Genomic DNA, 54,990 nt, shown 5'->3' on the forward strand with positions numbered 1-54,990 from the left:
TTTCCAAATTAAAAATAGTCATAATCATTCACCTCATAACTAAATACACCAAAAATTGAAAAAGATTTTTGAAAATCTTGATTTATTTAAAAAACAGAGTAAAATAGCAATTGTGTATTTTTGAAATATTATCACACGGGAAAAAAGAAACTCCCGGATGTGTGAACAATTAGGAGGAAAAATTAATGCCAACCATAAATCAATTGGTTAGAAAAGGCCGTCACTCAAAGACGACTAAATCAAAATCACCAGCTTTAAACTTTGGATACAACAGCATGAAGAAGGAACAAGTATTTAATCCTGCTCCTCAAATGCGTGGTGTTGCTACTCGTGTAGGTACTATGACACCTAAGAAGCCTAACTCAGCTTTACGTAAGTACGCTCGTGTACGTTTATCAAACTTAATCGAAGTTACTGCTTACATTCCAGGTGAAGGCCACAACTTGCAAGAACACTCAGTTGTTTTAATTCGTGGTGGTCGTGTAAAGGACCTTCCTGGTGTTCGTTACCATATTGTTCGTGGTGCCCTTGATACTGCTGGTGTTGACGGCAGAAAGCAAGGTCGTTCTAAGTACGGTGCAAAGAAAGGTTAAGGAGGAGTTAAATAATGCCTAGAAAAGGACACGTAGCTAAAAGAACTGTTTTAGCAGACCCAATTTACAACTCAAAGCTTGTTACCAAGTTAGTTAACCACTTAATGGTTGATGGTAAGAAGGCAAAGGCATCTTCTATCCTTTACGATGCCTTTGAAATCGTTAAAGACAAGACTGGTAAGGAACCACTTGAAGTCTTTGAAGAAGCAATGAACAACGTTATGCCTGTTCTTGAAGTTAGAGCTCGCCGTATCGGTGGTTCAAACTACCAAATCCCTGTAGAAGTTCGTCCAGAAAGAAGAACTACTTTAGGTTTAAGATGGTTAGTATCATACGCTCGTTTACGTAATGAACACACTATGGATGAACGTTTAGCTAACGAAATTATCGATGCTTCAAACAACACTGGTTCAGCAGTTAAGAAGCGTGAAGATGTTCACCGTATGGCAGAAGCTAACCGTGCATTTGCACACTACCGCTTCTAATTTGTCGTTCTTAGTAATTTTAAGGAGTATATATTATTATGGCTAATAAGCGCGAATTTCCTTTAGAAAAGACACGTAACATTGGTATCATGGCCCACATCGATGCGGGTAAGACTACCACTACTGAACGTATCCTTTACTACACTGGTAAGATCCACAAGATTGGTGAAACCCACGAAGGTGACAGTCAAATGGACTGGATGGAAGAAGAAAAGGAACGTGGTATTACTATTACCTCTGCAGCTACTACTGCACAATGGAAAGACTACCGCGTTAACATCATCGATACTCCAGGACACGTTGACTTTACTATCGAAGTTGAACGTTCACTTCGTGTTTTAGATGGTGCCGTAACTGTTCTTGACGCACAATCTGGTGTTGAACCACAAACTGAAAACGTTTGGCGTCAAGCTGAAACTTACGGTGTTCCTCGTATTGTTTTTGTTAACAAGATGGATAAAATCGGTGCTAACTTCGACTTCAGTGTTAAGACTTTGCACGAACGTTTAAATGCAAATGCTCACGCAGTTCAAATGCCAATCGGTGCTGAAGATCAATTCGAAGGTGTTATTGACTTAATCAACATGGTTGCCGATGTTTACGACGAAGATAAGCTTGGTGCTAAGTGGGATACTGTTCCAGTTCCTGATGAATACAAGGCAGAAGCAGAAAAGCGTCGTGGCGAATTAATTGAAGCAGTTGCTGATGTTGATGATGACATCATGGAAAAATACCTCGGTGGTGAAGAAATCACTAACGAAGAATTAAAGGCTGCTATCCGTAAGGCTACTTTAGACCTTAAGTTCTTCCCAGTATTTGCTGGTTCAGCATTCAAGAACAAGGGTGTTCAAATGATGCTTGATGGTGTTGTAGATTACTTACCATCTCCACTTGATGTTAAGCCTTATGTTGCCCACGATCCTAAGACTGATGAAGAAGTTGAACTTCTTGCTGATGACAACAAGCCATTTGCAGCTTTAGCATTTAAGATTGCAACTGACCCATTTGTTGGTCGTTTAACTTTCATCCGTGTTTACACTGGTTCACTTCAATCAGGTTCTTACGTATTAAACGCTTCAAAGAACTCACGTGAACGTGTTGGTCGTTTGCTTCAAATGCACGCTAACTCACGTACTGAAATTCCTGAAGTATTCTCAGGTGATATCGCAGGTGCCATCGGTTTGAAGAACACCACTACTGGTGATTCATTAACTGATCCTGACCACCCACTTATCCTTGAAAGTCTTGAAGTTCCAGACCCAGTTATCCAAGTTTCTATTGAACCTAAGTCAAAGGCTGACCGTGACAAGCTTGATGTTGCTCTTCAAAAGCTTACTGAAGAAGACCCAACATTCAAGGCTGAAACTAACGCTGAAACTGGTCAAACTTTAATCGCTGGTATGGGTGAACTTCACTTGGATATCATGGTTGAACGTATGAAGCGTGAATTCCACGTTGAAGCAACTATTGGTGAACCTCAAGTTGCTTACCGTGAAACCTTCACTAAGCCAACTAAGGCACAAGGTAAGTTTGTTCGTCAATCTGGTGGTAAGGGTCAATACGGTGACGTATGGATTGAATTTACTCCAACTAAGGAAGGCGAAGGCTACGAATTTGAAGACGCTATTGTCGGTGGTGTAGTTCCTCGTGAATTCATTCCTTCAGTTGACGCTGGTTTGCAAGAAGCTATGAAGAACGGTGTTCTTGCTGGCTACCCATTAATTGACGTTAAGGCTAAGCTTTACGATGGTAGTTACCACGAAGTCGACTCAAGTGAAGCTGCCTTCAAGGTTGCTGCTTCTCTTGCATTGAAGAACGCTGCTCCTAAGGCCGGTGCTGTAATTCTTGAACCTATCATGAAAGTTCAAGTAATTACCCCTGAAGAATACTTAGGTGACGTAATGGGTTCAATCACTGCTCGTCGTGGTAACATGGACGGTATGGAAGATCGTTCAGGTGCTAAGGTATTGAATGCTATGGTTCCACTTTCAGAAATGTTTGGTTACGCAACTACTTTGCGTTCATCAACTCAAGGTCGTGGTACTTTCACTATGGTATTTGACCACTACTCACCAACACCTAAGTCAATTCAAGAAGAAATTATCAAGAAGCGTGGCGGAAACGCAGAATAATTTCTTGATTATATAGATAAAAACCATTGCCATTTGGCAGTGGTTTTTATTTTTTTGTTTTTAAAAATAAAAAATTTTCTCGAAAAAAAGTATATTTTTTCGCAAAAAAATTTTGCAAAACCCTTGATAAATAGGCAAATAATCGGTATACTATTCATTGTGCATTTTATAGGGCGCAGTGCGCTCTGCACAAATATTTGTTGTAGCTTTGACGCAAAAGGTTGCGGCACACCAGGCTGCATTGCCACAGTGGTGGGTCGGTAATTTTTGCCGAGCTAGTCATCTTTTAAAGAAGACGCAAGGAGGTAATTTGATGGCAAGTCAACAAATTCGTATTAGACTTAAGTCTTACGAACATGGTATTCTCGATGAATCTGCTGCTAAGATCGTCGCTACTGCAAAGAGAACTGGTGCAGAAATTTCTGGTCCAGTACCTCTTCCAACTGAAAGAACTTTATTCACTGTTCTTCGTTCACCACACAAGAACAAGGATTCACGTGAACAGTTCGAAATGCGTACACACAAGCGTTTAATTGACATTTTGAATCCAACACCTAAGACTGTTGATTCATTAATGAAATTAGACTTACCTAGCGGTGTAGACATCGAAATCAAACTTTAATTTTTATAGATTTATGGAGGTGTAATCATGACCAAAGGAATCTTAGGAAGAAAAGTCGGTATGACTCAAATCTTCACTGACAATGGTGTCCTTGTTCCCGTAACTGTTGTTGAAGCAACCCCTAACGTTGTTATGCAAGTTAAGACTGTTGAATCAGACGGTTACGAAGCAGTTCAATTAGGTTACCAAGACAAGCGTGAAGTATTGAGCAACAAACCGGAAAAAGGTCATGCTGATAAAGCAAAGACTTCACCTAAGCGCTTCATTCGGGAAATTCGCGGTGTTGAGCTTAAGGATTACGAAGTCGGCTCAGAAGTTACTGTGGATACATTTAAGGAAGGTGACGTAGTTGACGTCACTGGTACTACTAGAGGTCACGGTTACCAAGGTAACATTAAGCGTCACGGCCAATCTAGAGGACCTGAAACTCACGGTTCAAGATACCACAGAATCCCTGGTTCAATGGGTTCAATCATTAACCGTGTACCAAAGGGTAAGAAGTTACCAGGTCACATGGGTGTGAAGACTGTTACTATTCAAAACTTAGTAATTGAAAAGGTTGTTGCAGACAAGAACGTTCTTTTAATTAAGGGTAACGTTCCAGGTGCAAAGGACTCATTAATCGTTGTAAAATCTGCTATTAAGGCTGACAAGTAGGAAGGAGGACGAAAATGGCTACTTTAAAAGTTATGGATCAAAATGGTAAAGATGCTGGTGAAGTTACCTTAAATGATAAGGTCTTCGGCATTGAACCTAACGAAAACGTTGTATTTGACGCTATTATTAGACAAAGAGCTGGTATGCGCCAAGGTACTCACTCAACTAAGAATAGATCAGCTGTTCGCGGTGGTGGTAAGAAGCCTTGGAGACAAAAGGGTACTGGTCGTGCTCGTCAAGGTTCTATCAGAGCTCCACAATGGCGCGGTGGTGGTACAGTATTTGGCCCAACTCCACGTTCATACGCATACAGCTTGCCACGTAAAGTTCGTCGCTTAGCTATCAAGTCAGTTCTTTCACAAAAGATGCAAGATCAAGACTTAATTGTTTTAGATAAGTTAAACTTAGCTGCTCCAAAGACTAAGGAATTCAAGGCTGTTTTAGGTAACTTAAACGTAGACAGCAAGGTCTTAGTTGTTTCTGACGATGAAAACGTACAACTTTCAGCTAGAAACTTAGCTAAGGTTAAAGTTGTTCCAGTTAATGGCTTAAATGTTGTTGATGCAGTTAACTATGACAAGCTTATCTTGACTCAAGACGCTGTTAAGAGAATTGAGGAGGTATTGGCATAATGAATGCACATGACATCATTTTAAGACCTGTCATTACTGAAAAGTCTACTGAATTGATGGATGCAAAGAAGTACACTTTCGATGTGCTTTTAACTGCAACCAAGACTCAAGTTCGTAACGCTGTTGAAGAAATTTTTGATGTTAAGGTTAAGAGCGTTAACATTATGAATGTTCGCGGCAAAGACAAGAGAGTTGGTCGTTACACTGGTAAGACCGCTCGTCGTAGAAAAGCAATCGTTACTTTAACTAACGATTCAAATGATATTAAGATCTTCGCAGAAGAAGACAATAAATAATTAGGAGGTTAGTCAATTGGCGATTAGAAAGTACAAGCCAACCACTAATGGTCGACGCAATATGACCTCTTCAGACTTTGCAGAAATTACCAAGAAGAAGCCTGAACGGACTTTACTTGAATCACAATCACATACTGCTGGTCGTAACTCATATGGTCATATTACTGTAAGACACCGTGGTGGTGGTCACAAGCAAAAATACCGTATCATCGATTTCAAGCGTAACAAAGACGATGTAAAGGCAATTGTTAAGGCAATCGAATACGATCCAAACAGAACTGCAAACATCGCTTTACTTCACTACACTGATGGTATCAAGGCATACATCTTGGCACCTAAGGGTCTTAAAGTTGGCGATATCGTTGAATCTGGTGTAGATGCAGACATCAAGCCAGGTAACGCACTTCCACTTGCAAACATTCCTACTGGTACTTCAATTCATAATATCGAATTAAAGCCAGGTAAGGGTGGACAATTAGTAAGAAGTGCTGGTACTGAAGGTCAAGTTCTTGGTACTGATGGCCGCTACACTTTAGTAAGATTACAAAGTGGAGAAGTTCGTCGTATTCTTTCATCTTGCCGTGCTACTATCGGTGTAGTTGGTAACGAACAACACTCATTGATTCAATTAGGTAAAGCCGGCCGTAGTCGTTGGTTGGGCAAGCGTCCACAATCTCGTGGTTCTGTAATGAACCCTAACGATCACCCACATGGTGGTGGTGAAGGTAAGGCACCTGTTGGTCGTCCACAACCTATGACTCCATGGGGTAAGAAGTCTCGTGGTATTAAGACTAGAAATACCAAGAAGGCCAGCGAAAAGATGATTATTCGTCACCGTAAGGGCAACAAATAATTAGAAGGAGGGTAATGATTAATGAGCCGTAGTATTAAAAAAGGTCCATTTGCTGATGAACACTTATTAAAGAAGGTCGCAGCACAAGAGAACGCAGAAAAGAAGCAAGTTATTAAGACTTGGTCACGTCGTTCAACTATTTTCCCTTCTTTTGTTGGTTTAACAATAGCTGTTTACGATGGTAGAAAGCATGTTCCTGTATATGTTACTGAAGACATGGTAGGTCACAAGTTAGGTGAATTTGTTCCTACTAGAACTTTCCGTGGTCACAAGGACACTGCTGACAAGGCTACTAAATAGTTAAGAGGAAGGAGAATAATAAATGGCAGAACAAATCACTTCAGCTAGAGCTGAAGCAAGAACCGTTCGCATCGCTCCTAGAAAAGCGCGTTTAGTTATTGACTTAATTCGTGGTAAGAGCGTTGCAGAAGCATTGGCAATTTTGCAATTTACGCCAAGAGCTGCTTCCCCAATCGTTGAAAAAGTTTTACGTTCAGCAATTGCTAACGCAGAACACAATTACGATCTTGAAAGTGCTAACCTCTACGTATCAGAAGCTTACGTCAATGAAGGTGCAACCCTTAAGAGATTCCGCCCTCGTGCTAAAGGTATGGCTTCTCCAATTAACAAGAGAACCAGTCACGTAGTAGTTGTAGTTTCAGAAAAGAACGATTAAGGGAGGTATATCGATGGGTCAAAAGATTAACCCAATTGGTTTCCGTCTCGGTGTTAACCGCGATTGGGAAGCAAAATGGTTTGCTGACAAAGGCTACAAAGAAACTTTGAACGAAGACTTACGCATCAGAAAATTTATCGCTGATAAGTTAAAGGATGCTTCAGTTTCTACTGTAGAAATCGAACGTGCTGCAAACAGAATCAACATTTCAATCCACACTGCTAAGCCAGGTATGGTAATTGGTAAAGGTGGTACTGAAGTTGAAGCATTAAGAAAACAATTAAATGCATTAACTGAAAAACAAGTTCACATTAACATTGTTGAAATTAAGAAGCCTGATCTTGATGCTGAATTGGTTGGCGATGGTGTTGCCCGTCAATTGGAAGCTCGTATTGCTTTCAGACGTGCTACTCGTCAAGCAACTCAAAGAGCAATGCGTGCAGGTGCCAAGGGTATTAAAGTTCAAACTGCTGGACGTTTAAATGGTGCCGACATGGCTAGAAGAGAATGGCACACTGAAGGTAGTGTTCCTCTTCATACTTTGAGAGCAGATATTGACTACGCATGGGTACAAGCTTTAACTACTTATGGTCAAATCGGTGTTAAGGTTTGGATTAATCGTGGTGAAATCTTACCAGGTCGTAAGAATAGACCAGCTTCTAAGCGTGCGAAGGGAGGAAACAAGTAATGCCATTAGTACCAAAGCGTGTAAAACACCGTCGTGAATTCCGTGGTAAAATGCGTGGTGCTGCCAAGGGTGGTAAAACTGTTGCATTTGGCGAATACGGTTTGATGGCTCTTGAATCCCACTGGATCACCAACAGACAAATCGAAGCAGCTCGTGTTGCGATGACTCGTTACATGAAGCGTGGAGGTAAAGTTTGGATCAGAATCTTCCCACAAAAGTCATACACTGCTAAAGGTGTAGGTGTACGTATGGGTTCTGGTAAAGGTGCACCAGCAGGTTGGGTAGCTGTAGTAAAAAGAGAAAAGATTATGTTTGAAATCGGTGGCGTTTCAGAAGAAGTTGCTCGTGAAGCTTTGAGACTTGCTTCTACTAAGTTGCCAATCAAATGTAAGTTTGTTGCAAAGAATACGGAAGTAGGTGGCGAATCTAATGAAGGCTAAAGATATCAGATCATTAACCACTGATCAAATGTTAGAAAAGGAAAAGCAATACAAAGAAGAACTTTTTAACTTGCGTTTCCAACAAGCAACGGGTCAATTAGAAAACACTGCCCGCTTGAGTCAAGTCCGTAAGAATATCGCCAGAATTAAGACTGTTCTGAGCGAAGAAGCATTGAAGCAAAACTAATTAATGGAAGGGAGTCATTAACTTGAGCGAAACAATCGAAAGAAATCGTCGTCACGTTTATCAAGGTCGCGTGGTTTCAGACAAGATGGACAAGACCATCACTGTTGTTGTTGATACTTACAAGAACCACCCTGTATACAAGAAGCGTTTTAAGTACTCAAAGAAGTACTACGCTCACGACGTTAATAACGAAGCTAAAGTTGGCGATACTGTACGTATCATGGAAACCCGTCCATTATCACGTCAAAAACGCTATCGTTTAGTTAAAATTGTCAAGAGACGCGTTTAGTTTGCGGATATAAGTGAGGGGAGGATTACATAGTGATTCAAAACGAAAGCCGTTTAAAGGTTGCTGACAACTCTGGTGCCAGAGAACTTCTTGTTATCCGTGTTTTAGGTGGATCAAAGCGTAAGACCGGTAATATTGGTGATATTGTTGTTTGTGCTGTTAAGCAAGCAACACCAGGTGGCGTTGTCAAAAAAGGTGACGTTGTCAAGGCTGTAGTCGTAAGAACAAAATCAGGTGCACGTCGCGAAGATGGTTCATACATCAAGTTTGACGAAAATGCTGCTGTCGTAATTAATGCCGACAAGAGCCCTCGTGGAACTCGTATCTTTGGGCCCGTTGCCCGTGAACTACGTGAGCACGACTTTATGAAGATCGTCTCTCTTGCTCCTGAAGTATTATAAAATTTTTAGGGAGGTGCACTGATGTTTGTTAAAACAGGTGACAAAGTAAAGGTTATCGCCGGTAAGGAAAAAGGCAAAGAAGGTACTGTAATCAAGGTAGATCGTAAGAACAACCGTGTTGTTGTTAAGGGTCTCAACATGATTAAGAAGCACGAAAAGCCATCTCAAACTAATGCCAATGGTGGTGTTGTTGAAACTGAAGGTTCAATTCACGCATCAAACGTTATGCTTGTTGATCCTGAATCAGGCAAGCCAACTAGAATTGGTCATGAAGTTGTTGATGGTAAGAAAGTTCGTATCGCTAAAGTTAGCGGTAAGGCAATTGACAAGAAGTAGAGAGGAGGATCTTAATGGCAAATCATTTAGCTGTACAATACAAGGAAGAAATTGCACCAGCATTAGCTGAAAAGTTTAACTACAAATCATCAATGCAAATTCCTAAGGTTGACAAGATCGTTTTAAACATGGGTGTTGGTGATGCAGTATCAAACGCTAAGAACTTGGATGAAGCTGTTGAAGAATTGACTTTGATTTCAGGTCAAAAGCCTTTAATTACTAAGGCTAAGAAGTCAATCGCTAACTTCCGTTTACGTGAAGGTATGTCAATCGGTGCTAAGGTTACTCTTCGTGGTGACAGAATGTACGATTTCTTAGACAAGTTAATCAACGTTTCTCTTCCACGTGTTCGTGACTTCCGTGGTGTTTCTACCCGTTCATTTGATGGTCGTGGTAACTACACTTTAGGTATTAAGGAACAATTGATCTTCCCAGAAATCGACTTTGACAAGGTTAACCGTACTCGTGGTTTGGATGTAGTTATCGTAACTACTGCACAAACTGATGAAGAAGCACGTGAACTTTTGCAACACTTTGGATTCCCATTTGCAAAATAGTTTTGGAGGACATTAATGGCTAAAACATCATTAAAAGTTAAAAATCATCGTCCTGCTAAGTTCTCAAGTCGTGAATACACACGCTGTGAAAGATGTGGTCGTCCACACTCAGTATATCGTAAGTTCGGCTTATGCCGTATCTGCTTAAAGGACTTAGCTCACAAAGGTCAAATTCCTGGTCTTAAAAAGGCTAGTTGGTAATATAGAGTAAGGAGGAAAGCATAATGGTCATGACTGATCCGATTGCTGATTTCTTAACTAGAATCAGAAACGCTAACATGGCAAAGCATGATTCAGTTGAAATTCCAGCATCTACGATGAAAAAGTCACTTTCAGAAATCTTGAAGCAAGAAGGTTTCATCCGTGATTACGAAGTAACTGATGACAACAAACAAGGTATGATCAAGATTTTCTTGAAGTACGGTCCAAACGGTGAACGCGTTATCTCAGGCTTAAAGAGAATTTCTAAGCCAGGTTTGAGAAACTACGTTGGTGCCGAAAACTTACCTAAGGTATTAAACGGTCTTGGTATCGCCATTGTCTCAACTTCTGCTGGTGTTATTACCGATAAAGAAGCTAGAGAAAAGAATGTTGGTGGCGAAGTTCTTGCCTACGTTTGGTAATTCTGACAGAAAGGAGAACAACTAATGAGCCGTATTGGTTTTAAAGTTATTAACGTTCCTGACAGTGTCACTGTTACCAAGGAAGGTAACACCATTACTGTAAAGGGACCAAAAGGTGAATTAACTAGAGAATTTAGTTCAAAGATTAGTTTTGAACAAAAAGACGGAGAAATCACTGTTTCTCGTTCTAGTGAAAACGACAAAGCTCTTCACGGTACTTCAAGAGCAAACCTTGCTTCAATGATCGAAGGTGTTGTTGATGGTTACAAGAAGAGTTTAAAGCTTATCGGTGTTGGTTACCGTGCACAAGCTCAAGGCAACAAGCTTGTTTTGAACGTTGGTTACTCACACCCAGTAGAATTTGAAACTCCTGAAGGTATTACTGTTAAGACTCCTTCAGCAGTTGATATTGAAATCGAAGGTATTTCTAAGCAAGTTGTTGGCCAATTTGCAGCAGAAGTACGTGCAGTTCGTCCACCAGAACCTTACAAGGGCAAAGGTATTCGTTATGTTGATGAATACGTTCGTCGTAAGGAAGGTAAGACAGGTAAGTAATAGAAATTTTTGAGGTGAAATTGTGATTTCTAAACCAGATAAAAATAAATTGCGCTTAAAGCGTCACAAGCGTATTCGTGGTAAAATTTCTGGTACTGCTGAGCGCCCACGCTTGAGTATTTTCCGTTCTAACAAAAACATCTACGCTCAAATTATTGATGACGTAGCGGGTGTAACGCTAGCAAGTGCCTCAACTTTAGACAAGTCAGTATCTGCTGAAGGTACTAAGCTTGAACAAGCACAAGCTGTAGGTAAAGCAATCGCTGAAGCTGCTAAGAAGAACAACATTTCAACTGTTGTGTTTGATAGAAGTGGTTACTTATACCACGGACGTATTCAAGCCTTAGCTGATGCAGCTCGTGAAAACGGATTAGAATTCTAGGAAGGAGATTTAACTAATGGCAAACCGCAACGATTCTCGTAAAGATCGCAGACCTAAAGACGAAATTGAAGATCAATTAGTTGCTGTAAACAGAATCACCAAGGTTGTTAAGGGTGGTCGTAGAATGAGATTTGCAGCACTTGTTGTTGTCGGCGACAAGAAGGGCCATGTTGGCTTTGGTACTGGTAAAGCTCAAGAAGTTCCAGAAGCAATCCGCAAAGCTGTTGAAGCAGGTAAGAAGAATATGATTTCTGTACCAACTGTTGGTACTACCATTCCTCACGAAGTAATCGGTCACTTTGGTTCAGGTAACATTTTACTTAAGCCTGCCGAAGCTGGTTCCGGTGTTGCAGCTGGTGGTGCCGTACGTATTGTTATGGATATGGCTGGTATTGCTGATATTACTTCTAAGTCACTTGGCTCTAACACTCCAATCAACGTTGTAAGAGCAACTATCGATGGCTTGAAGAAGCTTAAGACTCGTGAAGACGTTTTAAAGCTTCGTGAATCAGCAAAGAGCTTACAAGATTAGGAGAGACTAGATGACTGATTTAAAGATTACTTTAATTAGAAGTGCTGCCCACCGTCTACCTAACCAACGTAAAGTTGTTAAGGCTCTTGGTCTTGGTAGAATTAATAGCTCTGTTGTCCTTCCAGACAACGCTGCTACTCGTGGCGCATTAATGAAAATTGCCCACTTAATTTCAGTAGAAGAAGTTAACAAGTAAGATTTAAGGAGGTGCCGAATTAATGAAGCTTCATGAATTAAAACCTGCTGAAGGTTCTCGTCGTTCAAGAAAGCGTGTTGGCCGTGGTACTTCTAGTGGTTTTGGTAAAACCTCTGGTCGTGGTCAAAAGGGTCAATTGGCACGTCAAGGTGGACATACTCGTCCCGGTTTTGAAGGTGGTCAAATGCCATTATTCAGAACTATGCCTAAGCGTGGTTTCAAGAACATTAACCGTAAAGAATACGCAATCATCAACTTGGATGATTTAAACAAGTTTGAAAATGGTAGCGAAGTAACCATCGCTGACCTTAAGGCAAATGGCTTGGTAAAGAAAGAATTATCAGGTGTTAAGTTACTTGCTAACGGTGAATTGAAAGTTAAAGTTACTGTAAAGGTAAACAAAGTTTCAAAGGCTGCCGAAGAAGCAGTTAAAGCCGCTGGTGGATCAGTTGAGGTGATTTAATGTTCTCGACCTTGAAGAACGCCTTTAAGGATAAAGAAATTAGAAATAAAATTTTCTTTACTCTCTTTATTCTGCTGTTGTACCGGATTGGTGCGAATATCGCAGTTCCAGGTGTTAACGCAAAAGCGATTAATCAAATTGCAAATACTGGATTAATTCCAATGCTTGATACTGTGAGTGGTGGTGGATTGGATAACTATTCAATCTTTTCTCTTGGTGTTTCACCATATATTACTGCTCAAATTGTTATTCAACTTCTCCAAATGGATATTGTTCCCAAATTGGTTGAATGGGGAAAGCAAGGTGAGGTAGGCCGTCGTAAAACTAATCAAGTTACCCGTTATCTTGCATTAGCAGTTGCCTTTGTTCAAAGTATTGGTATTACACTTGGTTTCAATGCCTTAACACAAATGAAATTGGTTAAGACAATGACTCCACAGACTTATATCGAAATCGGTATTATTATGACGGCCGGTACGATGCTCCTAACTTGGTTGGGTGATGAAATTACTGATAAAGGACTGGGTAATGGGGTATCTGTAATAATTTTTGCAGGTATTATTGCCAGACTGCCAAATGGTATTGCGCAAATCTTCAAAGAAGATGTTACCAACGCAAGTAGTAGTGATCGCTGGAAAGGTATTCTGTTCTTCATTGCAATTATTGTTGCAATTTTAGTAATTACAAAAGTAGTTACTTGGGTTGAACAAGCTGTTCGTCGTTTGCCAATACAATACACTCGACGTGCAGCAGTCAGTGGTTCTGAAAGTTTCTTACCACTAAAAGTAAATGTATCTGGAGTTATTCCTGTTATTTTTGCTAGTTCCTTTATTATCACTCCATCTACTATTTTGATGGCATTTCAAAATAGCCAAGGTGATCAACAATGGTACCAAGTCTTAACACAAATCTTTAGTCTTCAGACTACGCCTGGCGCAATCATTTATACATTATTGATTGTATTGTTTACATTCTTCTACGCTTTTGTCCAAGTTAATCCAGAAAAGCTATCTGAAAACTTGCAAAAGCAAGGTGCTTATATTCCAAGCGTATGGCCTGGTAAAGACACACAAGATTTTGTTTCTAAATTATTAATCAAGCTTTCCACAGTTGGTTCATTTTACCTTGGTTTGGTAGCCTTAATTCCACAATTAGCAACTAATATCTGGGGTCTTCCAAGTTCAATTGGTCTTGGTGGAACTAGTCTTTTAATTGTGATTGGTGTGGTTTTGGAATTATCAAGACAAATTAATGGATTACTAATGAAGCGTGAATACGTAGGATTTATTAGATAGGTGTAATATAGATGATTAACTTAATTCTTTTAGGATTACCAGGTGCTGGTAAAGGTACAGTTTCTGAACGTATCGTTGATAAATATAGCTTGGCGCATATCTCTACTGGAGATATGTTTAGAGAAGCTATGGCAAATAAAACCCCAGTTGGATTGGAAGCCAAAAGCTACATTGATAAAGGTAACCTTGTTCCTGATGAAGTTACCGCAAAGTTAGTAGAAGAGCGTTTGTCACAATCTGATACTAATAATGGATTTATCTTAGATGGTTTTCCACGTACAACTGCTCAAGCTGAAATGCTTGAAGATATCACTAAGCGTCTTAAGAAACCTTTGACTAACGTTATTGCTTTAGACGTTGATGAAGGTGTTTTGGTAGATAGATTATCAGCTCGCTTTATGTGTAAATCATGTGGAGCAACTTATAACAAGTTCTCTAAGAAACCTAAAGTTGAGGGTACTTGTGATCGCTGTGGTAGTCATGAATTTTATCAAAGAGAAGACGATAAGCCAGAAGTTGTAAAGAATCGTCTTCAAGTTAATGAAAAGATGAATGCACCTCTTCGTGATTTTTACCAACAAAAGGGTATACTCTCTGTTGTAAATGGCGAACAATCACCTGAAAAGGTCTTCGAAGACACTGACGCAATTCTAAGCAAGAATTAAGAGTTTTTATTTATTTGCATTCCATGCTATAATTTCCAAGTATGACTATTTGATTCCGGAGGAAAAGCTTTGGCAAAAGATGATGTCATTGAAGTAGAAGGTAAGGTAGTTGATACCTTACCTAATGCTATGTTTAAAGTTGAACTAGAAAATGGAGCTACTATTTTAGCTCATGTATCAGGTAAAATCAGAATGCACTATATTCGTATTTTACCTGGAGATAAAGTAACGGTTGAATTATCACCATATGATTTAACTAAAGGTAGAATTACGTATAGATTTATCAAGTAATAACGGAGGTAAACATGAAAGTTAGACCATCTGTTAAGCCAATGTGCGAACATTGCAAAGTTATTAAGAGAAATGGTCGTGTGATGGTTATTTGCCCTGCAAATCCAAAGCACAAGCAACGTCAAGGTTAATAAGATTTAAGATATAGGAGGTGCAATTTATGGCACGTATTGCTGGTGTTGACTTACCAAGAGATAAAAGAATCGTAGTCGCATTGACATATATTTACGGTATTGGTGAACCAACTGCTCACGAAATTTGTGCAGCTGCTGGCGTTTCTGAAGATATTCGTTCAAAGGATTTAACTCCAGAAGACCAAGAAAAGCTTCGTGCAGAAGTTGATAAGTACCGTGTTGAAGGTGATTTACGTCGTGAAATTAGTATGAACATTAAGCGTTTAGTTGATATTGGTTCATACAGAGGTGTTCGTCACCGTCGTAGCCTTCCTGTTCGTGGTCAAAATACTAAGAACAATGCACGTACTCGTAAAGGCTCAAAGAGAAGCCGTTAATTAATCTAAGTAAAGAGGAGGTTTATTAATGCCTGCAAAGAAAAACACACGTAAGCGTCGTGTGAAGAAGCATGTTGAATCTGGTGTGGCTCACATTCACTCAACATTTAACAACACTTTAGTTATGATTACTGATGTACAAGGTAACGCAGTTGCTTGGTCATCTGCTGGTGCATTAGGCTTTAAGGGTAGTCGTAAGTCTACTCCATTTGCAGCTCAAATGGCTGCAGAAGCTGCTGCAAAGTCATCAATGGATCAAGGTATGAAGCACGTAGAAGTATCTGTTAAAGGTCCTGGTGCTGGTCGTGAAGCAGCTATCCGTTCACTTCAAGCTACTGGTCTTGAAATTACTGCTATTCGTGATGTTACACCTGTACCACACAATGGTTCCAGACCACCAAAACGTCGTCGTGTCTAATATTGTCCGGTTTGATGGACATTACGTTTTGAAAGGGGCCCAGTAATGATTGAATTTGAAAAACCAAATATTACCGTTGTTGACCAAGAGGAAGCATACGGTAAGTTTGTTGTCGAACCATTAGAACGTGGATTTGGTACCACTTTAGGTAACTCATTACGTAGAGTGTTGCTTACTTCAATCCCTGGTACGGCACTTTCTTACATCCAAATTGATGGCGTTTTACACGAGTTCTCAACAGTTCCAGGCGTGCGTGAAGACGTTACCAAGATTATTCTTAACCTTAAGAAGCTTGAATTAAAGTCTGTTGCTGATGAAGAAAAAATCATTGAACTTGATGTAGAAGGCCCAGCTACTGTCACTGCTGGTGATTTAAAGGTAGACTCTGATGTTACTGTTTTAAATCCTGATCAATACATTTGTAGTATTGCTGAAGGTGGTCACTTGCACATGCAACTTGCAGTTAAAACTGGTCGTGGTTATGTTTCAGCAAGTGAAAATAAGACAGAGGACATGCCTATCGGAGTTATTCCTGTTGATTCACTCTTTTCACCGATCAAAAAGGTTAACTACCAAGTCGAAAGTACTCGTGTAGGGAAGAGAGACGACTACGATAAACTTACGCTAGAGGTTTGGACTGATGGTTCAATCACACCTAGTGACGCCCTTAGTTTTGCTGCTAAAATCTTAGTTGAACACTTTAAAGTATTTGAATTTTCTGATGCTGAAACTGATTTCGGTGGCGAAGTAATGGTTGAAAAGGAAGATAATAAGAAAGAACGCAGACTTGAAATGACTATTGAAGAGCTCGATCTTTCTTTTCGTTCTTACAACTGTTTGAAACGTGCTGGTATTAACACTCTTCAAGAATTAACTGACAAGAGTGAATCAGATATGATGCGCGTAAGAAACTTGGGACGTAAATCATTAGAAGAAGTTAAAAACAAACTTGCAGATCTTGGTCTTTCTCTTCGTGATGAAGATTAGGGATTTGTATATAAGGAGGCAAACTTATGGCATATCGTAAATTAGGTCGCGACAGTGCACATAGAAAAGCAATGCTTCGTGAAATGACTACTCAATTAATCATTAACGAACGTATCGTGACTACTGAAGCTCGTGCTAAAGAAATTCGTAAGACTGCTGAAAGAATGATTACTTTAGGTAAGCGCGGAGATCTTAGTGCAAGAAGACAAGCAGCAGCTTTCGTTCGTAACGAAATTGCTGATGTTAAAGAAGAAAATGATGCAGTTGTTGTAAAGTCAGCTTTACAAAAATTGTTTAGCGATATTGCACCTCGTTACAAGGATCGTAATGGTGGTTACACTCGTATTATGAAACTTGCTAACGCTCGTCGTGGTGACGGTGCACCAATGGTTATCTTGGAATTAGTTTAATTCCACACATTAACTTAATAGCTATTAAGAATTATTCATGGAAGTGAGAATAAGCGTCAAGATGATGGCCAATAGGCTTAGTCTAGCTTAGATGTAGAGCATCCCTCTCCATGGATGATTTTTTTTATCCTTTTTTCTGTTACAATGAGTAGGTCAGAAAGAACGAGGTGTTGACATGGAAAAGAACATTATTGAAGTTCATAACTTAACTTTTACTTATCATGATGGTGAACGTCCAGCACTTGATCATTTAAATTTTAATATTAAGGCTGGATCATGGACTGCAATTATTGGCCATAATGGTAGTGGAAAATCAACGCTTGCCAGACTTTTAAATGGATTACTCGTTCCAGATGAGGATAAAAAAGATCCTACTAGAATAACTATTGATGGAATTGAATTAAATGAAACGAATTTATGGAATATACGTGATAATATTGGTATTGTATTTCAAAATCCTGATAACCAGTTTGTTGGAAGTAGTGTCGCAGATGATGTGGCTTTTGGATTAGAGAATCGTGCAATTCCAAGGAGTGAAATGCTAAAAATTGTGCCAGATGCAATTGATAAAGTTGGAATGAGTGATTATTACGATACGGAACCGAGTCAGCTTTCAGGTGGTCAAAAACAACGTGTTGCAATTGCGGGTATTTTAGCAGTAAAACCAAAAATAATTATTTTAGATGAGTCAACATCAATGCTTGATCCAGAGGGAAAACGTGATATTTTGAATTTGGTCAAACAAGTTAAAGATGATAATGACTTAACAGTCATTTCAATTACTCACGATTTAGATGAAGCTACTTTAGCAGATGATATTTTAGTTTTAGATGATGGTAAATTAATTAAGCATGATAAACCAAAAAATATCTTTGCTAATAGTGAGTTGCTAAAAAATTCTGGACTCGATTTACCTTTTGTGTTCCAAGTTCAAAATGCACTTAGGCAACAAGGAATTCCACTAAGTCCAAATTTAGATACTGAAGAAAAGTTGGTGAAAAGTTTATGCCAATTACGTTTGAAAAAGTAAGTTATGTATACGAACCAGGGACTCCTTTTGCTAAAAAAGGACTTGATAATGTTAGTTTTACTCTTAAAGATAACAAATTTATTGCATTAATTGGACATACAGGTAGTGGGAAATCAACCTTAATGCAACATTTCAACGCTTTGTTAAAGCCAGCAAATGGTGAAATTAGAGTTGATGATTTTGTAGTTAATAATCAGACAAAAAATAGGGATTTAAAAAGACTTAGGAAAAATGTAAGTCTAGTTTTTCAATTTCCAGAAGCGCAATTATTTGAAAGTACGGTTATAAAGGACATCGAATTTGGTCCTAAGAATTTTGGCTTTGATGAAGCAGCTGCAGAGAGTTTAAGTTATAAGTGGTTAGAAAAAGTAGGGCTAGATAAAAAAATAGCCAGCAAATCCCCATTTGATTTATCTGGTGGACAGATGAGAAGAGTTGCAATTGCTGGTGTTATGGCATATGAACCAAAAGTTTTATGCTTAGATGAACCTGCGGCTGGACTTGATCCTCAAGGTAGGAAAGAAATGATGCAACTCTTCAAAGAGTATCAATTATCCGGACATACGGTTATTTTAGTTACTCATAATATGGATGATGTTGCTAATTATGCTGATGATGTTTTAGTTATGGAACATGGGCAGTTAATTAAACATGATGTTCCGGAAATTATCTTCCAAGATTCTGCTTGGCTTAAGCAGCATCATTTAGATGAGCCAAGTACCAGTTTATTTGCTCAGAATTTAGTCAAACATGGATTTACTTTTAGTAAAAATCCTTTGACAATGGAGGAGTTAATAGCAGGAATTAAAAAGAATCTGGTGATATGATGAGCAAAATAATTATAGGACGTTATATTCCAAGTGATTCCATCATTCATCGAATGGATCCACGTGGAAAAATTATTGCAACTTTTTTATTTATCTTCGTGATTTTTCTAGCTAATAATTGGCAGTCATATTTAATTGTTACTTTTTTTACTTTACTTAGTATCTATTTCACTAAATTAAAAGTAAAAATGTTTTGGGATGGAGTTAAGCCATTATTGGGACTGATTCTTTTTACTAGCTTACTTCAATTATTTTTTGCACCAAGCGGTAAAATATATTGGCAATGGTGGATTTTTTCGATTTCAACGATGGGGACAGTAAATGCAATATATATCTTCTTGCGTTTTAGCTTAATAATTTTAATCTCAACAGTAATGACACTCACCACAATGCCACTTGAAATAGCTGCAGCATTTGAATGGATAATGTCACCTTTGAAAATTTTTAAAGTTCCTGTAGCTGAAATTTCCCTCATTATGTCAATTGCATTGCGTTTTGTACCAACTCTTTTTGATCAAACAGTTAAAATTATGAATGCTCAAAGAGCACGTGGTGCTGACTTTAGCAGTGGAAATTTAATTCAAAGAATTAAGGCTATTGTACCTTTATTAGTCCCTTTATTCATTAACTCATTAGAAGTAGCAATTGACTTGGCAACAGCAATGGAATCACGGGGATATCGATCAAGTGAAGGTCGAACCCGTTATAGGACCTTAGCCTGGTCTAAGTATGATTTATATAATTTAGGCTTTTTCATGACGTTAACAATATTATTAATGGTATTTAGGAGATATTAATGGTTCGCTATAAAATGACAATGGAATATGATGGTCATCTTTTTCATGGCTTTCAAATTCAGCCACATCAGCGTACAGTTCAAGGAGTCATTGAGCAGGCTTTAGAGAAAATGACAAAAGGAAAAAGAGTGATAGTTCATGGTTCTGGAAGAACTGATGCAGGAGTCCACGCTTTAGGACAAGTTATTCACTTTGATTACCCTATACAAAAATCTTTTATTCCAGCTGATAAAATGATTTTAGCTTTAAATTCAATGATGCCGACTGATATTATTTTTAAAGAGGCAGAGATTGTTGATGAAAATTTTCATGTGCAATATTCCACTAAAGGAAAATGGTATCGATATATAGTTAGCTTAGATCACTTTGTAGATCCCTTTAAACGGTTTTATACCGGCCATTATCCTTATAAGTTAGATTTACATTTAATGCAAGAAGCAGCTCAAGATTTGCTCGGAGAACACGATTTCACTTCATTTGCGGCAAGTGGTGGTCAAATTATTGATAAGGTAAGAACAATTTATTATGTAAAAGTTTGGGAAAAGCCAGAAGAGCATGAAATTGTTTTTGACTTTATCGGAAATGGTTTTTTATATAATATGGTCAGAATTATGGTTGGAGCTTTATTAGAAATTGGAAATGAAAGACGACCTGTTCATGATTTACGCCGGGTAATTTCTGCTAAAGACCGACAAGAAGTAAGAAATACTGCTCCAGCAAGTGGTCTCTATCTCTATCATGTTTTTTATGAAGAAGTACCTGAGAAATATCGATTAGACAAGAAAAAAGATTGACATTATGCCTCAAAGCAAGTATCATAAACTACGTATGTTTGTCCACGATAGGCCCCGGAAACTTATTGTTTGTCAAACTGCAAAAAAACGGAGGAATTTAAATTGCGTACTACACCATTAGCAAAAACTAGTGAAATTGAACGTAAGTGGTATGTTATCGATGCAACTGATATCGCATTAGGTCGTTTATCAACTGTTGTAGCCACTATTTTAAGAGGTAAGAACAAGCCTCAATATACACCAAATGTTGATACTGGTGACAATGTTATCATTATCAACGCAGCTAAATTAAAGTTGACTGGTAAGAAGGCTACTGATAAGATTTACTACCACCACTCAGATTTCCGCGGTGGTTTAAAAGCTGTTTCAGCTGGCGAATTGTTAGCTAAGAACCCTGTAAGATTAGTTGAATTATCAGTTAAGGGTATGCTTCCAAAGAACACTCTTGGTCACCAAGAATTCTTAAAGATGCACGTATATGCAGGTGCTGATCACAAGCACGAAGCACAAAAGCCCGAAGTATTAGAAATCAACAAATAATCAAGGAGGTTAAACAATGGCACAACAAGCTGCATACGCTGGAACTGGTCGCCGTAAGAATTCTGTTGCGCGCGTTCGTTTAGTACCAGGTAACGGTCAAATTACTGTTAACAAGAAAGATGTTACTGAATACATTCCTTTCCCTAACTTGGTTAAGGATATGAAGCAACCTTTAACATTAACTGAAACTGAAGGTCAATACGACGTTCTTGTTAATGTTAACGGTGGTGGTTTCTCAGGTCAAGCTGGTGCAATCCGTCATGGTATTGCTCGTGCTCTTCTTGAAGTTGACCCAGATTTCCGTGGTCCTTTGAAGAAGGCTGGTCTCTTGACTCGTGACCCAAGAATGAAGGAAAGAAAGAAGCCAGGTTTGAAGAAAGCCAGAAAAGCTTCACAATTCTCAAAGCGTTAATCTTATTATCAAGATTACTGCTACCAAAAGCATCCCATATGGGATGCTTTTTTGTTTTAGGTTTACGCCTTATCAGCAAGATATTTTGTATATTAGATTAATTAATATATTGATAAAATTACATGTAAGGAGCTTTTTAGCGCGTTATAAGAAAGGAAATTTTAGAAAATCTAGCTCTATGATAATGTAGTAAAAAAGTCCGTGAGATTAATTCTCACGGACTTTTTTATATATTTTCTTTGGTTAATCTTTTAAGTCTTAATACTAGTGCTAATGAGCAGAAACCAAAGATTGCTGAAATAAATACGATATTTCCAATATTAAACCATCCTGTTCCTATTGCGATTGAGGAAACAAATGAACCAACTGCAATACCAAGGTTTGAAAATACTGGGTTGAATGTTGATGACAAATCAAGAGCACCTGGGAACTCAGCATTTGCTAAATCAAGGAAGAGCACAGTTACATTAGCCCCATAACTAACGTTAACGATGCAGACAACCGCAATCAAGATAAATGCAATAATTCCAAATGCTAATGGGAAGTTATTGGGACTAGTTAAATTAATTAATAAACCAATTAAGACTAATGCCACTGGCATGATAAGGTATAAAAATGGAATATCTTGCATATTTCCGCGGTCTGCGTAGTATCCACCGAGTTTATTACCAAGGATTGATACAAAACCAAGAATAAATAAAAGAATACTTAGAACTGAATCTGTAAAGTGAAGGTACTTAGTAATAATTTCAGTGATATATGTATAAAAACTATATTGTGCACCAGTAACGCAAATAATAAATAAGGCGTTAGTTACAGTAATAGGGTGAATAATATACTTCTTACGATCATTAGCAATTTTAGCTGCTTCTTCCGGAGTACCAGCATGACTTTGTGGGGTATCTCTTGGTGCATAAACGAAAAGCAAGGCAAAAATAATAACGGTCAATATAGTGACCATCCAGAAGCTATCCCGCCAAGAAAATACCTGAGCAATGGTATTACCAATAGGTACACCAGCAACATTAGCAATACTAAAGCCTGCGAATACCCAAGAAATTAATCCCGCTTTCTTTTCTGGTGGAGCGATAAAACTAGCCATCACAACGGTGATAGAAATAATAGAGCCGGCTGTTGCACCTGCAAAAATTCTGGATAGAAGTAATTGGAAAAAGTTAGGTGCAATAGCAGTCCAGGTATTAGCAATTAGGAAAATTACTAATAATCCGAATAAAACATTATGTCGTTTAAAACGTGCACTTAATAATGAAATGAATGGGGTACAGAATGAATAAACCAATGCAAATAAGGTAACTAGGATTCCTAAAGTTGCAAGAGGAGTTCCCATATCACTATGGATATCTTTCAGCACTCCAACAATCATATATTCATTACAGCCAAGCATAAAAGCAACTAAAACGAACAAGATTGATTGAATCTTATATTTCAATGTACTATCTCCTTTAATTGTATTGTTGAAAACAACATATACTAGTTTACCGGGAAATAGTAATTAAATCAAAGAGGTTTCAAAATATTATATGAAGTTGGCGTAAAAATTGTGCAAAAAAAAGAAGTGGATAAAATCCACTTCTTAACTAAATACTTTTTTGCTTTAATTGTAGTATAGTCGTAATTAATGCAAAAGCAGCAAAGATAGCTGATACAAAAACAACATGTCCTAAAGTCAAATATGGAATAGCAAGTGATGAGGCTAAAGAGCCAATGGCGATTCCCACATTTGAAAATACAGGCGTTAATGATGAAGCTAAGTCTAAAGCATCAGGATAATGGTTATTGGCAATATCAAGCAGATATACAGTAACACTTGAACCAAATGAATTACTTACAATAACCATTAATGCTACAAGAATAAATGAAAGTAGTTTAATGTGCATGGTTAATCCAACAATAATTAAAGCTGGTGTCATGAAAAGATACAAGTAAGGCATGTTTTTCATATTACCATGATCAGCAAAGAAACCACCTAGTTTAGTACCGATAATTGCTACAACCCCTAAAATGAAAAGCAATGTTGATACGGATGCAGGACTAAATTTCATATATTTAGTAAGCAACTTAGTAATATATGTGTAATAACTAAATTGTGCTGCACATGCGAAAACAATAAATAAACAAGTTAAAATAACTCTGATATCTCTAATAAAGTCTTGCTTATCAGTATTATGAATAGATTCAGTATTCTTGTTAGTGTTTTTTGCAGTGATTTGTGGTGTGTTTCTAGGTGCCAAGGAAATTAAAAGTAGTAAGACAACTACACTCAAAATAGTAATCAAGGCAAAGCTATAACGCCAAGAAAAGAGTTCAGCAATCTTATTTCCAACAGGAACACCAAGCAAGTTGGCAATACCAGCACCAGAATATACCCAAGAAATTAAGCCAGCTCTTTTTTCAGGTGGAGCAATAAAGTTGGTCATGATAATTGTAATTGAAATAATCGAACCAGCAGTTGCACCAGCTAAAATTCTGGAAATAATAAGTACGTAAAAGTTAGGTGCTAGAGCAGTTAAGGTGTTAGCAGTAATAAATACACTTAAAAGTCCAAATAGCACTAAATGACGTTTAACGTGTGCAAAAACAATAGATATAATTGGCGTACATATAGAATAAACGAAAGCAAAGACAGTAACTAAAATACCTAAAAGTGAAATTTGGATTTTTAAATCTGCGCTAATATTTTCTAAAACCGCCACTACCATGTATTCGTTGCAACCGAGCATAAAAGCTACTAGAACGAACATGATTGACTGTAATTTATATTTCAATGCTCTATCTCCTTTGTATTGCGTAGCAAAGTATACTAACCAAGTTTACCCGCTTAAGTCCTGAAAATAAAGCGTAATATCTAAAAAAATATCTGGAAAAAATGTAAAAAGCTATCAATAAATTGATAGCCTTTGGCGGTAATCTTTTTAATCAGATATTTTATTCATATTTTCTCAAATTAAGTTCATATGCTACGCGTTCTGGATCAATTGGTTCATTGTCTACTTCAATCATTCCACGATATACAAATCCATTTTTTTCAGCAATCCTTTGGACGATTTTATTAACAGGAGCAGTATCAATGCGGTAGTTTTCAATCCCTTTAACCCTCATTGCCGAAATTAAGTTACTTATCATAAGACCTGATAAGTTTTGCCCACGATATTCACTGCTGATTGCTAAGCGGTGAATTGTTGCATAAGGGTCATTATTATTTTCCCAAGAACCATGGCTAATTTCTGCGTAAGTAGGTTCTTCACCGATAATAATAGCTGCGTAGCCTGCAGTTTGCCCATCTACTTTTAAAATCCAAGCATCTTCGTTGGTAATATCTTGTTTAATAACTGCTTCATCGGGGTAGCCGTTTTGCCACTGATTACTACCGGAGTCTTTTAAAAACTTCTTGGATGAATTGATTATCTTCATAATATCATCTAAGTCTGATAACTTTGCTGGTTCGATAAATACTAAACTCAAAATAATACCTCCTAATTGATAAATGTTAATACTATCTAATCATATTTATAACTAGAATCATAATAATATGCAAAAAAACAGCCTTGTAAGGCTGTTTTTAGTGAATAAGATATTTGATTGTCATAGCAAGAACAAAGGCAATAAAGGCGAAAATTGCTGAAATAAATACAATTTGAGCAATAGAAATAAAGTTGATTGCTTGAGCAGCTACTAATGATCCAACTGCAATTCCCACGTTAGAAAAAACGGGATTAAGTGATGAAGCTAAATCTAAAGCTTGTGGGTATGAGTGACTTGCGATATCTAATAGAAATACAGTAACACTTGAACCATATGAGCAGTTAACGATACATATAAGTGCAATTAAAATAAAGGCAAAAATTCGTAATTGCATGGTAAAGCCTGTTACAACTAAAGCAATCGCCATGAATAAATATAACCAAGGAATATCTTTCATATTGCCCCGTCCAGCGATATAGCCACCAATTTTATTTCCGATAATAGAAACAAAACCTAAAATAAAAAGTAATGGTGACAAAAGCTCAGTTTTAAATCCCATTGATTCTGTAAGTATCTTGGTAATATAGGTATAGTAACTAAATTGAGCTGCACAAACAAAAACAATAAAGAGACAAGTTAAGATGGTACGCCTATCTTTAATGAAAGCTGCACCGCCTTCTTGGGGATGTTTATCGGTCTTAGTTTTGGCTTTTGCTTGTGGAGTATTACGAGGAGCGAAAAAGAATAAAGCAATGTAAATTATAATGGTTAAAATAGTAACCATCCAAAAGCTGTTTCGCCATGAACCTAGCTCAGCGATTTTATTACCGATTGGAACTCCAGCAACATTGGCAATACTAAAGCCTGCAAAAACCCAAGAAATTAAACTAGCCCTTTTAGCAGGTGGAGCGATAAAACTAGCCATGATAATCGTTATTGAAATAATTGCTCCAGCAGTTGAACCTGATAAAATTCTAGAAAGTAAAAGTGAAATAAAATCTGGAGCTAAGGCTGTCCAGGTATTTGCTAATAAAAAAATTGCTAAAAGTACGAATAAAACATTATGACGTTTAAAGCGGGTACAAAGAATTGAAATAATAGGAGTGCAAATTGAGTAAACTAGTGCAAAAAGTGTTACTAGAAGTCCCAATAATGATAACGGTACTCCTAAATCTTGATAGATACTAGGTAAAACTCCAACTATCATATATTCGTTGCAACCGAGCATAAAAGCTACTAGTACGAATAAAATCGCTTGAATTCGATATTTCATCATAAATAGTCCTCTCTAGTATTAAGGTTAAGAAAAGATATTATTCTCATTTTAATGATGGGACAAATAAATGTAAATGTAAAAAAGCTGGCAAAGCCAGCTTTCAATACTAAATATTTTCTTTTAAGTAGTTGTAAAGCATTCCTTTTTCAAGTTCAGCAGTTTCAACACCTAAAGCATTTGCAAGAGCATATGAAAAAGCCCAAGCGGTGGCAGGACCACGGCTAGTAATTACTTTTTGCTTCTTATCAGTAACGACAATATCTTCATGAAATCTTCCGGTTGGGCAATCAGCTGTGATTTCATCTTCAAACCCGGGATAACAAGTAAAATCAGTATCAGCTAAAAGACCATATTTTCCTAAAGCCATTGGTGCTGCACACATCGCAGCAATCCATTTGCCAGCTTGGTGACGCTTTTGCATTATTTCAGCTAACTTTTGACTTGCTGCTAAATTCTTGGCTCCAATTAGTCCGCCAGGGAAGGAGACTAAATCATAATCAAGTAAACTATCATCAACAACCTTGTCACAGGTCAATTTAATCTGGTGATCACCTAAGACTTCTTTGCTTGCTAAACCAACCATATCAGCTTGCAAACCTAATCGACGTAAAACATCAACTTGACTTAAACCTTCAACTTCTTCGCAACCATCTGCAAAAATTACAGCAACTTTTTTCATAACTTAATCCTTTCTTTGATAAAATTATCTATAGTTTATTGTACGCAGTTTATAGCCAAATTTTAACCAGAAAGATTGAAAAGAATGGATTGATAAAAAATGCATGAAGTTTTAATATTTACCTTTTTAATATTTGCTGGAATTATCGCAGGAATTGTCTCAGTGGTATCAAGTATGGCTTCACTTGTTTCGTATCCAGCCTTACTTTTAAGTGGAGTTGCACCAATTTATGCTAATATTACTAATACTGCAGCCCTAATTTTTACTGGACTAGGAGCAGCTGTTTCATCAGTAAAAGAGCTGAAAAAAAGTTGGAAAAAGTATTTAGCGTATATTGTTTTGATTTTAATTGGTGCTTTAATTGGTAGTTTTTTAGTTGTAATCTTTCCTAGTAAAATATTCGAAAAATTAGTTCCATTCTTTGTTTTGTTTAGTGCTTTCTTGTTTTTAGTTAGCGGTAAAAAAGCAACCTTTAGTAAAAAGATAAGTGGGAAAATGGGCATTCTTATTAGCCAGATGGGGATGTTAATTGCAGGTATCTATACCGGTTATTTTGGCGCAGCTTCAGGAGTCTTAATGCTCATAGTTTTAATGGCTGTTTCAAATGATGACTTTGTTACTGTTAATGCTGTCAAAAATATTATCGGATCACTTGGTAATTTAGTGGCCTTGCTAGTTTTTTTGTTTAACAAAAGTGTTTTTTGGGATAAAGCAATTCCACTAGCAATTGGATTGGCAATTGGTGGATATCTAGGTCAGATTATTATTCGATACTTACCTTTAAAACAAGTAAGGATTATTACATTTACTTTTGCAATTATATTGGCAATTTACTTAGGTTATCAAGCTTATCTATAACTTGCCAATTTTCATGATAAAATAGAATTAACGTAAAGGAGGATTTAAATGACAACTGAAGTATATTTAATTAGACATGGTGAAACAATGTTCAATCAGTTGAACAAGGTGCAAGGTTGGGCCGATTCCCCTTTAACAATTAAAGGTATCAATGATTTAAAGAAGACAGCAGAAGCTTTATCTCAAATTCATTTTGATAATATGTATTCTTCTGATTTAAAACGGGCAATTGATACGGTTCATTTAATGAAAGATGCAAATGAAGTTTCTGAAATTGGTAAAATCAAAAAGTTACCAGAATTTCGGGAAGTCTTTTTTGGCTCATTTGAAGGGGATGATATTGATCAAACCTGGGAATGTATTAGCCAAAAAGCAGGTATCGGCAAAGAAAAAGATGTGCAAAAAATTATCAATCAGCTCGGATTATATAAATTTAGAGAAGCAACTAAAGCTGCAGATCCAAGACATTTAGCTGAGAATTATGATGAACTTAATACCAGAATGATTCGAGCAATCAAAAAGTTGCAAGAAGAGACTATTAATGAAAATCGTGTTTTACTAGTGTCACATGGCGATTTTATCAAGACTTTAGCCATTAAGTATTGGAAAAATAGTGATGGAATTCATGATATAGCATTTCCGGATAATGGAAGTATTACCCGGGGAATATTGAATGATAATGGAAAATTTGAAATTGTTGATTACAATATTAAAGCAGAAGACTTTTAGGAGTAATCATGAAACACAACAAGATCACTAGTAAATATCTTTTTGTAACTTTACTAAATATTGTTATTACAATTTCGGAATTCTTAGGTGGAATTCTTTCAGGCTCGCTAGCCTTATTATCAGATGCAGTCCATAATTTGAGTGATGTTGCAGCTATCATTATTTCATTTGTAGCACACTTAATTGGGCAACGAGATCGAGACAAGCACAAAACTTTTGGCTATCAAAGAGCAGAAACTTTGGCAGCATTTACTAATGGTGTAGTTCTCCTAGTTGTTAGTTTTCTTTTGATGCTAGAAGCTTTTGAAAGATTCACTAACCCTCAACCTGTTAAGGGACGCTTAATGTTGATTATTGCCTTGATTGGGTTATTAGCTAATGGAGTTTCGATGTTAGTAATGAGCAGTGGGGCTAAACATAATTTGAATGTAAGAGCTACTTTTTTGCATATGATGTCAGATGCATTGTCGAGTATCGCAGTAGTAATTGGAGCCGTAATTATCTATTTTTGGAAAAGTAATTTAGTTGATCCACTAATGACATTGCTAGTTTCAATTTTTATCATGTTTGAGGCTTATAAAATTACAAAAAAAGCAGCCAATATTTTGATGGAGTCAAACCCCAATGTTGATTTAGAAGAAATTAAAAAAATTGTTCTTTCATTTCCAGAGGTAACTAATCTGCACCATTTACATGTGTGGCGCTATAGTGATGATTTCATCATGATGGATGCCCATGTCAATGTGACAGAAAAAATGAGTGTAATTCAGCTTGAACAATTATATTCGAAAATTGGGCAGGAGTTAAAAACTAAACTGGGGATTAACCATGTTACTTTACAGGCAGAATGCCAACGTGGAATTAAAGAAAAGATGATTGTTTTAAATAAGGATGATTAAGGATGCAAAACAAATTTTTTTTAGCGGCCATACTATTAATTATGGGGATTTATGATATGGCTTTTTACTATAATCGAAGACATCAACCAACTAATAAGCGTGGACTTAAGGCATATTTGATTTTTGGAGCGATTTTATTTGTTGGTGGAATTTTAGCCTTATTTTAGATGGGAACTTGATAATGGTAAAACTTGTTTTAGTTAGACATGGTGAAAGTATTGCAAATGCAGAAAATATTTTTACTGGCTGGAATGATATTGGATTGAGTAAAAGAGGAATTGAAGAAGCAAAGCGTGCAGGTGAATTAATCAAGCAAGTAGAAAATTTTAATCCCACTCATATCCATACTTCTTTGCTATCTCGAGCAATTGAAACGGCAAATATCATTAGTGAGATTAATGATATTTTGTATTTGCCAATCACCAAAACTTGGCGCTTAAATGAGAGACACTATGGTGCGCTAAGAGGCATTAATAAAGATAAGGCACGAGAGATTTTTGGTAATAATCAAATAAAAAAATGGCGACGTGGTTTTGATGAAGTGCCCCCATTAGCGAAAGATAGTTTAAATGATCGTCGATATGATTCAATTGATCCTAATATTTTACCCAAGGCTGAAAGCCTGCATCAAACGCAAAAACGCCTAATGCCATATTACTATGGGCAAGTTGCTAGCCACTTGTTATTAGGACAAGATCAATTAATTGTGGCTCATGGTTCAAGTTTGCGTGCCTTAATTAAAAAGTTGGAACAGATTGATAATAAAGAAATTTTGAATCTAGAAGTACCTAATGCTGAGCCAATTGTCTATACCATGGATTCAGATTTAAAAATTGTAGACAAGAAAATTTTAAGCTAATTGAGTTTATCATCATAAAAACGCACAATTTATGGTAGAATCGTAATGAGTGTTTATATTTTTAATCAAATTAGATGGAGAATAAGCAATGCGCAAAATTTTCTTATTAAGAGGTGCTCCAGGTTCAGGAAAATCCTCATTCATTGCCCGCCATCACTTACAGCCGTATGCAATTAGTCGTGATTCAATTCGCTTGCTTTTAGCGGATTTGACTGTTTACTATGAAAAAGAAGCTGACTACTTGCATCAAGTGATTCCGCGGCATGTTAATGTTCGAACTGAACAGTTAGTTGATAATCTAGTCGAACACAAAATGTCTTATGGTGAAACGGTAATTGTTGATGGGACTCATATTGCCCCAAGTGCAATTGAACATTTTAAGCCATTAGTTGATAAATATCGCTATGAGTTATTTGTAGTAGATTTAATGCAAAATAATACTTTGGAGAATCTACTTAAGCGTAATCAAACTCGAATGCATTATGATTGGGTAAAACCTGAAGTTGTTACCCAAATGTATAAAACTTATAAGGCTCATCCTGAAGTACCTGATTGGGCTAAAATGATTACACCAAATCAAATGGAGCGGGCCCTTTCACAACGAGAAAGTAATTTAGATCATTTTGAACATGTGATTGCAGTTCCAGATGGGGTTGATGAAGCAGATTTTCCACATGTGCATATTTCTAATTTTTACTTTTCATTTAATGATAAGTTTACGGAAAAATATGGAACTTACCGTAATGTTGTCACAATTGGTAAAACTCGGGAAGAGGTTGTTGAAGACTTTAAGCTCCCATTCTTTGTCTTTAAGTTCCACCACAAGCATTTTTTGATTTCAGCATATCCAGTAAGAAATGAAATGCTGGATCCAATTAGAAAAGTCAAAGGTGTTTGGACATATTCAACAGGACTTTTCAATTTAGCTGATTTTGTCAAAGAATTTCCTGAAAATAAGCAACAACATGTTCACCAATTTAATTTGAGCAAGCTTGATAATACGCGCTTGTTACATATTTGGTAATAAAAAAGACTTCACAAGTAGTGAAGTCTTTTTTATTAGTATTAATTTTAATTAAAAGTCCATTGCTAAAGCACCCATTGGGTCCCATGGTAACAATTGAATTGGGTCTTTGCTACCTTCTTCGAAGGTCTTCTTAAGTTCATCTGATAAGAACTTTTTGTTGATAACAGCTTGGTAAACAAAGGCATTAAACCAAGCATCACTCATAACGAAGTAGCCTTTAAATCCAGCCTTTTCACCCCATGAGTTTTCAATCTTCCACTTGGTTGGCTTTCCATCAACTAAATCAACACCAGTAATAACCATGGCGTGATCCATTAAACTTTCACCGGTATCAAGTTTTTCAGCCTTAGTCATTGAGAAGTCAACATCGAATAATTCATCACGGCGATAAATATTGGTATCAAGTAAACCTGCTTTACGTTCAGAATCCTTAACAACATTTGAGCCAAACCATACCACTTCTCCAGCTTCAAGTTGTTTAATGATTAAAGTCTTCATTTCATCAATTGGCAAGTTAAGGTGACGAACTTGGCGACCACCAACAACGTTACCTAAGTATTCAACTGAAAACACCTTGTGGAAAGGTTTATCACTAGTTGGAGCATTGATAGTTGAAATGTAATCACTTAAGTTCCAGCCAACGTATTTCTTGAAGAAGTCTTGTGGAGTAAGATCACGATCAATATGGTAATTCTTGTCATCATCGCGATATTCAAAATCAAACTTCTTAGGTGGAACGCCTAAAGCGATTGCTAAAACGCGGAAGACTTCATTAAGCATTTCAGTTTTAGCAGCTTCAATTTCGGATTCATTCTTACCAGCGTTAACAAGTTCTCTAAGCTTTAAACCGTCTTTCCTAAGTAAAGTATTTAAAGTGTCATTTAAGGCAGCTGAACTAGTTGCACTGAAAGTTTCAGGATAAACTGACTTAGGAACAATACCATATTTAGCAATTAAACCGCAGAGCATATCCCATTGACCACCATCTTGTTGTGGGGTAGCAAATAAGAAGGATACTTTACGATCGCCTAAATCTTTATCAGCAGTAGCAATTACATTTTCAAAGAACCAATTAGACTTCTCAAACTTATCCCAGAAGTTAGTATAGTTTTGAGATAATTCAAAGCCCTTAATCTTGAAATTCTTTTGTAAAGGGTGACGCATAGTGTTTAAAGCACTAAACATCCAGCAACGACCTGAAGCCTTTTGATCAGCAACTGTTCCAGTATCAATTTCTACTGAAAAAGTTGGATTTAAATCAATCTTACTTTGAGTATCTTGACTAGCTTTAAAAATCCCATTTGTTTGGGCAGCACGAGCAGCAATGCGAGCATCCTTACGACTGGCAAAGTCTGCCTTAAAGTTATCAATTGTAGCTTGTGAAATTTCTTTAGTCATAATTTCCCTCCTAAAAAAGCAACGATATATTTATTTTATCTTAGAAAAAAGTTATAGTCTATTCATTTGTTTGTTTTTTATACCAAATTTTAGCAAGCTTGGTCTCATTTTCTTGAAAGTAGGCTAGGATAGTAGGTCCTAGTGGCATAATCATTAGTTTATGCTCTTTAGCCCAACTGATTGCAGTTTCAATTAGTTTATCAGTATTGGGATTTTTGATTTCGGGATTAACGAAAACATGATCAATTGCCATTACTTTGTCATTTTTTATTAAATGATAATGAAGACGGTAATTAGGCGCACCAATTTGAGAGTCTTCATAAAAGTTATGTGCTAGTTTATCGTGGACAAACATTTTTATCCTTCTTTCAAAAAAAGTAAAAATTTGATTTCTTTACGTATTATATTATAGTAAGCATCTATAATATAATAAACAACTAACTCACAAAGGAGTAACGAATGAAAACTAGAGGGTTCGAAATTTGTACTAAGTATGAAAATCAGGGAATTAAGTTACCTCAGCGCCAAACTTTAGCTAGTGCTGGATACGATTTGGAAGCAGCTGAAGATGTGGTAATTCCAAGCATTTGGTGTTTAAACTTTGTCAGAATATTTCGCTTAATCCGTAATGGTCACGAATTAAATGAACAAGATTTTGAATTTGCCGAAAAATGTTTAAAGCCAACTATGATTCATACTGGAATTAAGGCTTATATGCCAGAAGATGAAATGTTAATTATTGCTAATCGCTCTTCTAATACTGTTAAACGTTTTTTGAATTTGCCAAATGGAATTGGGGTAGTTGATAGTGACTACTACAATAATCCAAATAATGAGGGCGAATTAATGGTACAAGTGCTTAATTATGGCGTTCGACCTTTGCATATTCACAAGGGAGATCGGATTGCCCAAGGAATTTTTATGAAATATCTCAAAACTGATAATGATCAACCAGTTAAGCGTGAACGTATTGGTGGTTTCGGCTCAACGATGTTGAAAGGTGAAAATTAATGGCGAAAACACAGACTCGTTATAAGTGTCAATCTTGTGGCTATATCTCAGCTTCATATTTAGGCAGATGTCCTAATTGTGGTGCTTGGAATCAATTTGAAAAGGAAGTTCAAGAAGTTAAAAAAGCTTCAACTAAGCAAACCGCTAGTCGTTTGATTTCAGCGACTGGCTTAAATCAGGCGGTTAATTTAAGCAAAGTTAAGGCGGAAAAAGAAAGTCGTATTCCAACTAAATTTACTGAATTAAATCGTGTTTTAGGTGGTGGTATTGTTCCAGGTTCATTAGTCTTAATTGGTGGTGATCCTGGTATTGGAAAATCCACTTTAATGCTTCAAATTATGGCAACTCTAGCTGATGATCATAAAGTTCTATATGTTTCAGGGGAAGAGTCAGCTAGCCAGATTAAACTTAGAGCAGATCGACTTGGAGTTGGTAATAGCGGGATGTATTTGTATCCTGAAACAAATATGAACAATATCCGTGACCAAATCGATGATTTAAAGCCTGATTTTGTCGTAATTGACTCAATTCAAACAATGAATGAACCTAGTCTTGATTCAATGGTGGGTTCAGCTTCACAAGTCCGTGAAGTTACGAGTGAATTAATGCATATCGCTAAAATTGATCAAATTACTATTTTTGTTATTGGACATGTGACTAAAGAAGGCGCGATTGCTGGGCCTAAGATTTTAGAACACATGGTTGATACCGTGCTCTATTTTGAAGGTGATGAACATCATGCTTATCGGATTTTACATTCAGTTAAGAACCGTTTTGGTGCAGCCAACGAAATTGGGATGTTTGAGATGGAAAATACTGGTTTAAAAGAAGTTACAAATCCATCTTCCATCTTTTTAGATGAGCGTTTACCTAATTCAACTGGTTCTTGTGTAGCAGTTTCGCTTGAAGGAACTAGGCCAATTTTAGCGGAAGTGCAGGCTTTGGTTGCACCAACTGCTTTTGGTTATGCTAAAAGGACTACTAGTGGAATTGATTATAACAAGGCAGCTTTGCTTTTAGCTGTCTTAGAAAAGCGTGGCAATTTAATGCTTCAAAATCAAGACGCTTATATTACTACAACAGGCGGAATTAAATTAACTGAGCCAGCAATTGATTTAGCTGTTGTGATGGCAGTTAGCTCTAGTTATAAGAATGCAGAAATCCCATCAGAAGATTGCTTTATTGGTGAAGTTGGTTTAACTGGTGAGGTTAGACGGGTTAATAAAATCGAATCCAGAATTGCAGAAGCAGAAAAAGTCGGATTTAAACGGATTTTTATCCCTAAATTTAATATGCAAAAAAAGTTTGCTAGCCTTGGTATTGAGGTAATTCCAGTAGCTACAGTTGCACAGGCATTAAAACTTGTTTTTGGATAGGGTTTGAACTTTTCCTATAATATGCGTAAAATGAAGAAGTTAACTACTAATTTTTAGTGAAAGAGGCATGTATTTTGGCTAAACAAAAAATTCGGGTTAGATATGCACCAAGCCCAACAGGACACTTACATATTGGTAATGCAAGAACTGCTTTATTCAACTACTTGTTTGCACGTCACAACAAGGGTACTTTCATTTTAAGAATTGAAGATACTGACACTGCAAGAAACGTTGAAGGTGGTTCTAAATCACAAATGGAAAACCTTCACTGGTTAGGTATTGACTGGGATGAAGGTCCTGATAAGGGTGGGGACTTCGGCCCATACCGTCAATCAGAAAGAAAAGAAATTTACAACAAGTACATTCAACAATTACTTGACGAAGGTAAGGCATACTACTCATACATGACTGAAGAAGAGCTTGAAGCTCAGCGTGAAGAGCAAAAAGCTATGGGTATTGCACCTCACTACGTATACGAATATCAAGATATGACAGCTGACGAAATTAAGGAAGCTCAAGCAAAGGCTGAAGCAAAAGGCCTTAAGCCAGTTGTTAGAATTCACATTCCTAAGGGTAGAACTTATGAATGGGATGACATCGTTAAGGGTCACATTAGCTTTGAAAGTGATACTATCGGTGGTGATTTCGTCATCCAAAAGCGTGACGGAATGCCTACTTACAACTTTGCCGTTGTAATTGATGACCACTTGATGGAAATGACTCACGTTTTACGTGGGGATGACCACATTGCTAATACTCCTAAGCAATTAGTTGTTTATGAAGCATTTGGCTGGGAACCACCTAAGTTTGGTCACATGACTTTGATTATCAACGCAGCAACTGGTAAGAAGCTTTCTAAGCGTGATGAATCAGTTTTGCAATTTATTGAACAATACCGTGACCTTGGTTACTTACCAGAAGCAATGTTTAACTTCATTACTTTACTTGGTTGGTCACCAGTTGGTGAAAGTGAAATCTTCTCACAAAGACAATTAATTAAGGACTTTGATCCTAAGCGTTTATCAAAGTCACCTGCTGCCTTTGATGAAAAGAAACTTGAATGGGTAAACAACCAATATGTTAAGACTGCTAATAGAGATGAATTGCTTGATTTAGCACTTAACAACTTGCAAGAAGCAGGCTTAGTGGATAAAGACATTACTCCAGAAAAGATGGAATGGGTACGTCAATTGGTTAACATTTACTCAGTTCAAATGTCTTACACTAAGCAAATTGTTGATTTCTCACATATCTTCTTTGAAGATAAGCAAGCTTTGACCGAAGAAGAAGTTGAAGAAATCAAGAATGATGAAGGTCGCGTTGTAATTGAAGAATTCAGAAAGCAACTTGACCTTGTACCACGCTATACTGCTGTTCAAGTTATGAATGCAATTCAAGCTACTAGAAAAGTTACTGGCGTTAAGGGTAGAAAGCTCTTTATGCCAATTAGAATTGCTGCTACTGGTTCAATGGTTGGCCCTGGTATTGGTGAAGCTATTGAATTGATGGGTAAGGATAAGGTTGAACACAATATTGATTTGACTTTATCTGAAATGACTAAGCAAGGTTTATAATGAAAAAATCGCGTTGAAAGACGCGATTTTTTTGTGGATAAAGTGTGATGACAGCTAATAAATTTCTAGTTTGATATACTTAAGTTAGATAGAAGAATAGTAGAAATGAGGATAGAATAATAAAAAAAGAACGCACAACCATTTTGTTTATTTGCATGGTTATACTTAATGCCTTAACCATATCCTATTTAGCAGATACCACATTATTTCAAATTTTATGTAATATAGCTCTTTGTGTCCCAAGTACACTTGGGATGTATAGGATAGCTAATTTTAAAACACATGTTATTAGATTGTCTTGGTGGAATGTTTTAATTTGTATTCCATATGTTCTTTTATTGGTCGATTACTTAATTTGGAGTGGCTGGGTAACAATTATTGCTAATATTTTGATAGTTGTTTTTTCTACACTAGGTATATATACTAGTTTAAATGTAAAAATTAAAAATCTAACTAACTAGATTAAAGAGGTTGTTTGATAAATAATCAAATGCCTCTTTTTTCTATCATCTGGTAGAATAGGACCTAGTAAGAAAGTTTTGGAAAGGCTAAGCAATGGACTTTAAAGATAAATATGCTTTTACCAAGGATGAAAATATCAGATTTGCTAGAAGTAATTTTGCAGAATTAATTCATACAGATGCCCGTTTTGAAGGCGTTAATACAACGTTACCCCAGACTAAGACGATATTAGCAGGGATGGGAGTTAGTGGCGTTAGTATTGATGATATTAATGTTATCATTGACTTAAAACGTGGTTGGAATTTTATTACTAGTAGTAAAGATGTCCTAACTTTAGAATATGAACAAAAAATCAATCAAATTGTTGCAGCTAGAGATTCTTTAGATCCGGGAAATTTTCGAGAGGGGCAGGGTTCTGTTTACTTAGGTCAAGGTGAGTCATTTACGCCACCTGATGTTGATATTAAACAAGAACGTGATTTTTTACTTTCCACCTTATCTGCTCAAATAAGTACTACTGATAAGGCATTGACTATTTTATATCACAATATGAGAAACCAAATCTTTTGGGATGGTAATAAAAGAACAGCTATGTTAACAGCTAATAAAATTATGATTGATGGTGGAGCTGGCTTAATCAATGTTCCTTTAAGTAAGTGGGAAACTTGGAATGAATTGATTAGTGCTTACTATAAGAGTGGTGATATGACAGAAATTAAACTATGGACATATCAAAACGGGATAAAAGGCTTAGATGCTAGAAAAAGTAACTAGGTTAAAGAGGCCATTTGATAAATAATCAAATGCCTCTTTTTTTCTATCATCTGGTAGAATAGTAACAAGAGAAGTTCAAAAGGGAAGGTAAACAAATGAAAATTTATAATACTTTGACCCGCCAAAAAGAAGAATTTAAACCGCTTGTTCCAGGCAAAGTTAGCATGTATGTCTGTGGACCAACTGTGTATAACTACATCCATATTGGAAATGCCCGTTCAAGTATTGCCTTTGATACAATTCGGCGCTACTTAGAATATAAGGGCTTTGACGTAAAATACGTTTCTAATTTTACTGATGTTGACGACAAGATGATTAATGAAGCGCGTGCTGAAGGAATTACGGTCCCAGAATTAGCTAAGCGTTATATTAATGCCTTTATGGAAGATACTACTGCGTTAAATATTGAACCAGCTACCCTTCACCCTAGAGCAACGGAAGAAATCAAAGATATTATTGCTTTTATAAAGACTTTGATTGATAAGGGCTTTGCTTATGAAGTTGATGGTGATGTGTATTACCGCGCTAAAAAATTTACTGGTTATGGTAAATTAAGTGATCAAGATATTGCTAGTCTTGAAGAAGGTGCAAGTCAGCACGTTAATGAAGCAGAATTTGCTAAAAAAGAAGATCCAATTGACTTCGCCTTGTGGAAAAAGCAAAAACAAAATGATGAAATTGCTTGGGATTCTCCTTGGGGTAAGGGTCGACCCGGTTGGCATATCGAATGTAGCGTGATGTCTACAAAGTACTTAGGTGATACGATTGATATTCATGGCGGTGGCCAAGACTTGGAATTTCCTCACCATGAAAATGAAATCGCCCAAAGTGAAGCTAAAACTGGTAAGAAGTTTGTGAATTACTGGATGCATAATGGCTTTGTGACTGTGGGTAAAGATGAACAAAAGATGTCGAAGTCACTCCATAATTTTGTGACTGTACATGACATTTTGAAAAAAATTGATCCACAAGTATTACGCTTTTTCATGGCAAGTGTGCAATATCGTAAGCCAATTAACTATTCTGAAGAGAATCTAGCGCAAGCAGAAAATGTTTTAGACAGAATAAAGAATACTGTTTTGACAATTAAGAGCCGGTTAAATGATTCAAATCAAAAAGCAGATAGTCAATTCGCTGAAAAGGTTGAAGATACTCGTTTAGCCTTTAAAGAAGCAATGGATGATGACTTTAATGTGCAAAATGCTTTAGCTGCAGTTTATGACGGAATGACTTTTGCTAATAAAAATGCTAGTCAAGACCTAGCTGATCTAGCTAGCTTAAAGCAATTCTTAGCTGATTTAACTGATTTTATGAGTGTTTTTGGAATAGATGTGGATAAATTAACTGCTGAAAAATCAGGTGACGATGATGCTGAAATTGATGCACTAGTTAAAAAACGTGATGAAGCTCGTAAAAATAAAGACTTTGCCACTAGTGATGCAATTCGAGATCAATTGCTAGCGATGGGCATTATTTTGCAAGATACCAAACAAGGAACGAGATGGAGACGTGAATAAAATTAAGCAATTAACTGAAAAAGAAATAAATCCAGATACCTTAAATGGACAAACTTTGGCTTATTTGGGGGATGCTGTTTATGAAATTTATATTCGGCGGCATTTGATTAAAGGCGGCGTTGTGCGACCACAAGTCTTGCAAAGAGATGCGACTCACTACGTTTCTGCCAAAGCGCAAGCTAGCTTGATTACCAAGATGCAAGAAGATAATCTATTAACAGCTGAGGAATTTGCTACTTTTAAGAGGGGACGTAACGCTAAAAGTTATACCCATGCTAAAAATACCAAGTTAGCAACTTATAAGCTATCCACAGGCTTTGAAGCAGTATTTGGCTATTTAGAGTTGCTCAATCAACAAGAGCGAATCAGTGAATTAGCTAATTGGTGTATTCAACAAGTAGAAGCAGGAGGAATTGACAAGTATGACTTCAGTTAAAGGTGATTTTGTTTTTGGTAGACATGCTGGAATTGATTTCTTAAAAAATGAAGATGCTGGTAAAATTAACAAAATCTTTTTACAAAATGGAGTACAACAGGACTTTGCTAATCAAGTTTATGGCTTAGCTAAGAAAAAGCACTTAGTTGTGCAAGAAGCACCAAAAAACAAGCTAGATAAGTTAGTTGATTTTGGTAATCACCAAGGACTAGTTTTAGCTATTTCAAGTTTTGAATATGCAGACCTAGACCAAAGCTTAGAAAAATTAGCTACTAAAGAAAATCCATTTATTTTGATGCTGGATTCAATTGAAGATCCTCATAACTTAGGATCAATTTTGAGAACTTGCGATGCTACTGGAGTCGATTTAGTTATTATTCCTAAGCGCCGAGCTAGTGGCTTAACTAGTGTAGTTGCTAAAACTTCAACTGGAGCCATTGATCACGTTCCAGTTTGCCGGGTAAATAACTTGGTCCAAACAGTGAAACAATTGAAAAAAGCTGGCTATTGGGTATTTGGTACAGCAATGTCAGGCCAAGATTACCGTACATGGGATGCTAAAGGGAAAAGCGTCTTAGTTATTGGTAATGAAGGAAAAGGAATTAGTCCACTGCTTTTAAAACAAATGGATCAAACATTAACGATTCCGATGATTGGACACGTTCAATCACTAAATGCCAGTGTGGCAACGGGTGTGCTTCTTTATCAAATGCTTAACACAACTCATCCGCTTGTAAAATAAAAAGATAACATAAAAATATACATTCTTTCATCAGACATTAGTTCGCTTTAGTTTGTTTAAGATAATTCAGTAAACTGTGCCTTGTTATTAGGAGGTACAGTATGACTGAAGAAAAATTAATCGAACAAATTAATGCTGGAAATGAAGTGGCTTTAAAAGAAATTTTTCAAAAATATCTGCCTCTAGTTCATTCAATTGGTGGTCATTATTACTTTAAAGATCTGGACACCAAAGATTGGGAACAAGAGGCTTTTATTCTATGTGTAGAATCAGCGAAGCTTTATCAAGCCGAAAAAGGACGTAGCTTTGGAAACTTCTTTAAAATGCGTTTACAAAATCATGCTAAAAATCTATTACGATATGAATTTGCAAAATGTCGTGCCAAATATTTAACTTACTCTTATGAAAATCTGCAGGAATTGGGCCTTATTTCTGAGCCCAGCTTTAATCAGCCAATTATTCCAAGTAATCTTGAATTTCAACAATTTATCCAAAGATTATCATATTTAGAACTAATTGGTCTAATGAGTTTATTGGGAATTTATGATTTAGAAGAATCTAGTAAAAAACTAAATATTGAACTAAAAATACTAAAAAGAGCCCAAGCAAGGGTAAAAAGAAAAATGAAGAGCTATTTTTTAACTGATTCTGCAAAAAAGTAGTAAAATAAGAATTGTAGAAATTAATTAGGAGGTATTTTAAGATGACAGAAGATGTTTTAAAGACAAGATTGTTGGACCGTCACATGAAAGAAGTTTTCGACTGGAGCGACTCAAACATTCCTGTAAGAGACGCAATTTGGAACTACTTCATGGAAAAGAATGGTAAAAATACCCTTAAGACTGAGGAAGATATGCTTCCTTTCTTGAAAGACTCCGACGATAAAATTGAAGCCTTCGTCAACGAAAATCTTAAGAAATAAGACCAACTAAATAATTCTACGACCGGTGGATACGCATGTTTATCCACCAAAAAGACTACTGAGCGTTGCTTGGTAGTTTTTTGTTTTAAAACAATTAATTGCGAAAAACTAAAAATTTTGCTAGTATAATTACAGTTTGGAAGGTGAGATTATGGCAGTAAAAAAAGCAGCTTTAGCTTGCACAGTTTGTGGTTCGCGAAACTACTCAATTGCTGCAAGTAAGACTCGCACAGTTAGATTTGAAATTAAAAAGTTTTGTAAACACTGTAAAAAAATGACCTTACATAAGGAAACGAGGTAACTTAATGTTTAAGTTCTTTAAAGGCGTTGGCCATGAGATGAAGTTAGTTCATTGGCCAAGTGCAAAACAGAATCGGCGCGACACAGCTGTTGTTATTGTAACTTCAGTGCTTTTTGCCCTATTTTTAGGTGCACTTGATTGGGTATTTAGCTACTTAACTTCAACTTTTATGTAATAGCTTAATGCCAAAGATTATGGTATAATGACTCTGTTAGTGAAAGACCTCTAGACTAGGGGTTTTTTTGTTTGTCTAAAATTTAAGGAGAAAATCACATGGTAGAAACTTCAAAGAAGAAATGGTATGTGCTTCACACTTACGCGGGATACGAAGACAAGGTTAAGAGCGACTTGCTTTCACGTGCGCAATCAATGGGGATGCAAGACTTTATTTTTAGAGTTGTAACTCCTGAAGAAAGTAAAGTAGAAACTGTTCGTGGTAAGAAGCAAGAAGTTGAAGAAAAAATCTTCCCAGGTTACGTTTTAGTTGAAATGGTAATGACTGATGAAAGTTGGTTCATCGTTAGAAACACTCCTAACGTAACTGGTTTCGTTGGTAGTCACGGTGGTGGTTCAAAGCCTTCACCATTACTAGATGAAGAAATTGACCGGATTTTGAAGTCACAAGGTGAAAAGCGCAAGCCTGATTTAGACTTTGAAATTGGCGAAACTGTAACGATTACAGAAGGTGCCTTCGATGGCATGGTTGGTAAGATCACTGACATTCAAGAAGACAAGGAAAAGATTTTTGTTTCTGTTGATATGTTTGGCCGTGAAACGACAGCTGAACTTGAATATGATCAAGTAAAGAAATTCGACGGCAACAACTAAAAAGCTCTTGTCAAGAAAGATAGATGATGGTAAGATACTAGAGTATCTTTATTATTGTGGGAGGAAGACTAGGTAAGTCTTCCATTTTAACCGCATCACGGAATCAAGGAGGTTTTGACCGTGGCAAAGAAAGTTATTAATGTTGTTAAATTGCAAATTCCAGCTGGTGCAGCAACACCTGCTCCCCCAGTTGGTCCTGCATTGGGTCAAGCCGGCATTAACATTGTTGGTTTTACTAAGGACTTCAATGCAAGAACTGCAGACCAAAAGGGTATGATTATCCCTGTAGTTATTACTGTATATGAAGATCGTTCATTCGAATTCATTACTAAGACTCCACCTGCAGCTGTTTTATTAAAGAAGGCAGCTAAGGTTGAAAAGGGTTCTGGCGAACCTAACACTAAGAAGGTTGCTAAGGTAACCAAGGCTCAAGTTAAGGAAATCGCTGAAACCAAGATGCAAGACCTAAACGCAGCTGATGTTGAAGCAGCAATGCGCATGGTTGAAGGTACTGCTAGAAGCATGGGCTTCGAGGTAGAAGACTAAGGCTTACTAGGAACGTCGGATCGTTAATTAAAGTTAACGAATCAAGTGGGAGAGCTAAGAGGGCTCGTTTGACCACATTTGCAAGGAGGAATTTCGCATGCCAAAGCATGGTAAACAATATTTAGAAGCTGCTAAGAAAGTAGAAAAGAACAAGTTTTACTCAGTAGCTGAAGCAATGAAGCTTGTTAAGGAAACTTCATACGCAAAGTTTGATGCAACTGTTGAAGTTGCTTACAACCTTTCAGTTGACCCTAAGCAAGCAGACCAACAAATTCGTGGTGCCTTAGTTTTACCTAACGGTACTGGTAAGACCCAAAAGGTTATCGTTTTCGCTGAAGGTCCTCAAGCTGAACAAGCTAAGGAAGCTGGCGCAGACGAAGTTGGTTCTGACGAATTAGTTGAAAAAGTTCAAAACGGTTACTTAGACTTTGATGTTGTTATTGCAACACCAATGATGATGGCTAAGGTAGGTCGTCTTGGTCGTGTCTTAGGTCCTAAGGGCTTAATGCCAAACCCTAAGACTGGTACTGTTACTATGGACGTTAAGAAGGCCGTAGAAAACGTTAAGGCTGGTCAAGTAGAATACCGTGTTGATAAGCAAGGTTTAATCCACGCACCAATCGGTAAGGTATCATTCGAAGAAGACAAGTTAGTTGAAAACTTCGATGCTTTAAGAGACGTAATTTTACGTGCTCGTCCAGCAAGTGCTAAGGGTCAATACGTTAAGAGCGTAGCCGTTAGTGCAACTTTTGGTCCTGGTATCCACCTCGACCCATTAAACTTGAAATAATAAAGTTTAAAAACAAACAAAAAGGAATCGCAGATGCGATTCCTTTTTTTCATGCCTTAATTTTTTGGAAAAATAATTGCTAGGGTAAACCAATTATCTTTTTCTTGAACTCTAAGGGTACCATTATACTTCTTGGTCACGTAAGAAATACTCTTTAATCCATAGCCGTGAGGGTTGCGCCGATCTTTTTTGGTTGTTTGAGGCAAGCCATCATCAAATTTATTAGTGTTTTCAGTGTAATTTTCAAGTTGGTAAATGATGAAATTAGCTTGATCAAAAATTTTAAGCTTAATAATACGGCGCTCTGGGTCTTTTACTTGTTCACAAGCTTCAATTGCATTATCGAGCGAATTACCAATTAAACTGCACAAGTCCATGGTTTCGATATGATTTAGTAATTTGCCGTTAGCGATGACAGTGAAGTTGATATTTTTGTTGATGCAATAGGCATTTTTCCTGGTTAAAATGACATCAATTATTGGATTGCCAGTTTTAACATCAGCCTTGAATTGTTTAATATCATTTCTCAATGAATCGATATATTCTTGGCGTCGCTTATCGCTACTTTCAAGGGCAATGATATCTAATTGATGCTTTAGATCGTGAAAACGGCGGTTCACAGTCTCACTACTTTCCTTGTAGGCTTGGTATTGTTCATATTGGGAATTGAACATATTATTAATTTGAATTAAATCGTTTTTAAGGGTTAGTTCATAGCGTTGATTTTCAATTAAACTGAAAACCATAATCCCGCACAGGTCGATGAAGGTACGCATCATATAGATGGTAGGATTATTCCCCAGAGAAAAATAGGTGTTTTTCAATACAAAGCCAATATTTGAAGCCGCAAAAATCATAGCCGCAATTAGGACTGCATGTAAGGCGTCACTGCGCGTTAAGTTCTTGGCAAGCGTCTTAACTTTAGTCTTATTGGCTAATTTGTAGTCCAGCAAGTAATAAAGCAAAAAGCCAACGGCACAAAAAATTGTTTTTACCCACAAATTACGGTTTAGCTTGAGGTATAAGTCCCAGTAACAGCAAATCTGCCACAATAAAGAGGCTAAAAACTCAGCTAGAATAAAGGCTTTGCAGGTTAAATAAGTAGTAGTGGCGATGTTTTTAAGGCTTAACTGCCAAGTGCAAAGAAGCATCCAGCTGAAATTTATTAACATGCCAAACAGCCAACCTTCAATTGGAAAGGTTCCTGCCCAAACTTGTAATAGTACCTGCCCAACCCCAGAAAGCACAATAATAGTACCGTTTTTGAAATTTAATTGGGGCTTGAATAAAAGCAAGGCAATATACAAAAAGCTAGACCATTCCGCCAGGGCTGTGATTATTCTGGGGATATTAGGGAAAATCAGACTTGGCATCTTTAAACCCCCATTCCCAGATAAGCAGTCAAAGCCTGCATAAAGGCCTTTTTTCTGGGCCGGCTGATAGTTAGGTTATATGGCCCAACTTGGACCATGCTAGCTTTAACCCCATCGACATGCTTTAAGTTGACGATGTAGCAATTATTGCAACGGAAGAAACCTTTGTCGCTTAGAAGTTTTTCCATGTTTTTCATTGATTCGAACATATCAATGATTGTTTCTTTACCATCATATAGGTGTAAGTGAAGATAATGAGCTTCACTTTCAACATAATAAAGGCGGTTTAAAATGATTTTTTTCAGTCCATCAGTTGAATTAACTGTAATTGAAGTTTCCCGCAACTTAATTAGTTCCCGCACCTTCTTAAAGTGCTCGGCCAAACTAAAGTATGACAAGGGCTTGAGTAAAAAGTCGCTGGCATTGACCTGGTAGCCGTCGATGGCGTATTGGACATAATTGGTTAAAAAGACAATAATTACATTTGCATCTTTAGCGCGAATCTTTTTGGCGGCGGTCATTCCATCCATATGAGGCATCTGCACATCAAAGTAGATTAAGTCGACCCCTTCTGGGTAGTTGGTAACAATATCAAGCCCATCTTGGAAGGTAATGATATCAAAGATTTCATCGCTACTTGTTTCTATTTTTTTCAAATATTTGAGTAACTTATCTTTGTCAGTTTGATTATCTTCAACAATTGCAATTTTCAAGCTACTTCCTCCTTACTTATCTAACAGTTAATTATACCTAGCTTGACAATGATTGAAAGCGCTGCAAGCAAATAATGTAAAAACTGGTGCAAAATATGCACCCAATAATAAAAAGCGCTTACATGGATAGTAGACTAACTGTAGATGAAAGAACGGGGGATTTAAAATGCTTAAAAATCAAGCAATTATTGATAAATTAACCCTTAAAGAAAAAGCTAGTCTCGTTTCAGGAAAAAACGAATGGGAGACTTATAGCGCTAATGGAAAGGTGCCGACAATTTTCATGTCGGATGGCCCTTTAGGCTTGCGGAAGCAAAGCGGCGCAGGTGACCACTTAGGCTTAAATGCCAGTGAAAAAGCCACTTGTTTTCCAGCTTCTGCAACCTTAGCCAATAGCTGGAATCCTAACTTAACAAAAAAAGTTGGCCAAGCTTTGGCACGTGAGGCTCAAAGGCTGCACGTGAACCAAGTGTTAGGACCAGCTTTAAATATTAAGCGCAATCCTCGTGGTGGACGTAGCTTTGAATATTATAGTGAAGATCCTTATTTGGCCGGAAAAATGGCTGCAGGGATGATTCAAGGGATTGAAAGTGGTGGCGTTGCTGCTACACCAAAGCACTTTGCCGTTAATAGCCAAGAAACTCGCCGGATGGCAAGTGATTCTGTGGTGGATGAACGCACGCTTCATGAATTGTATTTGACCAATTTTGAAATTGCAGTCAAAGAAGGTAAGCCATCTGCCATTATGAGTTCATATAATGAAATTAATGGAACCTATGCCAATGAAAATGAAGGTTTGTTAACTAAGAGCTTGCGACACGATTGGGGCTTTGATGGCTATGTGGTAACTGATTGGGGTGGCGATAATGACCACGTTAAAGGCCTGCAAGCAGGTAATAACTTGGTGATGCCAGGTTTGTCTTGGCAAGGCGCACAAGAAATTGTCGCTGCAGTTGAAGCTGGCAAGCTGAAAGAAAGTGTTTTGGACCAGCGAGTTGACGAATTAATTAGCGTTATCTTGAAGTTGAAACACAGTGAAAAGACGATTAGTGACTTTTCTTGGGATGAACAACATAAGATTGCGCAAAAGGCAGCTCGGGAGTCAATTGTCCTTTTGAAAAATAATGGTATCTTGCCATTAAAAGCTAATACCAAGGTTGCTTTAATTGGAGACTTTGCCAAGACTCCTCGCTATCAAGGGGCAGGATCGTCATTGATTAATGCTCAAAATGTGGAAAACATGTTAACGACTAGCAAGAATTATCCACTGAATTTAGTTGGTTTTGCACAAGGCTATGAACGGAGTGGTCAAGAAAATCAAGCTTTACTTGATGAAGCCAAAAAGCTGGCTAAAACGGCTGATGTTATCGTGGTTAACATGGGGCTTGATGAAGGCAGTGAATCTGAAGGCTTAGACCGGCCAAACTTGTCCTTACCAGCAAACCAATTACATTTAGTTAATGAATTGAGCAAACTGGGGAAAGAATTAGTTGTAGTGCTTTCTGGCGGTAGCGTGATTGAATTGCCATTTGTGGATAAGGTAAGTGCTTTAGTTCATGGCTATTTAGGTGGTGAAGCTGGTGCAAGTGCCGTTTGGGATGTCTTAACTGGTAAGTATAATCCAAGCGGTCGCTTAAGTGAGACTTATCCCCTTAAAGAAAGCGATATTCTATTTAATCAAGACTTCCCAGAAAAAAAGCGGCATGCATATTATCGTGAAGGGCCATTTGTTGGTTATCGCTATTTTGACAGTGTTAATCAAGAAGTCCTCTTCCCATTCGGCTTTGGCTTGAGTTATACCAAGTTTGACTTAAGCAATTTTATGATTGATGAAAAAGGTGTCAGCTTCAAGGTTAAAAATATCGGTTTGCGTTCAGGTAAAGAAACCGTCCAAATGTACGTTGGCAAAAAAGATTCCAACTTAATTCGCCCAGCTAAGGAGTTAAAGGGTTGGATTCAAGTTGAGCTAAGAGCTGGTGAAAGTAAGGCTTGCCGGATTAAATTTGATGACAAGACCTTCCGCTTTTGGGATGTAGCTGATAAGTCTTGGCAAGTTGAAGCAGGTAAGTATCAAGTATACCTGGGTGAAAATGTGGAAAACATTGCTCAGACCTTAACCATTAGCCGTGAGGGAATTACCTTGCCTGAAATTACTAATGCTAGCTTAGTTAAGTATGAGCGACTTCAACTTGATCAAACCGACCTTACCGACTTTAGTCAGCTCTTAGGCCACAAAGTACCAGAAAATACCGTTAAAGAGCTCCTTGACTATAATGATCCACTAAGTGACATGCATCATGCCAAAAGTGGATTAGCCAGAATAGCCGCAAATTATTTGAAGAAGAAGATTAACCAAAGCATTGTGGCAGGTAAGCCAGATTTGAATTTCTTATTTAATTACAATATGCCATTCAGAGCCATGCCGAAGATGACACATGGCATGGTAAGTAAAGCGATGGCTGAAGATATTTTAACCATAGTAAATGGCCACTTCTTCAAGGGATGCGGACGTTTGATCGGTGATTACTTCAAAAATCGCAAGCTGACCAAGGCTAATTCTTGGTATCAAGAAGGTGAATAAAATGGAAAAAGAACAAACTGGCTTTATCGGAGCTATCAAAAAATGGAAGGCGCAACACCCTGATTTATATCAGTTTATTGCCTTTAACATTTTAAGTAACTGTGCCACTATCACTAACTTTGTAGTTTTATGGCTCAGCACCATGATTTTCTTTAAAAACATTACTACGCCATTTAAGTGGTGGATTTTTAACTACCAGGACCCATCCACTGGTGGATTAGGCGGATTTTATGCCTTTTTACTAGCATATGTCTGTGCACAGATTGTGAATTATCTAGTGCAAAAGAATTTGGTCTTTAAGGCCACATTCGGACCTAAAAAGTTGTTTTGGTATATTGTGACAGTTGTTTTTGCCGGAATCGTTTCTATCTGGTTACCACCATATGTAATCAAAGTTTTAAGTCCAATCATTCATGGTTTTAGTGCAACTGTTGCGAATATTTTGAACATTGTGATGCAAGTTATTATTAACTGGCCAATGCTTAAGTTCGTTGTTATGAAAGACTAGATTTGGAGGAGAATCTCAAGTGGGATTCTCCTTTCTTTATTGTCTAAAAACAGAAAAACACGTTATAATAATTAAAACTAACATTTATTTTGGAAATGAAGAGATTAGATCCTTGGAAAAAATACTAAGTATTATCGTACCTTGTTACAACTCACAAGATTATTTAGAAAAATGCGTAAAATCACTGGTCGCAATTAAATCAGATGTGGAAATTCTGTTAATTGATGATGGTTCAAAGGATAGCACCCCACAGATGATTGACCAGTTTGCAAAGCAGTATCCAGACTTAATTATTCCAATTCACCAAAAAAATGCCGGCCATGGTGGCGCGTTGAACACTGGTTTTGACCATGCTAGCGGTGACTATATTAAAGTTGTTGATAGCGATGACTGGGTTGATTTAACTGCATATCATAAGATTGTTGATTTTTTAAAGGGACTTAAAGCTAAGAAGCAAACGGTTGATTTGTTAATTAGTAACTATGTTTATGATAAAGTTGGCGCTAAGCACAAGAAAGTGATTCATTTTCCGCATTTGCCTAAAAAGAAATTTTTCGGATGGGATGATGTGAAGCTTTATCTTGGACAATATTTGATGATGCACTCACTAATCTATCGCCGAGAAGTTATTACTCAGCGAGCACATTTACGCTTACCTGAACATGTATCTTACGATGATAACCTTTACGTCTTTGAACCGCTACAATTTGTGCGTAAAATGTATTATCTTGATGTTGACTTTTATCATTACTTTATTGGTAGAGAAGACCAATCAGTTAATGAAAGTGTGATGCTTAAAAAGATTGATCAACAGTTGCTCATCAACAAGCGGATGATTAAGTTCTATTCTGAGCATATTGATTCCGAAACTTCGCTTGGTAAGTACATGAAGTTTTATTTGGAGATAATTACAGCAATATCTTCTATTATCTTGATTCGTGGCGAACAAGCAGAATACCTCGATAAAAAAGATGAGTTGTGGAACTACCTTAAGATTAAAAGTCCTAAAGTTTACAAGTCCTTACGTAAACGTCCGCTAGGTTTATGTATGCACTTACCAGGTAAGGTTGGACGTAAGGCGGCCAGTGGATTATATGGAATTGCGAGATTGATTTATGGCTTTAATTAAAGCGATTAAACGAAATAGCATTTTGCTATTTCTTTTTTTATGCAGAAAATGATTGAAAAAGCACAGGTTTTGTTGTAAGCGATTACAGAAAGCGGATGCAAGGTAAAATAAAATTGTTAAGAAAATCGTTAGGTAAAGAGGTTATGACGATGAAAAATAAAAAATTAAGAAGTATGCTAATCTCTGTTGGTACTATTATTGCTTTAGTACTAGCTGTTTGGGGAATTGGCACAGTCGTAATAAACAACTTGAAAGCTCAAGGCGTTGTTACTGATCAAGATATTCAAAGTACTTTGCAAGTGGGGATGGGAAACATTCTTCCAATTGCAATCGTATTAGGATTAATTATTGTATTAATCATAGTATTTTGGAATCGGAGTAATAAATTCAACTTCTGGTTAAAGTGGGAATCATTTATTGTATTTCTAATTACCGTAGTTGTTTCAATTAACACTTTGCTTTTTGGCCCACTTCAAGGCTTAATGAATGCTAATAATTCTGGCATGGCAATTAAGCAGGTAAAAAAGAGCTTAGTTGCTAAGTCAGACAATCTTTCAAAACAAATCGTTAATGAAGGTTCGGTCTTACTTAAAAACGAAAATGATTACTTGCCAATCAAAGCCCAAAAGTTAAATGTCTTTGGATGGGCTTCAATTTCACCTATTTATGGTGGTACAGGATCTGGACAGAGTAATAATCAAGGAGCAATTGATATTTATAAAAGTTTGAATAGTGCTGGCTTTAGAACTAATAATGAATTGAAAAACTTTTATACTAAATATCAAAAGACAAGACCAGTTGGCGGAATGAATGATACTGATTGGTCTTTGCCTGAACCTAAAATTTCATCATATTCAAAGACAATGATGAAAAAGGCTGAAAAATATTCTGATACTGCATTAGTAGTGATTACTCGTCCAGGTGGTGAAGGGACAGACTTACCAACTGATCCTAGTCATATTAAAGCTCCACAAAAGTATAATGGCCATAAAGACGATTGGAAAGGTGGTAAGAACTATCTAGAACTTACTACTACTGAACGTGGTATGCTTGATGTGGTTAACAAGAAGTTCAAGAATGTTGTTGTGTTAATTAACTCATCTAACGCAATGGAACTAGGCTTCTTAAAAGAATACAGTCATATTAAGGCTGCACTTTGGATGGCAGGTACTGGAACGAAAGGCTTTAGCGCCTTGGGTAAAATCTTAAAAGGTGAAGTTAACCCATCAGGTAGAACTTCAGATACTTATGTCTATGACTTAAAGAAGACACCTACTTACAACAATTGGGGCGCATTTGAATACACTGATAAATCTGCTGCCTTTAACCACTATGTGGAAAACATTTATGTTGGTTACAAGTATTGGGAAACTAAGTATACTAACGATAATTCTGGCTATGAAAAAGCTGTTCAATTCCCATTTGGCTACGGCTTGTCTTACACCAAGTTTGAACAAAAGATGAGCAACTTAAGCAAGGGTAAGAATGGTAACTTTAGCTTTGACGTTACTGTAAAGAACACCGGTAAGCGTGCAGGTAAGGATGTTGTTGAAGCTTACTTCACTGCTCCATACACTAATGGCGGAATTGAAAAATCAGCAACTAATTTGCTTGATTTTGCTAAAACTAAGAACTTAAAGCCAGGTCAAAGTCAAAAGCTTCACTTTAGCTTTAACCAAGCACAAATGGCTTCATATGATAGCTCAAATGGTGGTGCATACGTTCTTGATCCTGGTCAATACCAAATTCAAATCAAGAAGAATGCTCACGATGTAATTGATAGTCAAAACTTATCAATTGGTAATAAGATAACTTATAATGCAAATAACAAGCGTCCTGGGGATGTTGTTGCTGCAAGTAACCACTTCCAATACGCTCAAGATGATGGTAGTCACTTTACTTACTTAAGTAGAAAAGATAACTTCGCTAACTACAATGAAGCTACTAAAGCTCCAGGTAAGATTAGTCTTCCAGCATCATTGCAAAAATCAGCAACTATTACCACTAGTTACAAAGAACCAAGGGCAACGGGGAAGATGCCTACACAAGGACAAAATACTGGCCTGACCTTATCTGACCTTAGAGGTAAGCGCTATAACGATCCTAAGTGGGAGAAGCTCTTGAATCAAATGACCATTGACGATATGAATAATCTAATTGCGTATGGTGGTTATCAAACCTTCCCAATTAAGTCTATTGGTAAAGTTGGTACTTTAGACTTTGATGGTCCTGCAGGTTTTTCAAGTTTCTTTGCTAAGAACTTAAACACTACTGGATTCCCATCAGCAACAATGATTGCTTCAACTTGGAACAAAGATCTCGCTAAAAAGCGTGGCGAATTAGTTGGTAAGCAAGGTAATCAAGCAGGTATCACCGGTTGGTACGGCCCAGCAATGAATATTCACAGAAGCGCCTTTGGTGGACGTAACTTTGAATACTACTCAGAAGACCCAACTCTAGCTGCTAATATGGCTGCTAACGAAATTAAAGGTGCACAAAAGTATGGCGTATACGCTTATATGAAGCACTTCGCTATGAATAACGCTGAAACTAATCGGAATTACATGAGTATGAAGACTAAATCAATGTCTTCAGACATGGAATGGAATACTGAACAAGCAATTCGTGAAATTTATCTCCGTCCATTTGAAGCAGCAGTTAAGACTGGTGGTACGCGGGCAGTTATGTCAGCCTTCACTATGATTGGTAACCGCTGGAGCGGTGCTAATGATGCCTTGTTAAACAAGACCTTAAGAAATGAATGGGGCTTCAAAGGTTTTGTTGAGACTGACTATTATGTACCAGGAACTATGGATGCAACGCAATCAATCTTAAACGGTGGTAACTTAATGCTTTCAACTAATGGTGTTGGTGCTAAAGTTAAATACACTAATAACCCAACTGTTGTTAGAGCTATGAGAAAGGCTTCAAAGGGTATCCTTTACTCAGTAGTTAACTCAAATGCTTATGCAAGTGCTAACTACAAGAAGGGGCAAAGTGTAATGTGGCCATATCAAAAACAACTTGTTAACATCACAATTGGTGCTGCAGTTGTAATCGCTGCCTTACAAGTATTAGCAATTTATTTATACAGAAGAAAATACATGGTAAAATAAAAATATGTAAATTCTAAAAGCATCTCGCGCTAAACGGGGTGCTTTTTCTTAGAAAGATTTGGAGATAAAAATGAAGCAATATTTAGTTTTCGATATCGGTGGTACTAACTTAAAGTATGCCATGCTTGATGCAGCCGGTAATATCGTAGAAAAGAATAAAAAGCCAACTGTTAAGACCGGCTTGCAAGAATTTTTGAACGAAATGTATGAAATCGCTGATTCATACGCAGGCAAGTTCAAGGGGATTGCAATTTCTTGTCCTGGTAAAATTGATGTGGATAACAAGATTATTCACTTTGGTGGTAGTTTGCCATTTTTAGATGGTGTAAATGTCCAAAAGTTATTCGGTGACAAGTACCAAGTTCCGGTTAGTGTTGAAAATGATGGTAAGGCTGCTGCACTTGCTGAAATGTGGCTTGGTGCCTTGAAGGATGTTGTTAGTGGTGAAATGCTAACTTTAGGTTCTGAAGTTGGTGGTGGGATTGTTGTTGGTGGACAATTGATTCACGGTGCTCACTTCCAAGCTGGTGAACTTAGCTTTATGCGTTATGACATGAATTGTGATGACTGGAGCGGTTTTACTGGTCAAAAGGGTTCTGCAGTTAACATGATTAAGCGTGTGAATGAAGCTTTAGGTAATAGTGACTTAGAAGATGGTCAAAAGGCCTTTGAAGCAATTAATGCTGGGGATAAAACTGCAATGGCAATCTTTACTGACTACTGTCGTGACGTTGCAAATATTATCTTGTCAGTTCAAGCCGTAGTTGATGGCGCTAAGGTAGTTATTGCTGGTGGGATTAGTGCCCAAGAAATTGTGATTAAGACAATTAATGAACAATATGATTTCTTAGCTAAGAAGTTCTACCGTGTTGGTAATGAATTGACCAAGCCTGAAATCGTGCGTGCACAGTTTGAAAACGATGCCAACATTTTTGGTGCACTTTACGCTTTGCTTCTTGATGTTAACGGTCAAAGTGACGAAGCAAAATAATGATAAATAAAGCTTGACATTTACCTTGGAAGTTGGTAGATTAGATAGAGTAAATTCTACCTAAGACTCGGGTGACGAATAGACGTCTCAAAATCCCGCCGAGGCCAGAAGATAATGTTGAGTTCAAAGCTCCATGTCTCTTGGCATGGAGCTTTTTTAGGCCTTATAGAATTTATATAAATCTCATGGAGGTGAATCACTTGAGTAAAGCTGCTATTGCTGCAAAAGAAAAGTTGGTTGATGCTTTTGCTGAAGAACTTAAGGCTGCTAAGGCTATCTTGGTAATTGACTACTTAGGTCTTACTGTTGATGAAGTTACTAACATGCGTAAGGAACTTCGTGATAACGATGTTAAGATGAAGGTTATCAAGAACACTTACTTAAGACGTGCTGCTAAGAAGGCTGGTATCGAAGGTTTAGAAGATACTTTCGTAGGTCCTACTGCTGTTATCTACACTGATAACGCTGATGACGTTACTGAACCAGCTAGAATCGTTTCTAAATACGAAGACGACTTTGA

Annotated in this window: 74 protein-coding genes and 1 other annotated feature (2 of these 75 only partly in view); of the genes, 64 read left to right on the forward strand and 10 right to left on the reverse strand. The window is 37.1% G+C overall.

Going from position 1 to position 54,990, the window contains the following annotated elements; all coding sequences use genetic code 11:
• Nucleotides 1-22 carry the beginning of a prepilin peptidase gene (locus tag H628_RS0106355; RefSeq protein ID WP_051237981.1) on the reverse strand. The gene continues 677 nt to the left of window position 1, outside the view, so only the first 22 of its 699 coding nucleotides appear in the window; its start codon is at nucleotides 20-22; its stop codon lies off the left edge, out of view.
• Between the two features lie 163 nt (nucleotides 23-185).
• Here H628_RS0106355 and rpsL point away from each other — a divergent pair, with 163 nt between their 5' ends.
• The 38 genes from rpsL to rpsI all read left to right on the forward strand — a co-directional run bounded on the left by rpsL (nucleotide 186) and on the right by rpsI (nucleotide 21,572).
• Nucleotides 186-593, forward strand: coding sequence for a 30S ribosomal protein S12 (gene rpsL / locus H628_RS0106360; protein WP_027825709.1), 408 nt, complete (start codon nucleotides 186-188; stop codon nucleotides 591-593).
• A gap of 14 nt (nucleotides 594-607) precedes the next feature.
• On the forward strand, nucleotides 608-1,078 hold the full coding sequence (gene rpsG, locus H628_RS0106365; protein ID WP_027825710.1) for a 30S ribosomal protein S7: 471 nt from the start codon (nucleotides 608-610) through the stop codon (nucleotides 1,076-1,078).
• A gap of 38 nt (nucleotides 1,079-1,116) precedes the next feature.
• A complete protein-coding gene (fusA, locus tag H628_RS0106370; protein WP_027825711.1) occupies nucleotides 1,117-3,210 on the forward strand; it encodes an elongation factor G in 2,094 nt (697 codons plus the stop codon).
• A gap of 313 nt (nucleotides 3,211-3,523) precedes the next feature.
• A complete protein-coding gene (gene rpsJ / locus H628_RS0106375) occupies nucleotides 3,524-3,832 on the forward strand; it encodes a 30S ribosomal protein S10 (protein WP_006585205.1) in 309 nt (102 codons plus the stop codon).
• A 27-nt stretch (nucleotides 3,833-3,859) separates the two neighbouring features.
• Nucleotides 3,860-4,489 carry a 50S ribosomal protein L3 gene (gene rplC, locus H628_RS0106380; protein ID WP_027825712.1) on the forward strand — a complete coding sequence of 210 codons (630 nt, stop codon included), beginning with the start codon at nucleotides 3,860-3,862 and terminating at the stop codon, nucleotides 4,487-4,489.
• 14 nt (nucleotides 4,490-4,503) lie between these two features.
• Nucleotides 4,504-5,121 (forward strand): 50S ribosomal protein L4, encoded by a 618-nt coding sequence (gene rplD / locus H628_RS0106385; RefSeq protein ID WP_027825713.1) that lies wholly within the window; start codon nucleotides 4,504-4,506, stop codon nucleotides 5,119-5,121.
• Nucleotides 5,121-5,417 carry a 50S ribosomal protein L23 gene (rplW, locus tag H628_RS0106390; RefSeq protein WP_027825714.1) on the forward strand — a complete coding sequence of 99 codons (297 nt, stop codon included), beginning with the start codon at nucleotides 5,121-5,123 and terminating at the stop codon, nucleotides 5,415-5,417. Before rplD ends, rplW begins: the two co-directional genes overlap by 1 nt.
• Before the next feature lie 16 nt (nucleotides 5,418-5,433).
• Nucleotides 5,434-6,270 (forward strand): 50S ribosomal protein L2, encoded by an 837-nt coding sequence (rplB, locus tag H628_RS0106395; RefSeq protein WP_027825715.1) that lies wholly within the window; start codon nucleotides 5,434-5,436, stop codon nucleotides 6,268-6,270.
• A gap of 21 nt (nucleotides 6,271-6,291) precedes the next feature.
• Nucleotides 6,292-6,570, forward strand: coding sequence for a 30S ribosomal protein S19 (rpsS, locus tag H628_RS0106400; RefSeq protein ID WP_027825716.1), 279 nt, complete (start codon nucleotides 6,292-6,294; stop codon nucleotides 6,568-6,570).
• A gap of 22 nt (nucleotides 6,571-6,592) precedes the next feature.
• Nucleotides 6,593-6,946: a 50S ribosomal protein L22 gene (rplV, locus tag H628_RS0106405; RefSeq protein WP_027825717.1), complete on the forward strand. Its 354-nt coding sequence runs from the start codon at nucleotides 6,593-6,595 to the stop codon at nucleotides 6,944-6,946.
• A 13-nt stretch (nucleotides 6,947-6,959) separates the two neighbouring features.
• The gene (gene rpsC / locus H628_RS0106410) at nucleotides 6,960-7,634 is read left to right on the forward strand and encodes a 30S ribosomal protein S3 (protein ID WP_027825718.1); all 675 of its coding nucleotides are present in this window, start codon (nucleotides 6,960-6,962) and stop codon (nucleotides 7,632-7,634) included.
• Nucleotides 7,634-8,074: a 50S ribosomal protein L16 gene (gene rplP / locus H628_RS0106415; protein ID WP_027825719.1), complete on the forward strand. Its 441-nt coding sequence runs from the start codon at nucleotides 7,634-7,636 to the stop codon at nucleotides 8,072-8,074. Before rpsC ends, rplP begins: the two co-directional genes overlap by 1 nt.
• Nucleotides 8,064-8,261, forward strand: coding sequence for a 50S ribosomal protein L29 (rpmC, locus tag H628_RS0106420; RefSeq protein WP_027825720.1), 198 nt, complete (start codon nucleotides 8,064-8,066; stop codon nucleotides 8,259-8,261). Before rplP ends, rpmC begins: the two co-directional genes overlap by 11 nt.
• A gap of 22 nt (nucleotides 8,262-8,283) precedes the next feature.
• Nucleotides 8,284-8,550 (forward strand): 30S ribosomal protein S17, encoded by a 267-nt coding sequence (gene rpsQ / locus H628_RS0106425; protein WP_034538431.1) that lies wholly within the window; start codon nucleotides 8,284-8,286, stop codon nucleotides 8,548-8,550.
• Nucleotides 8,551-8,582: 32 nt separating this feature from the next.
• Nucleotides 8,583-8,951 (forward strand): 50S ribosomal protein L14, encoded by a 369-nt coding sequence (rplN, locus tag H628_RS0106430; RefSeq protein WP_027825722.1) that lies wholly within the window; start codon nucleotides 8,583-8,585, stop codon nucleotides 8,949-8,951.
• Nucleotides 8,952-8,972: 21 nt separating this feature from the next.
• A complete protein-coding gene (gene rplX, locus H628_RS0106435; protein WP_027825723.1) occupies nucleotides 8,973-9,287 on the forward strand; it encodes a 50S ribosomal protein L24 in 315 nt (104 codons plus the stop codon).
• Nucleotides 9,288-9,301: 14 nt separating this feature from the next.
• Nucleotides 9,302-9,844: a 50S ribosomal protein L5 gene (gene rplE, locus H628_RS0106440; protein ID WP_027825724.1), complete on the forward strand. Its 543-nt coding sequence runs from the start codon at nucleotides 9,302-9,304 to the stop codon at nucleotides 9,842-9,844.
• Between the two features lie 15 nt (nucleotides 9,845-9,859).
• The gene (locus tag H628_RS0106445; protein WP_027825725.1) at nucleotides 9,860-10,045 is read left to right on the forward strand and encodes a type Z 30S ribosomal protein S14; all 186 of its coding nucleotides are present in this window, start codon (nucleotides 9,860-9,862) and stop codon (nucleotides 10,043-10,045) included.
• A gap of 23 nt (nucleotides 10,046-10,068) precedes the next feature.
• Nucleotides 10,069-10,467, forward strand: coding sequence for a 30S ribosomal protein S8 (gene rpsH, locus H628_RS0106450; protein ID WP_027825726.1), 399 nt, complete (start codon nucleotides 10,069-10,071; stop codon nucleotides 10,465-10,467).
• Between the two features lie 24 nt (nucleotides 10,468-10,491).
• Nucleotides 10,492-11,022, forward strand: coding sequence for a 50S ribosomal protein L6 (rplF, locus tag H628_RS0106455; RefSeq protein ID WP_027825727.1), 531 nt, complete (start codon nucleotides 10,492-10,494; stop codon nucleotides 11,020-11,022).
• A gap of 22 nt (nucleotides 11,023-11,044) precedes the next feature.
• Nucleotides 11,045-11,404 carry a 50S ribosomal protein L18 gene (rplR, locus tag H628_RS0106460; protein ID WP_027825728.1) on the forward strand — a complete coding sequence of 120 codons (360 nt, stop codon included), beginning with the start codon at nucleotides 11,045-11,047 and terminating at the stop codon, nucleotides 11,402-11,404.
• A 16-nt stretch (nucleotides 11,405-11,420) separates the two neighbouring features.
• On the forward strand, nucleotides 11,421-11,936 hold the full coding sequence (rpsE, locus tag H628_RS0106465; protein WP_006585188.1) for a 30S ribosomal protein S5: 516 nt from the start codon (nucleotides 11,421-11,423) through the stop codon (nucleotides 11,934-11,936).
• A gap of 10 nt (nucleotides 11,937-11,946) precedes the next feature.
• Nucleotides 11,947-12,132 (forward strand): 50S ribosomal protein L30, encoded by a 186-nt coding sequence (gene rpmD, locus H628_RS0106470; RefSeq protein WP_006585187.1) that lies wholly within the window; start codon nucleotides 11,947-11,949, stop codon nucleotides 12,130-12,132.
• Between the two features lie 22 nt (nucleotides 12,133-12,154).
• Nucleotides 12,155-12,595, forward strand: a complete 441-nt coding sequence (gene rplO, locus H628_RS0106475) for a 50S ribosomal protein L15 (RefSeq protein WP_027825729.1) — start codon at nucleotides 12,155-12,157, stop codon at nucleotides 12,593-12,595.
• On the forward strand, nucleotides 12,595-13,890 hold the full coding sequence (secY, locus tag H628_RS0106480) for a preprotein translocase subunit SecY (RefSeq protein WP_027825730.1): 1,296 nt from the start codon (nucleotides 12,595-12,597) through the stop codon (nucleotides 13,888-13,890). The genes rplO and secY overlap by 1 nt, the downstream gene beginning before the upstream one ends.
• Nucleotides 13,891-13,901: 11 nt before the next feature.
• Complete coding sequence (locus tag H628_RS0106485; protein ID WP_027825731.1) at nucleotides 13,902-14,555, forward strand: adenylate kinase; 654 nt, start codon at nucleotides 13,902-13,904, stop codon at nucleotides 14,553-14,555.
• A gap of 69 nt (nucleotides 14,556-14,624) precedes the next feature.
• A complete protein-coding gene (gene infA, locus H628_RS0106490; protein WP_006585184.1) occupies nucleotides 14,625-14,846 on the forward strand; it encodes a translation initiation factor IF-1 in 222 nt (73 codons plus the stop codon).
• A gap of 14 nt (nucleotides 14,847-14,860) precedes the next feature.
• The gene (gene rpmJ / locus H628_RS0106495) at nucleotides 14,861-14,977 is read left to right on the forward strand and encodes a 50S ribosomal protein L36 (protein WP_006585183.1); all 117 of its coding nucleotides are present in this window, start codon (nucleotides 14,861-14,863) and stop codon (nucleotides 14,975-14,977) included.
• A gap of 29 nt (nucleotides 14,978-15,006) precedes the next feature.
• Nucleotides 15,007-15,357 carry a 30S ribosomal protein S13 gene (gene rpsM, locus H628_RS0106500; RefSeq protein WP_027825732.1) on the forward strand — a complete coding sequence of 117 codons (351 nt, stop codon included), beginning with the start codon at nucleotides 15,007-15,009 and terminating at the stop codon, nucleotides 15,355-15,357.
• 28 nt (nucleotides 15,358-15,385) lie between these two features.
• The gene (gene rpsK / locus H628_RS0106505; protein ID WP_027825733.1) at nucleotides 15,386-15,775 is read left to right on the forward strand and encodes a 30S ribosomal protein S11; all 390 of its coding nucleotides are present in this window, start codon (nucleotides 15,386-15,388) and stop codon (nucleotides 15,773-15,775) included.
• A gap of 45 nt (nucleotides 15,776-15,820) precedes the next feature.
• Entirely contained in the window at nucleotides 15,821-16,762 is a 942-nt protein-coding gene (locus tag H628_RS0106510) for a DNA-directed RNA polymerase subunit alpha (protein WP_027825734.1), read from the forward strand.
• A 26-nt stretch (nucleotides 16,763-16,788) separates the two neighbouring features.
• The gene (gene rplQ, locus H628_RS0106515; protein ID WP_027825735.1) at nucleotides 16,789-17,172 is read left to right on the forward strand and encodes a 50S ribosomal protein L17; all 384 of its coding nucleotides are present in this window, start codon (nucleotides 16,789-16,791) and stop codon (nucleotides 17,170-17,172) included.
• Between the two features lie 175 nt (nucleotides 17,173-17,347).
• Complete coding sequence (locus H628_RS0106520; RefSeq protein WP_027825736.1) at nucleotides 17,348-18,202, forward strand: energy-coupling factor transporter ATPase; 855 nt, start codon at nucleotides 17,348-17,350, stop codon at nucleotides 18,200-18,202.
• Nucleotides 18,178-19,029 (forward strand): energy-coupling factor transporter ATPase, encoded by an 852-nt coding sequence (locus H628_RS0106525; RefSeq protein WP_027825737.1) that lies wholly within the window; start codon nucleotides 18,178-18,180, stop codon nucleotides 19,027-19,029. The genes H628_RS0106520 and H628_RS0106525 overlap by 25 nt, the downstream gene beginning before the upstream one ends.
• Complete coding sequence (locus H628_RS0106530) at nucleotides 19,029-19,826, forward strand: energy-coupling factor transporter transmembrane component T family protein (RefSeq protein ID WP_027825738.1); 798 nt, start codon at nucleotides 19,029-19,031, stop codon at nucleotides 19,824-19,826. The genes H628_RS0106525 and H628_RS0106530 overlap by 1 nt, the downstream gene beginning before the upstream one ends.
• On the forward strand, nucleotides 19,826-20,620 hold the full coding sequence (gene truA, locus H628_RS0106535) for a tRNA pseudouridine(38-40) synthase TruA (RefSeq protein ID WP_027825739.1): 795 nt from the start codon (nucleotides 19,826-19,828) through the stop codon (nucleotides 20,618-20,620). Before H628_RS0106530 ends, truA begins: the two co-directional genes overlap by 1 nt.
• Nucleotides 20,621-20,722: 102 nt before the next feature.
• Nucleotides 20,723-21,160, forward strand: coding sequence for a 50S ribosomal protein L13 (gene rplM / locus H628_RS0106540; protein ID WP_027825740.1), 438 nt, complete (start codon nucleotides 20,723-20,725; stop codon nucleotides 21,158-21,160).
• A 16-nt stretch (nucleotides 21,161-21,176) separates the two neighbouring features.
• Entirely contained in the window at nucleotides 21,177-21,572 is a 396-nt protein-coding gene (rpsI, locus tag H628_RS0106545; protein WP_027825741.1) for a 30S ribosomal protein S9, read from the forward strand.
• Between the two features lie 226 nt (nucleotides 21,573-21,798).
• Here rpsI and H628_RS0106550 read toward each other — a convergent pair whose 3' ends face one another.
• The 5 genes from H628_RS0106550 to H628_RS0106570 all read right to left on the reverse strand — a co-directional run bounded on the left by H628_RS0106550 (nucleotide 21,799) and on the right by H628_RS0106570 (nucleotide 27,010).
• The gene (locus tag H628_RS0106550; protein ID WP_027825742.1) at nucleotides 21,799-23,022 is read right to left on the reverse strand and encodes an MFS transporter; all 1,224 of its coding nucleotides are present in this window, start codon (nucleotides 23,020-23,022) and stop codon (nucleotides 21,799-21,801) included.
• A 148-nt stretch (nucleotides 23,023-23,170) separates the two neighbouring features.
• A complete protein-coding gene (locus H628_RS0106555) occupies nucleotides 23,171-24,358 on the reverse strand; it encodes an MFS transporter (RefSeq protein WP_027825743.1) in 1,188 nt (395 codons plus the stop codon).
• A 160-nt stretch (nucleotides 24,359-24,518) separates the two neighbouring features.
• Nucleotides 24,519-25,055, reverse strand: coding sequence for a GNAT family N-acetyltransferase (locus tag H628_RS0106560; RefSeq protein ID WP_027825744.1), 537 nt, complete (start codon nucleotides 25,053-25,055; stop codon nucleotides 24,519-24,521).
• Nucleotides 25,056-25,152: 97 nt separating this feature from the next.
• Nucleotides 25,153-26,328: an MFS transporter gene (locus tag H628_RS0106565; protein WP_027825745.1), complete on the reverse strand. Its 1,176-nt coding sequence runs from the start codon at nucleotides 26,326-26,328 to the stop codon at nucleotides 25,153-25,155.
• A gap of 109 nt (nucleotides 26,329-26,437) precedes the next feature.
• Entirely contained in the window at nucleotides 26,438-27,010 is a 573-nt protein-coding gene (locus H628_RS0106570; protein ID WP_027825746.1) for a DJ-1 family glyoxalase III, read from the reverse strand.
• Nucleotides 27,011-27,109: 99 nt separating this feature from the next.
• Here H628_RS0106570 and H628_RS0106575 point away from each other — a divergent pair, with 99 nt between their 5' ends.
• From H628_RS0106575 to H628_RS0106600, 6 genes are all read left to right on the forward strand, one after another.
• Complete coding sequence (locus H628_RS0106575; RefSeq protein WP_027825747.1) at nucleotides 27,110-27,868, forward strand: sulfite exporter TauE/SafE family protein; 759 nt, start codon at nucleotides 27,110-27,112, stop codon at nucleotides 27,866-27,868.
• 48 nt (nucleotides 27,869-27,916) lie between these two features.
• Complete coding sequence (locus tag H628_RS0106580; RefSeq protein WP_027825748.1) at nucleotides 27,917-28,597, forward strand: histidine phosphatase family protein; 681 nt, start codon at nucleotides 27,917-27,919, stop codon at nucleotides 28,595-28,597.
• Nucleotides 28,598-28,605: 8 nt separating this feature from the next.
• Nucleotides 28,606-29,496, forward strand: a complete 891-nt coding sequence (locus H628_RS0106585; RefSeq protein ID WP_027825749.1) for a cation diffusion facilitator family transporter — start codon at nucleotides 28,606-28,608, stop codon at nucleotides 29,494-29,496.
• Nucleotides 29,497-29,498: 2 nt separating this feature from the next.
• A complete protein-coding gene (locus H628_RS07865; protein ID WP_169449743.1) occupies nucleotides 29,499-29,663 on the forward strand; it encodes a DUF308 domain-containing protein in 165 nt (54 codons plus the stop codon).
• 14 nt (nucleotides 29,664-29,677) lie between these two features.
• Nucleotides 29,678-30,355, forward strand: coding sequence for a 2,3-bisphosphoglycerate-dependent phosphoglycerate mutase (locus H628_RS0106595; RefSeq protein ID WP_027825750.1), 678 nt, complete (start codon nucleotides 29,678-29,680; stop codon nucleotides 30,353-30,355).
• A gap of 88 nt (nucleotides 30,356-30,443) precedes the next feature.
• Nucleotides 30,444-31,379: an AAA family ATPase gene (locus H628_RS0106600; protein ID WP_027825751.1), complete on the forward strand. Its 936-nt coding sequence runs from the start codon at nucleotides 30,444-30,446 to the stop codon at nucleotides 31,377-31,379.
• 51 nt (nucleotides 31,380-31,430) lie between these two features.
• Here the strand turns inward: H628_RS0106600 and pepC are convergent, their stop codons facing one another.
• Together pepC and H628_RS0106610 are read right to left on the reverse strand one after the other, a co-directional pair.
• On the reverse strand, nucleotides 31,431-32,780 hold the full coding sequence (gene pepC / locus H628_RS0106605) for an aminopeptidase C (protein WP_027825752.1): 1,350 nt from the start codon (nucleotides 32,778-32,780) through the stop codon (nucleotides 31,431-31,433).
• A gap of 58 nt (nucleotides 32,781-32,838) precedes the next feature.
• Nucleotides 32,839-33,135: a GNAT family protein gene (locus H628_RS0106610; RefSeq protein WP_027825753.1), complete on the reverse strand. Its 297-nt coding sequence runs from the start codon at nucleotides 33,133-33,135 to the stop codon at nucleotides 32,839-32,841.
• A 104-nt stretch (nucleotides 33,136-33,239) separates the two neighbouring features.
• On the opposite strand from H628_RS0106610, the gene H628_RS0106615 reads away from it, so the two are divergent.
• The 14 genes from H628_RS0106615 to rplA all read left to right on the forward strand — a co-directional run bounded on the left by H628_RS0106615 (nucleotide 33,240) and on the right by rplA (nucleotide 44,059).
• Nucleotides 33,240-33,791 carry a dCTP deaminase/dUTPase family protein gene (locus tag H628_RS0106615; protein ID WP_027825754.1) on the forward strand — a complete coding sequence of 184 codons (552 nt, stop codon included), beginning with the start codon at nucleotides 33,240-33,242 and terminating at the stop codon, nucleotides 33,789-33,791.
• Nucleotides 33,791-35,167, forward strand: a complete 1,377-nt coding sequence (gene radA / locus H628_RS0106620) for a DNA repair protein RadA (protein WP_027825755.1) — start codon at nucleotides 33,791-33,793, stop codon at nucleotides 35,165-35,167. The genes H628_RS0106615 and radA overlap by 1 nt, the downstream gene beginning before the upstream one ends.
• A gap of 74 nt (nucleotides 35,168-35,241) precedes the next feature.
• Nucleotides 35,242-36,741 carry a glutamate--tRNA ligase gene (gene gltX / locus H628_RS0106625; protein ID WP_027825756.1) on the forward strand — a complete coding sequence of 500 codons (1,500 nt, stop codon included), beginning with the start codon at nucleotides 35,242-35,244 and terminating at the stop codon, nucleotides 36,739-36,741.
• A 555-nt stretch (nucleotides 36,742-37,296) separates the two neighbouring features.
• Nucleotides 37,297-37,977, forward strand: a complete 681-nt coding sequence (locus H628_RS0106630; protein ID WP_027825757.1) for a Fic family protein — start codon at nucleotides 37,297-37,299, stop codon at nucleotides 37,975-37,977.
• 95 nt (nucleotides 37,978-38,072) lie between these two features.
• Entirely contained in the window at nucleotides 38,073-39,494 is a 1,422-nt protein-coding gene (gene cysS, locus H628_RS0106635; RefSeq protein ID WP_027825758.1) for a cysteine--tRNA ligase, read from the forward strand.
• A complete protein-coding gene (locus H628_RS0106640) occupies nucleotides 39,487-39,930 on the forward strand; it encodes a Mini-ribonuclease 3 (protein ID WP_027825759.1) in 444 nt (147 codons plus the stop codon). The genes cysS and H628_RS0106640 overlap by 8 nt, the downstream gene beginning before the upstream one ends.
• Nucleotides 39,917-40,672: a 23S rRNA (guanosine(2251)-2'-O)-methyltransferase RlmB gene (gene rlmB, locus H628_RS0106645; protein ID WP_027825760.1), complete on the forward strand. Its 756-nt coding sequence runs from the start codon at nucleotides 39,917-39,919 to the stop codon at nucleotides 40,670-40,672. Before H628_RS0106640 ends, rlmB begins: the two co-directional genes overlap by 14 nt.
• 101 nt (nucleotides 40,673-40,773) lie before the next feature.
• A complete protein-coding gene (locus H628_RS0106650; protein ID WP_034538436.1) occupies nucleotides 40,774-41,334 on the forward strand; it encodes a sigma factor in 561 nt (186 codons plus the stop codon).
• A gap of 41 nt (nucleotides 41,335-41,375) precedes the next feature.
• Nucleotides 41,376-41,594, forward strand: coding sequence for a P8 family protein (locus H628_RS0106655; protein ID WP_027825762.1), 219 nt, complete (start codon nucleotides 41,376-41,378; stop codon nucleotides 41,592-41,594).
• A gap of 151 nt (nucleotides 41,595-41,745) precedes the next feature.
• Nucleotides 41,746-41,895, forward strand: a complete 150-nt coding sequence (rpmG, locus tag H628_RS0106660) for a 50S ribosomal protein L33 (protein ID WP_027825763.1) — start codon at nucleotides 41,746-41,748, stop codon at nucleotides 41,893-41,895.
• Nucleotides 41,896-41,899: 4 nt separating this feature from the next.
• Nucleotides 41,900-42,070 carry a preprotein translocase subunit SecE gene (gene secE / locus H628_RS0106665; RefSeq protein WP_027825764.1) on the forward strand — a complete coding sequence of 57 codons (171 nt, stop codon included), beginning with the start codon at nucleotides 41,900-41,902 and terminating at the stop codon, nucleotides 42,068-42,070.
• Nucleotides 42,071-42,168: 98 nt separating this feature from the next.
• Nucleotides 42,169-42,723 (forward strand): transcription termination/antitermination protein NusG, encoded by a 555-nt coding sequence (nusG, locus tag H628_RS0106670; RefSeq protein ID WP_027825765.1) that lies wholly within the window; start codon nucleotides 42,169-42,171, stop codon nucleotides 42,721-42,723.
• A gap of 120 nt (nucleotides 42,724-42,843) precedes the next feature.
• Nucleotides 42,844-43,269, forward strand: coding sequence for a 50S ribosomal protein L11 (gene rplK, locus H628_RS0106675; RefSeq protein WP_006585814.1), 426 nt, complete (start codon nucleotides 42,844-42,846; stop codon nucleotides 43,267-43,269).
• Between the two features lie 97 nt (nucleotides 43,270-43,366).
• Nucleotides 43,367-44,059 carry a 50S ribosomal protein L1 gene (gene rplA / locus H628_RS0106680; RefSeq protein WP_027825766.1) on the forward strand — a complete coding sequence of 231 codons (693 nt, stop codon included), beginning with the start codon at nucleotides 43,367-43,369 and terminating at the stop codon, nucleotides 44,057-44,059.
• Between the two features lie 56 nt (nucleotides 44,060-44,115).
• On the opposite strand, the gene H628_RS0106685 is transcribed toward rplA, so the two are convergent.
• Both H628_RS0106685 and H628_RS0106690 read right to left on the reverse strand, forming a co-directional pair.
• Complete coding sequence (locus H628_RS0106685) at nucleotides 44,116-45,432, reverse strand: sensor histidine kinase (protein WP_034538441.1); 1,317 nt, start codon at nucleotides 45,430-45,432, stop codon at nucleotides 44,116-44,118.
• Nucleotides 45,433-45,434: 2 nt separating this feature from the next.
• On the reverse strand, nucleotides 45,435-46,145 hold the full coding sequence (locus H628_RS0106690) for a LytR/AlgR family response regulator transcription factor (protein ID WP_027825768.1): 711 nt from the start codon (nucleotides 46,143-46,145) through the stop codon (nucleotides 45,435-45,437).
• A 166-nt stretch (nucleotides 46,146-46,311) separates the two neighbouring features.
• Between H628_RS0106690 and H628_RS0106695 the strand changes: the two genes are divergently transcribed.
• The 6 genes from H628_RS0106695 to rplJ all read left to right on the forward strand — a co-directional run.
• Nucleotides 46,312-48,726, forward strand: a complete 2,415-nt coding sequence (locus H628_RS0106695; protein WP_027825769.1) for a glycoside hydrolase family 3 C-terminal domain-containing protein — start codon at nucleotides 46,312-46,314, stop codon at nucleotides 48,724-48,726.
• 1 nt (nucleotide 48,727) lies between these two features.
• Nucleotides 48,728-49,234 (forward strand): membrane protein, encoded by a 507-nt coding sequence (locus H628_RS0106700; protein WP_034538443.1) that lies wholly within the window; start codon nucleotides 48,728-48,730, stop codon nucleotides 49,232-49,234.
• A 112-nt stretch (nucleotides 49,235-49,346) separates the two neighbouring features.
• Entirely contained in the window at nucleotides 49,347-50,363 is a 1,017-nt protein-coding gene (locus H628_RS0106705) for a glycosyltransferase family 2 protein (protein WP_027825771.1), read from the forward strand.
• Nucleotides 50,364-50,512: 149 nt separating this feature from the next.
• On the forward strand, nucleotides 50,513-53,479 hold the full coding sequence (locus H628_RS0106710) for a beta-glucosidase (protein WP_034538445.1): 2,967 nt from the start codon (nucleotides 50,513-50,515) through the stop codon (nucleotides 53,477-53,479).
• A gap of 70 nt (nucleotides 53,480-53,549) precedes the next feature.
• The gene (locus tag H628_RS0106715; RefSeq protein WP_027825773.1) at nucleotides 53,550-54,470 is read left to right on the forward strand and encodes an ROK family protein; all 921 of its coding nucleotides are present in this window, start codon (nucleotides 53,550-53,552) and stop codon (nucleotides 54,468-54,470) included.
• Nucleotides 54,471-54,511: 41 nt separating this feature from the next.
• Nucleotides 54,512-54,637 (forward strand) — a sequence feature (ribosomal protein L10 leader region).
• 33 nt (nucleotides 54,638-54,670) lie between these two features.
• On the forward strand, nucleotides 54,671-54,990 hold the 5' portion of the coding sequence (rplJ, locus tag H628_RS0106720; protein ID WP_027825774.1) for a 50S ribosomal protein L10. It continues 184 nt past the right edge of the window; the window shows 320 of its 504 coding nt (coding positions 1-320); it begins with the start codon at nucleotides 54,671-54,673; its stop codon lies beyond the right edge, outside the window.

The sequence above is a fragment of the Lactobacillus psittaci DSM 15354 genome (genome assembly GCF_000425905.1).
GTDB classification, from domain to species: domain Bacteria; phylum Bacillota; class Bacilli; order Lactobacillales; family Lactobacillaceae; genus Lactobacillus; species Lactobacillus psittaci.

Coding starts and splice junctions, on each gene's coding strand:
- H628_RS0106580 (WP_027825748.1), top strand. CDS start 27,917: ATGACAACTGAAGTATATTTAATTAGACATGGTGAAACAATGTTCAAT.
- rpmJ (WP_006585183.1), top strand. CDS start 14,861: ATGAAAGTTAGACCATCTGTTAAGCCAATGTGCGAACATTGCAAAGTT.
- rpmC (WP_027825720.1), top strand. CDS start 8,064: ATGAAGGCTAAAGATATCAGATCATTAACCACTGATCAAATGTTAGAA.
- rpsS (WP_027825716.1), top strand. CDS start 6,292: ATGAGCCGTAGTATTAAAAAAGGTCCATTTGCTGATGAACACTTATTA.
- H628_RS0106530 (WP_027825738.1), top strand. CDS start 19,029: ATGAGCAAAATAATTATAGGACGTTATATTCCAAGTGATTCCATCATT.
- H628_RS0106565 (WP_027825745.1), bottom strand. CDS start 26,328: ATGAAATATCGAATTCAAGCGATTTTATTCGTACTAGTAGCTTTTATG.
- rpsM (WP_027825732.1), top strand. CDS start 15,007: ATGGCACGTATTGCTGGTGTTGACTTACCAAGAGATAAAAGAATCGTA.
- rplP (WP_027825719.1), top strand. CDS start 7,634: ATGCCATTAGTACCAAAGCGTGTAAAACACCGTCGTGAATTCCGTGGT.
- rplE (WP_027825724.1), top strand. CDS start 9,302: ATGGCAAATCATTTAGCTGTACAATACAAGGAAGAAATTGCACCAGCA.
- H628_RS0106570 (WP_027825746.1), bottom strand. CDS start 27,010: ATGAAAAAAGTTGCTGTAATTTTTGCAGATGGTTGCGAAGAAGTTGAA.
- H628_RS0106525 (WP_027825737.1), top strand. CDS start 18,178: ATGCCAATTACGTTTGAAAAAGTAAGTTATGTATACGAACCAGGGACT.
- nusG (WP_027825765.1), top strand. CDS start 42,169: ATGGTAGAAACTTCAAAGAAGAAATGGTATGTGCTTCACACTTACGCG.
- H628_RS0106715 (WP_027825773.1), top strand. CDS start 53,550: ATGAAGCAATATTTAGTTTTCGATATCGGTGGTACTAACTTAAAGTAT.
- rpsK (WP_027825733.1), top strand. CDS start 15,386: ATGCCTGCAAAGAAAAACACACGTAAGCGTCGTGTGAAGAAGCATGTT.
- secY (WP_027825730.1), top strand. CDS start 12,595: ATGTTCTCGACCTTGAAGAACGCCTTTAAGGATAAAGAAATTAGAAAT.
- rpmG (WP_027825763.1), top strand. CDS start 41,746: ATGGCAGTAAAAAAAGCAGCTTTAGCTTGCACAGTTTGTGGTTCGCGA.
- rplC (WP_027825712.1), top strand. CDS start 3,860: ATGACCAAAGGAATCTTAGGAAGAAAAGTCGGTATGACTCAAATCTTC.
- rplO (WP_027825729.1), top strand. CDS start 12,155: ATGAAGCTTCATGAATTAAAACCTGCTGAAGGTTCTCGTCGTTCAAGA.
- H628_RS0106585 (WP_027825749.1), top strand. CDS start 28,606: ATGAAACACAACAAGATCACTAGTAAATATCTTTTTGTAACTTTACTA.
- pepC (WP_027825752.1), bottom strand. CDS start 32,780: ATGACTAAAGAAATTTCACAAGCTACAATTGATAACTTTAAGGCAGAC.
- radA (WP_027825755.1), top strand. CDS start 33,791: ATGGCGAAAACACAGACTCGTTATAAGTGTCAATCTTGTGGCTATATC.
- rplQ (WP_027825735.1), top strand. CDS start 16,789: ATGGCATATCGTAAATTAGGTCGCGACAGTGCACATAGAAAAGCAATG.
- H628_RS0106510 (WP_027825734.1), top strand. CDS start 15,821: ATGATTGAATTTGAAAAACCAAATATTACCGTTGTTGACCAAGAGGAA.
- H628_RS0106610 (WP_027825753.1), bottom strand. CDS start 33,135: ATGTTTGTCCACGATAAACTAGCACATAACTTTTATGAAGACTCTCAA.
- rlmB (WP_027825760.1), top strand. CDS start 39,917: ATGACTTCAGTTAAAGGTGATTTTGTTTTTGGTAGACATGCTGGAATT.
- rpsL (WP_027825709.1), top strand. CDS start 186: ATGCCAACCATAAATCAATTGGTTAGAAAAGGCCGTCACTCAAAGACG.
- rpsJ (WP_006585205.1), top strand. CDS start 3,524: ATGGCAAGTCAACAAATTCGTATTAGACTTAAGTCTTACGAACATGGT.
- H628_RS0106485 (WP_027825731.1), top strand. CDS start 13,902: ATGATTAACTTAATTCTTTTAGGATTACCAGGTGCTGGTAAAGGTACA.
- rpsI (WP_027825741.1), top strand. CDS start 21,177: ATGGCACAACAAGCTGCATACGCTGGAACTGGTCGCCGTAAGAATTCT.
- H628_RS0106615 (WP_027825754.1), top strand. CDS start 33,240: ATGAAAACTAGAGGGTTCGAAATTTGTACTAAGTATGAAAATCAGGGA.
- cysS (WP_027825758.1), top strand. CDS start 38,073: ATGAAAATTTATAATACTTTGACCCGCCAAAAAGAAGAATTTAAACCG.
- H628_RS0106685 (WP_034538441.1), bottom strand. CDS start 45,432: ATGCCAAGTCTGATTTTCCCTAATATCCCCAGAATAATCACAGCCCTG.
- H628_RS0106695 (WP_027825769.1), top strand. CDS start 46,312: ATGCTTAAAAATCAAGCAATTATTGATAAATTAACCCTTAAAGAAAAA.
- rplV (WP_027825717.1), top strand. CDS start 6,593: ATGGCAGAACAAATCACTTCAGCTAGAGCTGAAGCAAGAACCGTTCGC.
- H628_RS0106600 (WP_027825751.1), top strand. CDS start 30,444: ATGCGCAAAATTTTCTTATTAAGAGGTGCTCCAGGTTCAGGAAAATCC.
- H628_RS0106655 (WP_027825762.1), top strand. CDS start 41,376: ATGACAGAAGATGTTTTAAAGACAAGATTGTTGGACCGTCACATGAAA.
- secE (WP_027825764.1), top strand. CDS start 41,900: ATGTTTAAGTTCTTTAAAGGCGTTGGCCATGAGATGAAGTTAGTTCAT.
- rpsH (WP_027825726.1), top strand. CDS start 10,069: ATGGTCATGACTGATCCGATTGCTGATTTCTTAACTAGAATCAGAAAC.
- H628_RS0106595 (WP_027825750.1), top strand. CDS start 29,678: ATGGTAAAACTTGTTTTAGTTAGACATGGTGAAAGTATTGCAAATGCA.
- fusA (WP_027825711.1), top strand. CDS start 1,117: ATGGCTAATAAGCGCGAATTTCCTTTAGAAAAGACACGTAACATTGGT.
- truA (WP_027825739.1), top strand. CDS start 19,826: ATGGTTCGCTATAAAATGACAATGGAATATGATGGTCATCTTTTTCAT.
- H628_RS0106520 (WP_027825736.1), top strand. CDS start 17,348: ATGGAAAAGAACATTATTGAAGTTCATAACTTAACTTTTACTTATCAT.
- rplW (WP_027825714.1), top strand. CDS start 5,121: ATGAATGCACATGACATCATTTTAAGACCTGTCATTACTGAAAAGTCT.
- H628_RS0106445 (WP_027825725.1), top strand. CDS start 9,860: ATGGCTAAAACATCATTAAAAGTTAAAAATCATCGTCCTGCTAAGTTC.
- rpsE (WP_006585188.1), top strand. CDS start 11,421: ATGGCAAACCGCAACGATTCTCGTAAAGATCGCAGACCTAAAGACGAA.
- rpsC (WP_027825718.1), top strand. CDS start 6,960: ATGGGTCAAAAGATTAACCCAATTGGTTTCCGTCTCGGTGTTAACCGC.
- H628_RS07865 (WP_169449743.1), top strand. CDS start 29,499: ATGCAAAACAAATTTTTTTTAGCGGCCATACTATTAATTATGGGGATT.
- rplX (WP_027825723.1), top strand. CDS start 8,973: ATGTTTGTTAAAACAGGTGACAAAGTAAAGGTTATCGCCGGTAAGGAA.
- H628_RS0106710 (WP_034538445.1), top strand. CDS start 50,513: ATGAAAAATAAAAAATTAAGAAGTATGCTAATCTCTGTTGGTACTATT.
- rplF (WP_027825727.1), top strand. CDS start 10,492: ATGAGCCGTATTGGTTTTAAAGTTATTAACGTTCCTGACAGTGTCACT.
- H628_RS0106700 (WP_034538443.1), top strand. CDS start 48,728: ATGGAAAAAGAACAAACTGGCTTTATCGGAGCTATCAAAAAATGGAAG.
- H628_RS0106630 (WP_027825757.1), top strand. CDS start 37,297: ATGGACTTTAAAGATAAATATGCTTTTACCAAGGATGAAAATATCAGA.
- rpmD (WP_006585187.1), top strand. CDS start 11,947: ATGACTGATTTAAAGATTACTTTAATTAGAAGTGCTGCCCACCGTCTA.
- rplA (WP_027825766.1), top strand. CDS start 43,367: ATGCCAAAGCATGGTAAACAATATTTAGAAGCTGCTAAGAAAGTAGAA.
- H628_RS0106650 (WP_034538436.1), top strand. CDS start 40,774: ATGACTGAAGAAAAATTAATCGAACAAATTAATGCTGGAAATGAAGTG.
- rplD (WP_027825713.1), top strand. CDS start 4,504: ATGGCTACTTTAAAAGTTATGGATCAAAATGGTAAAGATGCTGGTGAA.
- H628_RS0106575 (WP_027825747.1), top strand. CDS start 27,110: ATGCATGAAGTTTTAATATTTACCTTTTTAATATTTGCTGGAATTATC.
- rpsG (WP_027825710.1), top strand. CDS start 608: ATGCCTAGAAAAGGACACGTAGCTAAAAGAACTGTTTTAGCAGACCCA.